Source organism: Nostoc sp., assembly GCF_036917655.1.
In the GTDB taxonomy this organism is placed as follows: Bacteria; Cyanobacteriota; Cyanobacteriia; order Cyanobacteriales; family Nostocaceae; genus Nostoc.
Window position 1 is genome coordinate 1 of the sequence record NZ_JBALCY010000085.1, and the last position, 57,671, is coordinate 57,671.

A 57,671-nucleotide genomic window follows, 5' to 3' on the forward strand; every position below is an offset into this window, starting at 1 on the left:
CGCCAAACCACTGAGGAGCCGTGTGAATTGGAAACTTTCATGCACGGTTTTGAAGACCAGTGAAACTGGTGACAGTTCCACTGAGTTCTAATGATACCCTAGATATCGAGATTGATACCGAATCCGAAAGTTGAATTTTAGGTTTTTCTTTCCATGCTGCACTTTAAACATTCCTCAGTAATTAATGCCCCACCAGAAGTAGTTTGGAAATTTCACGAAAGGCCAGATATTTTGCAACTACTGAATCCACCTTGGCAGCCAGTCCAAGTGGTTCGTCGTGAGGGAGGGCTAAACGTGGGCGCTATCACCGAATTTCGCTTGTTTCTCGGCCCATTACCCTTAACTTGGTTAGCGCGTCATACTGGATATGAAAAATATCGCCTGTTTATCGACGAACAGATATCTGGCCCTTTTGAGTCTTGGGTACATCGACATGAATTTGAACCGGAAGATGGCAAAACTAGGCTGACTGATGCTATTTCCTTCTCTATGCCTGGCGGAGGAACAGTTGAATTTGTCAGTGGTTGGTTAGTGCAAGTGCAACTAGAAGCAATGTTTCGCTACCGCCACTATGTGACTAAACGGGAGTGCGAGTCTTGATAAGCTAATGGTGATTCCTTTTTCCTGAATGATTCACTTTTAGTAAGCGGCTCCAGCCCTTTAACTTATCTGGCAAAAATTAGTTATCCTGATTCTTCAAGCCTTGTCGGGAAATCCACTTTATCAAACCAGGAAAAAACCGATACAAAGCCTGGGAGAAATTCGCCGAACCAAGCATTACTTCCGGCTTCTTATTGTTGACTGCATCCCAGATAGCATTTGCCACATCTTCAGGTTTCTCAACTAGAGGATTTTTAAACACATTTTCGAGTTGTTCGCGCCGACTTTGAGCGTCTTGCTCATCCTTACCCCGAAGAACTGCTCGTTCCATCAAACTACTCTTAATCAAATTCGGAAGTCGGTTTTGTCGCTTACCTAATTTGGGATCTCAACGGCTACAGCGGAATGCGGGAATTAATCCACTTCATACCCTATTCCCGCTAATTATGTTATATTACCATCCTTTTCGCCAGCCTCGGCTGTTTAGAAAGTACTACAGGATAAATACTAGTTTTTATAATAACTATTATTAACCGTGTAATCACTTAGGCTATCCAACCTCTCAACCTAAAAGATTTGTTGGTATAGGCTTGTATGTGTAATAATAGTTAAAGTATCTTAATATTTATAAACATTTTCAAGTATTGGCACTGTCCAATGCGAAATACTGACCACTAAAAGAGTTTTTTGGCTGGTGGTTAGTACTTTTTGTTGTGACTATATTTTAGGAATTTTCACTTTAATGGTAGGCGGAGTAAAAGCGTGATTCAATTAGAACAACCACCCAGTCATCAAACAAAACTGACCTCAGTAGTGAAAAGTAAATCTCAGTTTAAGGGACTTTTCATTGCTATTATCATTGTTACTGTATGGGTTATTAGCCTGAGTTTATTACTTTCCCTTGACATCTCCAAGTTAAAAATGTGGATGTTATCGCCTGTTATACTATGGCAAACATTTTTATATACCGGATTATTTATTACATCTCATGATGCCATGCATGGGGTAGTGTTTCCCCAGAACCCCAAGATTAATCATCTTATTGGGACATTAACCTTATCTTTTTATGGTCTTTTGCCCTATAAAAAATTATTGCAAAAACATTGGTTACACCACCACAATCCAGCAAGCAAAATAGACCCAGATTTTCATAATGGGAAACACCAAAATTTCTTTGCCTGGTATTTTCATTTTATGAAAGGTTACTGGAGTTGGGGACAAATAATTGCGTTGACTATTATTTATAACTTTGCTAAATACATACTTCATATACCAAGTAATAATCTAACTTTTTTTTGGGTGATTCCCTCGCTTTTAAGTTCATTACAATTATTTTATTTTGGGACTTTTTTACCCCATAGCGAACCTATAGGAGGTTATATTCAGCCTCATTGTTCCCAAACGATTAACCGTCCAATTGGGTGGTCATTTATCACGTGCTATCATTTTGGCTATCACGAGGAACATCATGAGTATCCCCATGTTCCTTGGTGGCAGTTACCAGAAATTTACAAAGCAAAATAGTTGTTGTTTATCTAATATAATAGCAACAAGAGTCACACGGTAATCTACATAGTTTGAGCAAGGCATTCTTTTAGATTATCCTGCTTATGCCAATTAATAATTCTCGTCTTGTCACCTATAGCCCTGCTTATACAATCGTTCCCACTTACGAGTGCTTTAATCGTTGTAGCTACTGCAACTTTCGCAGTGAACCGGGTAAAAGTCCCTGGATGAGTCTTTCAGATGCAGACAATATTTTAAAACCACTTCAAAGTGAAAAAGTCTGTGAAATCCTCATACTCAGCGGTGAAGTGCATCCCCATTCGTCAAGGCGTGAGGCGTGGTTTGGGCGGATTTATGATTTGTGTGAATTAGCGCTTTCAATGGGGTTTTTACCGCACACAAATGCGGGGCCACTGAGTTTTGAGGAAATGCAAAAGCTCAAGTGTGTGAATGTTTCGATGGGGCTGATGTTGGAACAGTTAACGCCAACATTGTTAAATAGTGTACATCGGCACGCACCGAGTAAATTACCAGAAGTTCGTTTGCAACAATTGCAATGGGCGGGAGAGTTAAAGATTCCGTTTACAACTGGGTTGCTGTTGGGAATTGGAGAAACTGTAGATGATTGGTGGGAAACATTAACAGCTATATCTGACATGCACCAACGTTATCATCACATTCAAGAAGTTATCTTGCAACCTCATAGTCCAGGACATCAGCAAACCTTTGATGCACCACCTTTTGACCCCCATCAGTTACCAGAAGTCATTTTCAGGGCGCGTCAGATTTTACCGCCAGATATTACGATTCAAATTCCGCCAAATTTAGTTAAAGATGACCAATGGTTACTCGCTTGTATCGAAGCTGGTGCGCGAGATTTGGGCGGAATTGGGCCAAAAGATGAAGTGAATCCCGATTATCCCCATGTTCAGGAACAGGCATTAAGAGAAATTTTACAACCTGCGGGGTGGGAATTAGTGCCGCGATCGCCAGTTTATCCGCAATTTGATAGCTGGTTGTCGGGGGAGTTGCAAACAGCAGTGAGACAGTGGCGAAAGACTCTAACCCCAACTTCTTTTTAATTCTCTATAATCTCAATTATTATAAGTATCATTGCTATATTTTTTACCTATGGTTAATAGTACTGACTTACTCTCAAACCTCTACAACGCCTTTAACCCGTTTGACCCCTTACCCGCAGGTGATCCAAAATATGTAGATTGTCAGGATGTGCGCGGAGATGCGGATATTGAGCAAGAGTTGGGAAATCGGATGCGATTGGCAGATACAAATACTTGCCAATTGTATTCTGGTCATCGGGGTGCGGGGAAGTCTACAGAATTACTCAAGTTAAAAAAATATTTAGAAAATCGGCAATTTTATGTTGTGTATTTTGCGGCTGATGAAGAAGATATCGATTCTGAAGATGCCCAATATACAGATATACTCCTCGCCTGTACCCGCCGTTTGCTCAAAGATTTAAAAGAAATTGCTAGTCCTAGTCCGATACTCGGCTGGTTAAAAAGTCGTTGGGAAGATTTAAAAGATTTGGCGCTGACTCCCATAGAGTTTGAAAGTCTCGCAGTAGAAGCCCAAATTGCTCAATTCGCCAAGTTAACTGCAAATTTAAGAGCTGTTCCTGAATTACGCCAGAAGATTCGCCAAAAAATTGATCCCTACACCGTCACTTTAATTCAGGTGTTAAATGAGTTCCTAGCGGATGCAAAACAGCACTTACCTAAAGGCTATAATAAACTGGCAGTAATTGTCGATAACTTAGACCGGATGGTGTTAGTCAAAGACGGAGAACGCACCAACTATGAGGAAGTCTTTTTAGACCGTAGCGAACAACTCCAAGCTTTAGATTGCCATTTGATTTACACTGTCCCCATTTCAATGGTCTATTCTACAAGGGCAACAGACCTTAGAGATATCTACGGCGACCCCCAAATTTTGCCGATGATTATGGTAAATACTCTCAAGGGAGACGTTTATCAGCCAGGACTCAAGAAAGTTAAAGAAGTAATTAACAAGCGAGTCCGGCAAATTGCACCTGAACTATCACTAGAGAAGGAAATTTTTGACAGTCCCCAAACCTTAGACAGACTTTGTTTGATGAGTGGAGGTCATGTGAGGAATTTGCTATTGTTAACTCAAGATGCCATTGGACGCACTGAAGAATTACCTGTTTCAGAAAAGGCGGTGCGACGAGCAGTTACTCAAGCCAGAGATACTTATCGCCGCGCTGTGGAAAATCATCAATGGTGTCTGTTAGCCGAAGTGTCTTGTTCTAAACGCATTATTAATGATGACCTGTATCGGAGTTTGATGTATAATCGCTGTCTTTTAGAATACCGCTATTTGGATGATGATGGAGGGATGCAGCGTTGGTATGATATTCATCCATTGATTCAAGGAATTCCAGAATTTAAAGAAGCCGTAGCAAAACTTTCATGAACCCAAATTTAAGTGATTGGGATGATGATTTACCCCCAGAACCAGAAGAAGCTTATCAAGACTTGCTTCGCGCACTGAAGCGTAAATCAGGATTTGGTTTGTTTTTTGTGCAATGTACACCTGGGGCAGCAGACAAGTTCATTGTCAAACTTCCCCAAGAGATTCCGCAGAAGAAGATTGAAGTTTTGCGCTTTGTCGAGGCAATAGATAATTTATATCAACCAGTAGCAGAGTTTGTTAAAGACAAGCAAATTGATATTTTATTGATTAAAGGTTTGGAATATTCATTATATAAGTATGAAAAAAGAAGTTTTGGTGAAATTACTGAAGGACAATTTAGCAATTTAACCAGTGTTCCGCATATTTTAAATCACTTAAACCAACAAAGAGAAAGGTTTAGAGATGATTTTCCAATTAGCTTTGTTTTTCTTTTGCGTTCATTTTCGATCAACTATTTTATTCATCGCGCCCCAGATTTTTTTGATTGGCGTTCTGGCGTATTTGAATTACAGACCACGCCAGAAGTTGTCGAACAAGAATCAAATCGTCTGCTGTTGGAAGGAAGCTATAAGGAATATCTGAAACTCAGTCACGAACAAAAAATTGAGAAAGTTCTGCAAATTAAAGACTTACTGACAGAAAAACATCACATAGAGAATCGTCAGGCAAGTTTATTATTTGAACTGGGAAATTTACTATATGCTGCTGAGGAATATGAACAGGCCATCGCATCCTACGACCAAGCACTGAAAATTCAGCCTGATTTACACCAAGCTTGGAACAGTCGGGGCTTTGTGCTATTGGATTTAGGACGCTATGAAGAAGCAATTACATCCTCAGATCAAGCATTAAAATTTAAAGCTGATTATTACCAAGCTTGGCATACCAAAGGCTTTGCACTATTAAAGTTAGGACGTTATCAAGAAGCGCTCGTATCCTTAGATAAAACACTGAAATTTAAACCTGATTTCTACTTGGCTTGGAACAAACGGGGATATGCACTATTAAATTTAGGACGCTACAAAGAAGCACTCATATCTATTGACCAAGCATTGAAATTTAAATCAGATTTCCACCTAGCTTGGAACAACCGGGGCATTGTGCTGGATAATTTAAGACGCTATGAAGAAGCTATTACATCCTACAACCAAGTACTGAAATTTGAACCTGATAATTACCAAGCTTGGCACGCTCAAGGCTTTGCACTATTAAAGTTAGGACGTTATGAAGAAGCGATCGCATTCTTAGATAAAACACTAAAATTTAAACCTAATTACTACTTGGCTTGGAACAAACGGGGCGCTGCACTATGTAATTTAGGACGCTACGAAGAAGCGCTCAAATCCATTGACCAAGCATTGAAATTTAAATCAGATTTCCATCTAGCTTGGTACAATAAAGCTTGCTGTTATGCACTTCAAGGTAATATCAAGCAGGTACTAGAAAACCTGCAAGAAGCAATTAATTTAAGTCCTGATAAATATCGATTAATGGCAAAAAGTGACTCAGATTTTGATGGTATCCGGGAAGATGAGCGCTTTAAATCTTTAATTCAATAACCGCTATAAAGACTAAATTAGTGTAGCGATTAATTTAGCGATCGCCTTCCCACTTTTACTGAAAATATTAACTAAAATTAAAAGCGATGCCTATGAATAATAAATCAAAAGGTTAATCTATATTGAAGAACAGAAATAAAATGTCAGAAACAATCAATATTGAACAAGCAGTATTAGATAATCTGCGAATTCTCTCGAATGATAAGCAACAAGAAGTCCTAGATTTTGTTGAGTTTCTTGTTCAAAAAACAGGAAATCGCAAGCAGTTAGACAGTAAAGATTCAGATGATAGTATCTCATCAAATCTCCAACAGCAAAAACGGCTATCTCTCCGAGAAATTGCCCGACTACCTGTAGCAGAACGTCACAAAATACTAGAACCTTTTATCGCCGCCACAGCCGAAGATTTTTTGAATGACCCAGAATTAACAGAGTTTGCCGTTCTGGATGGTGAAGACTGGGAAATTGAAAATGACTAATCCCAAAAAAGGCGAGATTTGGCTAGTGCAACTCGATCCAACCAGAGGACAAGAAATTCAGAAGACTCGCCCTGCTGTTGTGATTAGTTCTAATATGTTGAGTTCCATACCAATGCGGATTATTATCCCTGTGGCAACATGGCAACCTAAATTCCAAAATAGCCCTTTCATGATTCCTATCCAGCAAACTAGTGAAAATGGCTTAGACTCAAACTCAGCAGGTAATGTTTTGCAAGTTCGTAGTGTAACAACTGAGCGATTTGTCCGATGTTTAGGAAAAGTTTCAACAGCCGTTATGCAAGAATTGCTAGATGGTTTAATTATCTGTATTGATTATGCTGCTGAAACCAACGACTGAAAAAGAGTATCTTTGAGAAAAATACAATTCAGATGCAGCGATCGCCTTTGCACTTCCACTGAAAATACCAACTGAAATTAAAAGCGATCGCCCCTAAATATAATTACAATAACATTATGAAAATCCTAACCAACAGTTATGCAAAATGAATTGACTACTCTGACTTATGAAATTGAACTAAAACCAGGGGAGAAATTGAATCTCCCAGAATCAATACTGAAAAATATAACTACAGGACGCTGGGTAATCACCATCTAACAAAAAGCAGAATAACCCGAAAGCACCCGCAACCATGACGCTTTTTTGAACGGCTACGCACTAGAAGACGAAGGACTTTATGACGCATCCCTCAAAAGATAGATATGGCAGTTTAAACCCTATTGTAAAATATACATATAAGGATTCGGGGGGCCATTTAACTGGTCATAAACGCCTATAGAGACTATTTTTGGAAATCTCCAAGGTCTGAAGTCCAGCCAGCTGAAGCAACTACAGCGGCTGTATCACCAGCGCATACCAGGCGATCGCATCACCACGCCTGACTTTTCCCAGCGTCTGGCAGCAATTAGCACAGAAGTCAATCAGCCTGTGTGCGCCTACATCAACCGTCGCGGACAAGTGATTCGCGTCGGGGTAGGCACACCGCGTCAAACGCAAATTCCACCCCTGGAATTACCCCGTTACGGTGCAGAACGACTCAGTGGTATTCGTTGTATTGCCACCCATCTGAAGCCAGAACCGCCTAACGAATCGGCGCTCACGGCTATGGCACTGCAACGCTTAGATGCCCTAGTTGTCCTAAACATTACCGGAACGGGATTTACACGGCGCGGAGGCGGTGCGACTGGGTATGTCAAAGAAGCTTATCTAGCTCATCTGACACCCCAAGAGTCTCGCACCCTGATTACTAGTCCTGCTGCTCTCAAGGTAGAGGAAAGCCAAATCCAATCCCCAAGTTGGAATATATCGCCACCTCTGGACTTGGACGATCTGGCAGAGCAGGATTTAGTAGACTTGGTGGAAAATCTGGAAGCGGAATTCCAGCGCGAATTTATCGCCCAGGAAGTAGATGCTGACCACGATCGCGTGCTAATTGTCGGGGTGATGACCAGTGAGATAACTCCCCTACAATTCCAAGACACCCTAGTGGAATTGGCACGTTTAGTTGATACTGCTGGGGGAGATGTATTACAGACAATACAACAAAAGCGATCGCGCGTTCATCCCCAGACAGTAGTTGGCGAAGGTAAGGTGCAAGAAATTGCCCTCACTGCCCAAACACTAGGAGTCAATCTCGTCGTCTTCGACCGCGACCTCTCACCCTCCCAAGTCCGCAACTTAGAAATGCAAATTGGTATCCGGGTGGTTGACCGCACCGAAGTTATTTTGGATATCTTTGCCCAACGCGCTCAGTCCCGTGCTGGTAAGTTGCAAGTAGAACTAGCACAGCTAGAATACATGCAGCCGCGACTGGCTGGTAGAGGTCGCACCATGTCCCGATTGGGTGGTGGTATTGGGACTCGTGGCCCTGGTGAAACAAAACTGGAAACTGAACGGCGTGCCATTGGGCAGCGCATTTCCCGACTGCAAAAAGAAGTGAACCAGTTGCAGGCCCATCGTTCGCGGTTACGGCAGCGACGGCAGCATCGAGAAGTTCCCTCAGTGGCTTTGGTTGGATATACCAACGCTGGTAAGTCCACTTTGCTGAATGCTCTCACTAATGCAGAAGTTTATACAGCCGACCAGTTATTTGCCACTCTCGATCCTACCACCCGCCGCCTGGTAATACCTCATGGCGAAACAAATGAACATCAGGAAATTCTGATTACAGATACGGTAGGGTTTATACATGAACTGCCTGCATCGTTAATGGATGCCTTCCGCGCCACCTTGGAGGAAGTCACAGAAGCCGATGCTCTGTTACATTTGGTGGATTTGTCTCACCCCGCTTGGTTGCGTCATATTCGCTCTGTTAGGGAAATCCTGGCGCAAATGCCAATAACTCCTGGCCCGGCGCTAGTTATTTTTAACAAGATTGATCAAGCCAATAGTGAGACACTAGCTTTAGCTAGAGAAGAATTTCCCCTAGCGGTATTTATTTCTGCCAGTCAGCGCTTGGGATTAGAAACCCTACGTCAGCGCCTTGCCCAGCTGATTCAATATGCTGTTGACTCTGGTTAAATACTGAAATTAAAGTTTTGTATTTCAGTTAAAAATGCCGTAGTTCTATTGATTACGGCATTTGCTATTAAAGATAAAGCATATTTCTACTCCACTAAGCTGAAGTTACCTATACAAATATACTGAAAAAGCCTTTGCCGTAATAGTTTGAGCGATTGTGATAAAAACTGTATGCTTCTGTAGACTGCTTCTGTGTGCTTGCGATCGCACTCCTGCGCCACCACAGAGTATGAATCAAGACTTTACTGGTTCACTATATTATCAGATACAAGGTTTTGAAACTTCTGAGGATAAAGTCAAAACGGTATAGAGCAGCTAGAGCCAGTGGCAAAGTTCTAAAATTAAGAAGTATTAAATCAAGTTGAGGACATTATGGCTGCGAAAGTAGAAATTTACACTTGGAGGACTTGCCCGTTTTGCATCCGTGCCAAAAGTTTGCTCAAGAACAAGGGAGTTGAATTTATCGAATACAGCATTGATGGAGATGAGGCAGCCAGAAATAAAATGGCTCAAAGAGCAAATGGACGGCGCTCTTTACCGCAAATTTTCATCAATGATGATCATATTGGTGGTTGTGATGATATCCACGCTTTAGACAGTCAAGGCAAGCTGGATGAGCTACTAACTTCTAGCAATAGCGTCTAGATTCAGAAGGTTTTGCTCCCGCTAGCGACAAGCCGCTGCAAATTACACGGCAGTCGCTACAACTCTGGAAAAACAAAGCGCCGCCTTATCTACGGGCTTTTATCCCCACAAAACCGATGTCTATGCACAAGATTTTACCCTCCAGGTTCTACTCAGCAGTACAGATGTACGTCAATTGATGAGAGCATCAAGAGATAATAATTGAATAACCATTTAATTTCTTGGTGATTGAGGTATAAAGGGTGAAACTGGCTTTTATCATTGATCCCATCCATCTGCTTGACCCGTGTCATGATACCAGCATTGCCCTGATGGAAGCAGCGCAAATCTTGGGACACGAAGTCTGGGTGACTCAAGCAAATCTGCTGAGTGTGGTGGAGAGCAAAGCTTGGGCTGTCCTACAGCGGGTCGAACTTGTACCAGTGCAGTTGGTGGAGGGACGCTGGGTAGCGGCGAATCCTTGGTATAAGTTGAGCGATTCCTCCTTAACTTCTTTAGAGACAATGGACGCCGTATTTATGCGGACAGATCCACCAGTCAATGATTCCTACCTCTATGCCACCTACATTCTGGATTATATTGACCAAAGTAAAACCCTGGTGATTAACAGTCCCAGTGGCATCCGAGGGGCAAATGAAAAAATGTATGCCCTCCAGTTTACCAAAGCGATTCCAGAAACCATTGTCAGTGCTGATAAGCAGTTTATCCGGCAATTTGTCGAAGCAAAGGGAGCTGCGGTTCTCAAACCACTGGGTAACAAAGCTGGGGAAGGAATTTTGTTTTTGCAATCAGGCGATCGCAATTTTAACTCCATTGTCGAACTCAGTACCCTCCAAGGTCGAGTACCTGTAATGGTGCAAACCTATTTACCGCAGGCAAAAGAAGGAGATAAGCGAATTATCCTGCTCAATGGCGAACCGATTGGTGCGCTCAATCGCCTCTCTAGCGAAACTGATTTTCGTAATAATATGGCAACCGGTGGCACAGTCGCTCAAACTGAAATAACCCCAAGAGAACATGAAATCTGTACCCAAGTAGCCGAACGCTTACGCCAAGACGGCTTAATTTTTGTGGGTATTGACGTTATCGGTGGCTGCCTGACTGAAGTTAACGTCACCAGTCCTACCGGAATTCGTGAGATTGATCGCCTAGATGGTACTCGCCTTGGTTATCAAGTTGTTCAATGGATTGAACAAACTCTAAAAATCAAAAAATAATTTGCATTTACCTTCTCTTTTTGCTTCGTGTCCTAATTCTCCCGGAAGCAGACCTCGTTCGGACGGACAACTACGTGGTCAAGTTTTCCATATCACTCCCTTTAAATAAATATACTTACTTAAAGGGAATATAATTTTAATGGATCGCGGGGGTAGATGTAGGGATGTCTACGAGGGGTTGTGACGCTCTCTACGAGACGCTGCACGTAGCTTGCTTCCCCAAAGGGGTACGCTATCGGCGTCGCATCCTTTATTGGGCAGGTCTTCCAGTTTTTTTGTGACAAAAGCATGGCTAGACATCTGAGCCAGCAGACTCCTGCCCAAGTTCATTTTATAAGTAGCATTAACGAGTTTCTTTACGAATTGGCAAAATTAGGGATGGCAACGGATTGCTTACCCCTGCTTTTGGTAAAACCCTGGAACTAGCAGATTTTATACAGCACTCAGCCTAACCTGAGACTGCTAATTTAATCTAAAATCTCAAATCCAAAATCTTTTAATTCCGTGGTGTACGTCGGTTTCTCAGGAAGTCAGGTATATCCAATCCCGGTTTTTCTTTTGGTTCTGGAATTGGAGTTGGAGTTGGAGTTGAACTTGGAGTTGAGGTTGGGGGATTAACTGTAGGTTGCTGTGTTGTTGGACGCTTCGACGAGGTATTAGGTGCTACTCGAATGTTAGCTACGCTTTGTTGTACCGCAGCTTGCACTTCACCTGTAAATCCGGTGGCAATTACAGTAATTCTTACCTCACCTTGGAGCCTGTCATCAATTACAGCCCCAAAAATAATATTGGCGTTGGGATCAACTACTTCATAGATTGCTTCTGCGGCTGCATTCACTTCATGCAATGTGAGGTCAGTACCACCAGTAATATTAAATACAACTCCTCTAGCGCCTTCAATAGAACATTCTAGTAACGGCGAAGAAATAGCTGCGATCGCAGCTTCTCTGGCTCTAGATTTTCCAGAACTCACGCCAATTCCCATCAATGCCGATCCCGCATCTGCCATCACAGCTCGGACATCAGCAAAGTCAACGTTTACTAAACCGGGGATCGTGATGATATCAGAAATACCTTGCACCCCTTGACGCAGCACATCATCTGCATAGCGAAAAGCTTCTTGCACAGGCGTTTGTTCGGGGATCACTTCCAGCAGTTTGTTGTTGGGGATAATGATCAGTGTGTCTACTCGACTTTTTAGTCCTTCAATACCTTGTTCCGCTTGGCTGGTGCGGCGGCGGCCCTCAAACACAAATGGACGTGTGACTACACCAACAGTGAGAGCGCCCATTTCTTTGGCTACTTCTGCCACGATTGGAGCTGCACCTGTCCCAGTACCACCGCCCATACCAGCAGTAATAAATACTAAGTCTGCCCCCTCTAAAGCTGTAGCAATTTCATCCCGTGATTCCTCGGCTGCCTTTTGACCGATGGCAGGATTACCACCTGCTCCTAAACCCCGCGTTAGCTTCTGTCCAATTTGCAGTCTACTTGGAGCGCCAGCTAAGGTAAGAGCTTGGGCATCTGTGTTAATTGACCAAAACTCTACCCCAGAGACATCAGACTCGATCATGCGGTTAACAGCATTGCCACCACCACCACCGACACCAATCACTTTGATGTTGGCAACCCGACCAGGAACAATCTCGCCAATTCGGCTATTTTCCGCAGAAATCTTCTTATTATCGTGATTTTGTCCGAAGTTCAGCCCAGAGTTATTAAAGGGATTGGTCGAGTTAACTGCCAGAGAGAACCCCGGCTGTCCCCCAGATTGGGAATTTTTATAGGTAAGTCCTTGGTTATTATCAAGTGTCATTGGATTTGTGAAAGGGTAGATAAACGACTTTTTCAGGTGTTATTCACCTCAGAGTCAACTTTAGTTTGACAGTGCCACAATACTATGGGACTGTTCTTTATTGTTTTCACTACTGCCAAGCCTAACAGAATTGGCAGTGCGAAAATTTGCTATGGGATAAGCTTTCAGGGCAGCCGATCGCACAGCCAATTCTAGAGAAGTATACCTACATTTATCTAAAAGTGGCCTGTATAACTTCAACCAGACATTAATCTCTTGATTATTCTCAGCAAAGGACATAACTTGTAAAGACACATTACAGCGCATCTTCTCTGCCTCAATAATAATATTGTTAATAGGTTTCACCATTGGGGATGATTGCAACTTTATACACAAAATTTACCTTCTACTTACTTATCCTTAAGGTTAGAGTAAGCAAGAATTTACTTGTCAGACTATACCTGATTAGTTTGTTGTTTGGGTCGTCTTAATGGACACTTTGTTAAAGCAATAGTCTATCCTACGAGAACCCTCACTAGTGCTGTCAACAAATCAAGATTTCCCTAGAGGTTTCATCACCCAATAGGAATTACGGCACAGAGTAGTCCAAACTTATTGCCCAGAAGCAATGCTTACGCAACTTTAGGTGGTAGCGTTACAGATTGAAACATCGGTAAACTGTCTTTGGAAGTGTCCTTGACAGACCAAAGCCAGAGCGTTTTTGGCTCTGCACTTGCATGGCGGCGTAAACCGTTCTCATCAGTGCCCTCTGTTCGCGAGTCTGATCTTAATAAAAAACTCAAGCATTTTTCTCTTTTCCGCACTGGGTTTAGTCAAAGAATATATGGGCAGAAGGCGTTTTGCACGCCATAGACCATCAGTAGATTGTCCGACATCTTGCACCCTACTATTAGATGTTAGGGTAACAATTGAGAGTGTTTTACTCGCAATGGAGATTTTATGATTGATCTTCTCATTTTAATTAGAAGTTAATGCCGATTTTCGTGCGGTTTGCCAGAAAACTGAAAATAATAAATTTATTTATCAGCATAAAGCTTCTTAATTTACTAGGAGCTATCAATATATTAAACACGCTAGATGTTTTTAGGGATTTTGGGAGTTAATTTTAGGTCTTTTTGGTTCATTTGTACTAAGGGAAATTCTGGATTTTTCAGATCAATATACTCTATTTCACCGGAATTGAGTTTTGCTGCTAAATGGCGCATTTGGGCGAGTACCTTAATTTGTTCAGATAACTGAGGACCTGGAACGCCGAGATGCACATTTCCTAGTTCTGTTTTCAAAATTAAATTCGTTGGATTTTGACAATTAATTTCCATCACTTTCACGGGACTTTGGCTGACAGCTTGATGAAGTTGAGTCCAGTAGAGGCAGTATTGTTTTGGCAATCCAATTACTCTGAGATTGGGTAATTTCTTTGTGGGATTCAGTGATGTGTATTTTTCTAAAGGCATCCAGACCCCACTTGCATCTAGTAAGCCGATTGTTACTTTTTTGTTCCCAGGTGTTTGAGTCACCGCTACAGGGACTCGTTCTTGAATTTCGATGATTAATCCAGGAGGAAAGAGGCGGCGTTTCACGATCGCTTGGGCAATGGTTGGTTGTTTCTTCAAAGAGTTAGCGATCGCTGCCGGTTCAATTCGCCACAAAGATTGGGGGTAAGATAGCACCAAAAGTGACTGAGTTGTTTCATCTGACAGTAATTGATTGCCTGATTTCATCACAATTTGTTTGGGAGTTTTTAGCACCCACACTGGCTGGACTGCCACCCATAGCAATCCACTCGCCAAACCAGTAATGGCAAAAGTTCGCCAAATAGCCTGAATAATTCTCATCTGCCGCTGCCGACGTAATTTTTTCCGACGCTGGGCTAGATCCGTGCGGGAAACTGATATTATGCCTGCCATTCAAACCCCTTTCTGATTACAGTCCAAATTCCTTGACGCGCTTGTATCTTCATTAATCTCAGTAAACACTGTCGGCATCTGTTAGCCGCTCTCCTCAAGACTTTTTTTATTTTTAGTAACACTTTACAGTAACTACATAATGAACGTGGCGCTAGTCATCCTTCCGATTAAAGTTTCCGGTGTCCATTCTTAACTGCCTGTAGCCTTTTTGATAAGTTAGTTTGGAATATTTTTTGCCTAAAGATTACAAAATATTAATTTAAATATTTCTGATTTTATTTTCTTGACAAATACAATGTGAAATGATAGACAATTATTCCTGAATCTCTGTATAGATTGCTATAATTCATACCAGTCCTACCTCATCAGCTATATAAACTGGGAACCAGGTAATCTAGTAGCTTTTTTTACTGATTAACTCAGCCATAAAGGTTTGTGCCAGGTCAAAAAAAAGCTAGAGATTGTCAAAACCTCAATAGCAGGTGTAAAAAGGACAGATATGCTTAAGGTTATTAGGGTCAATTAAATCTCTACCATACTACTGACAGTGATCTTGTAATAAGTGCTGTCTTTTGCAAGATACTACCAACTTGCGAATTAATCGTGTGCCTACATCCAGGCTAGAGATTATTTGTATAAAAAATACGAATTAAACTGCATCTACACACACATCTACATACACCTCTCTCTACATCCATGAAAACGACATTAAATTTGTCACGTTTTTATAAAGCATGTAACCCAAGCTACACGCTAAATATAAGTAACGTGCTAGATTGCCAGTATTACATAGATTTTGCTGATGTCCGAGGTTGCAAGATTGTCGAAGAATTGCAGCGAACTATTTGCCGGATTTCTCCTGATGAGCCAACCTGCCAGTTATTTACGGGTCACATTGGCTGCGGTAAGTCAACGGAATTGCAGCGCCTCAAGACAGAACTAGAATTGGCGGGATTTCATGTGGTTTATTTTGAGTCCAGTCAAGACTTGGATATGGCAGATATTGATGTCAGCGATATTTTGCTGAGTGTAGCCCGTCAAGTCAGTGCCAGTTTAGAAGGCATTGGCATCAAACTCAAGCCTGGTTACTTTACCAATTTGTTTAAAGAGGTAGGCGATTTTTTGCAAAGCCCCATAGAGCTTTCTGGACAAGCAGAGTTGTCCTTGGGTATTGCCAAGATTACCGCCAAAACCAAAGATAGCACCCAGTTGCGGAATCAACTGAGGCAATATTTGGAACCACGTACCAATAGTATTTTGCAAGCGATTAACGAAGAAATTTTAGAAAAGGCTATTGAACAGCTAAAGCTGCGGGGTCAAAAAGGATTGGTAGTAATTGTAGATAATTTGGATCGAGTGGATATGCGTCCCTTAGCATCGGGGCGATCGCAACCAGAATATCTCTTCATCGACCGAGGCGAACAGTTACGCCGACTCAAATGCCACCTAGTTTACACAATTCCTCTAACGTTAATTTTCTCCAATGAGTACGAGACACTGAAAAATCGCCTGGGGGGAGGGATTGCACCAAAAGTACTGCCGATGGTATTAGTGCGGCAAAGAGATGGCAGTGACTACGAACCAGGGATGTCACTAGTGCGCCAGTTAGTTCTAGCAAGAGCTTTTCCAGAAGTTCCTTTGAATGGAAGGCTTTTATTAATTACAGAATTATTCGATCACTCCCAAACCTTAGATCGTCTATGTCGCGTTAGCGGTGGTCACATTCGTAATTTATTGGGTTTACTTTATAGCTGCCTGCAACGACAAGATCCACCTTTTTCTAGGGACTGCTTAGAAGCCGTGATTAAGGACTACCGCGACGATCTGCTATTAGCTATTGATGAATTCCAGTGGGAATTATTGTTTGAAGTGGTGCAGCAGCAGAGAGTTAAAGGTGAGTCTGACTATCAGAGCTTACTAAGAAGCATGTATCTGTTTGAATATCGTGATCCTTTGGGGCGCTGGTTTGGCATCAGTCCAGCCTTGGCAGAAACAGAAAAAGTTTTGGCTTGGCAACAAAACAAGTAACAGTGCTGGGTGAGTCAATTGTCATTAGTCAATTGTCCTTTGTCATTGGTCTTTTGACTAATGGCTAATGACTAATGACTAATAACTAATGCCCCATGTCCAATGCCCCATGCCCCATGCCCAATAACCAATGACTAATGACAAGCAGCTACACGTCTACACCAAAGAAAATCAGCATACTTTGCAAAGACTGATTAGAGCGATCGCGCTTTCCGAAGGTCAATTTGCCCTGATTTTAGTTCGGTGTAACTATGGGCAATTACGTGAGCAAATGTTAGAAAATATTCGCTCTATCACCAAAGACATCAATATCAGAGAAATCGTTCTCAATTCATCCACTACTTCCTTACACAGCACAATCGTCTCAGAACTATCTTTAGATAATCCTGCCGTCGTTCCACACTCTTTGCCAGCTGCTGTAATGGTTTTCGGTATTGAGTCAGCGATCGATCTGGAAAACTTACTAACAGGCATCAACCAAGCACGAGATATCTATGCCGCGACTTTTCCATTTCCAGTGGTGTTGTGGCTACAAGATGAAGTGGCATCATTGCTGTCCAGATTAGCGCCTGATTTCAAAAGTTGGGCTGCAACCACGATTAAATTTGAAATGGCCAAAGCAGATTTAATTGCTTTGATTCACCAAGAGGCAGAATCTCTATTTGCCAAAGTTTTAGGAGCAGGTGCTGAAACATTTTTATCTAATGCCTCTCTAGATTTAGATCCTAAGTCCCAACACCGCCACGAAATAGAATCAGCCCGTAATGATTTACTGCGCCTCTATGGCGTTCAATTAATACCAGGATTAGAAGCTAGTTTAGAATTTGTATTGGGGCGAGATAAATACGCCAACGATCAAATTAATGGTGCTTTAGCCAATTATCAAAGAAGCCTAGCGTTATGGCAGCAAGAAGCAAGGAGAGTAGCAGAGTGGGAGAGTAATTCTTCTTTCCCCCTTTCATGTCCTCGCTCTACTCCTCCCTCCTCTTTACTCAAGCAAGCAATAGTACTATTCCACCTGGGGCTATGCTATCACCGAATGGCAGACTTATACCAGAATACTAGTAGCTATTGCGAACATGCTCTCTTGTGGTTTAAACAATGCTTGGAGCTATTGGAGCAGGTACAAAGAGAAGACTTAGTTGCTAAATTTATTTTGCCTGCTTGTGAAATGCTGCAACGCTTACAAGCTTGGGATGAGTTAAAAGAATTAGCTCAAAAGTCATTAAATCTACATAAAACCTATGGAACTCCCGCACAAGTTGCTCAAAATTATGGTTTTTTGGCAAATGTAGCGGCTTCTGAGTCGAATTGGGTACTGGCTCATGAATTAGCGAATACAGCGCTTTCTATCTCCGAAGAAGCAACAGAAATTTCTCTGCGAGACGCTTTGCGAACACGACGACAAGAAAGTTGGTATCTTCTCTTGCTAGCACGTACACAGCGGCATCTGGGTGAGTCGGAGGAGGCTATCAACAACCTGGAATGGGCGAGGGTAGTTTGTGAGCTACAACATCAGCCATCACTTTACTTAGAGATTTTAGAAGAACTGCGATCGCTTTACTTTTTTGAGCGTCATGACTATACAGAAGCCTTTAAGCTAAAGCAAGAAAAAATTCAAATAGAACATCAATATGGCTTTCGTGCCTTCATCGGGGCAAGTCAATTGCAGCCGCAACGCCCCAGGATTAACCCAGTACTGGAACCTCACAAAATACCGTTTATTCCTGAAGAAATTGCCCAAGAAATATCTGCTTCGGGACGGCAGCAAGATGTCAATCGCTTAATTGAAAGAATTACCCGCGCTGACTACAAACTCACGGTAATTTATGGGCCATCAGGTGTGGGTAAAAGTTCAATTCTCAAAGCTGGTTTAGTTCCAGCACTTAAAGGAAAAGTTATCGGTGAACGTATTCCCATACCTATTGTTTTGTCTGTTTACACTGATTGGATTACAATCTTAATCGGCAGTATAAACCAAGCGCTGGCATCCACAGGAATATCGCTTAATCTTAACTCTACACCCACAATCCTGCTAGAAAAAATTCGGTTAGCATCTGAGCAAAATTGTCTAATAATTATCATCCTAGATCAGTTTGAAGAATTTTTCTTTGTTAGTAATCCTCCTGCACAAAGAATAGAATTTTACAAATTTTTTAGTGAATGTTTAAATATTTCATTTGTCAAGATTATTCTTTCATTAAGAGAGGATTATTTACATCATTTATTAGAGTTTGAACGTTTGAGCCAGAAAAATAGTACTGGATTATATGATTTAGGAGTAATTAATAAAAATATTCTCGATAAGGACATTCGCTACTATCTAGGAAAATTCTCTAGCCAGGATGCTAAGTCCATAATTCACAGTCTGACTCAACGTTCACATTATGAACTGAGTGAGGAATTAATTAACCGATTAGTCCAGGATTTGACAGGAGAACTAGACGAAGTACATCCAATTGAATTACAAATAGTCGGCGCTCAACTACAAATAGAAAACATTACCACACTCGGACAATACAAGCTTTGCGGTGGCTCGGCAAAATTGGTGGAACGCTGGCTTGGGGAAGTTATCAAAGACTGCGGTCAGGAAAACGAAGAGTTAAGTTGGAAATTATTATTTGAGTTAACTGATGAAAAGGGGACGCGACCGTTAAAAACTAAAGCTGATTTAGCGGCGGCATTAGTTAATAATCATGATATAGATACAATATCAAGCTTTGACACAGTTGGGGAACTGATTTTAGAAATATTGGTGGGTTCAGGGTTGGTGTTGCGAGTCAAAGAAGAATTAGGCGATCGCTACCAGCTAGTTCACGATTATTTAGTTGAACCAATTCGCCAAAAAAACAACTATGGGATGCTCGCCGAATTAGAAAAAATCAAACTTGAAAAAACGACAGCGGAAGTAGCCCAACAACTTAGTCAAAAGCAACTCAATTTGGCGTTGCAACGGCGACTGCGGGAAGCACGGCTAGCAGGCACAGTCCTGGCAATCATGGGGGGAACAATAGCAGGATTATGGTGGCAAGCCGACTTACAGAAAAGAGCAGCAGTCCGCCAAACTCTACGGGCTGAACGCAGTGAAACAAACTTGAACATTAGTGCGATCACTGCTGCTAGCGAAGCTCTGTTTGCCTCTAATAAAGAGTTTGATGCCCTATTAGAAAGTTTGCGGGCTTGGCAAGGACTTAAACAGGCAGATGGAGTGCGGCCAGATACTCGAATGCGGGTGGTGACAGCCCTGCAACAGGCAGTTTATGGCGTAACCGAGCTTAACCGCTTAGAAGGGCACACTGATATTGTCTGGGGAGTAACTTTCAGCCCAGATGGTCAGTTGCTAGCATCAGGCAGCCGAGATCAGACGGTGAAAATTTGGCGTCCTGACGGTACCTTACTCCAAACCCTCAAAGGTCACACTGATGCTGTTACCTGTGTAAGTTTCAGCCCTGATGGTCAAACTCTAGCCTCCGCTAGCCTCGATAAAACAGTGCAAATCTGGCGCAAAAACCCGGTTACAGGTGAATTTGACCCCAAGCCATATAAAACCCTGAAAGGAAATGAAGATTGGGTTTATAGCGTTAATTTCAGTCCTGATGGCAAATTGTTAGCTACTGGCAGTAAGGATAAAACCGTAAAACTCTGGCGCAAAGACGGTAGCTTAGTAAAAATACTGAGAGGACATCGAGGGTGGGTTAACTGGGTAAACTTCAGTCCCGATGGTCAATTCATCGCCTCGGCCAGCGACGACAAAACAGTGAAAATCTGGCGACGGGACGGTAGCCTCGTTACAACTTTGCAGGGACATCAGCAGGGTGTGATTGTAGCTATTTTCAGCCCAGACGGTAAATTTTTGGCATCAGCAGGTCGAGATAAGACAGTAAAACTTTGGCTCAGGGAAAGTAACAGCACCAAAGACGGTTTTGACTTTCGTCCTTACAAAACTTTACGGCAGCATAGCAGTACAGTGTGGAGTTTGAGTTTTAGTTCCGATAGTAAAAAGTTAGCTTCCGCAGGTGAAGACAATACCATAAACCTCTGGAGTATCACTGGTACTTTACTCAAAACCTTCAAAGGACACAGCGATGCTGTTGTCAGCATCGCTTTCAGTCCAAATAACAAAATTCTAGCTTCAGGAAGTTATGACAAAAGTGTGAAACTATGGAGTTTAGATGCCCCAAGACCGTCTATTCTTCAAGGGCATCAGAAGCGAGTTTTGAGCGTTGCTTGGAGTCCCGACGGTCAGATGCTAGCTTCTGGTAGTAGCGATCGCACTGTCAAACTTTGGCAACGATACACCAGTAGTGGCGAGGTCAAAACCCGACTTTACAAAACTTTGGTGGGGCACACAAATCAAGTTCCTAGTGTCAGTTTTGACCCAAAAGGTGAAATGCTGGCTTCAGGAAGTTATGACAAAACTGTGAAACTTTGGCGGCTTGACGGTACTTTAATTATGACTCTCCACGGGCATACTGATAGTGTGATGAGCGTGAGTTTCAGCCCTGATGGTCAGTTTTTGGCATCAGCTAGCAAAGATAAAACAGTGAAACTTTGGAACCGTGAGGGCAAGTTGCTCAAAACCTTAGTGGGGCATCGGGGTTGGGTAAATAGCGTGAATTTCAGCCCTGATAGTCAGATTTTAGCCTCTGCCAGTGATGACCAAACTGTAAAACTTTGGCAGCGCGATGGTACTTTACTCAAAACTTTCTCACCCCATGACAGCTGGGTGATGGGTGTCAGCTTTAGTCCCACTGACGAGTTGCTGGCTTCTGCTAGCTGGGATAACACCGTGAAACTGTGGCGACGGGATGGGACGTTGTTAAAAACCTTATTAAAAGGGTACAGCGATAGCGTCAATAACGTTACTTTCAGTCCTAATGGTGAATTGCTCGCCGCAGCTAGTTGGGACAGTACAGTGAAACTTTGGAGCCGTGATGGCAAATTAATTAAAAGTCTAAATGGGCATCGCGCTCCGGTGTTAAGTGTCAGTTTTAGCCCAGATGGTCAAACACTAGCATCTGCTAGTGCTGACAACACGATAATTCTGTGGAATTTACACCTTGATGATCTACTTGTTCGTGGTTGTGACTGGGTGGGCGATTACCTCAAGCACAACCGTAATCTTGAAAAGCGCGATCGCCTTCTTTGTGATGGCATAACTCGTAGACCGTCTCTGGCTTTGCTCAAAATTAAAAATATGAGGTACTAGAGTGAAGAGTTATTAGTTTCTTGGAAACTATGGATTATAAATTAAGAATTATGAAATAGGTTGAAGCCTCAACGAGGAACCGCTCTTGGTTTAGCGGTTGATGAGGCGCTTAAAGTTATTAATTCAGAGCTTGAAAATAATTTTCGAGCTAATCAGTCAAAGGAGCGATCGCTCTCCAAAACTTCATGGTTCTTTTCTTCGGGAGCCTCTTGTGGCAAATTCGCTAAAAATGCTTGTAGTCTCATGCGTTCAATATAAGGCCAGCCTCCCTCAGACTCAATATCTTTCAGCAGCGAGTAGAGTTGCCGACGGTTAACAGGCAAACTCTCTTGAAAAACCCCATCCCGGATCTCTCGGTGTAACTGCTCTAATTGCCGCAGCAAAGCCAAAAGAGCTACAGTATCGCCTTGACAACCCTGAACTGCATCATACACCACAGTTGCGATCGCTTGCAGTTTTGAAGACAACTCTCCTGATTCAAAATTTTTGTTATTGTTCATGCCACCCTTTCCGTATAAATGAGGTCAACTCAAATTTACCGGAGATTTTTAATTTTCCCTAGCTTGCCAACCTAGATTCATCGCTGTCACTCTAGACAAGCAGTAAATAAGATGTACCTGCTATAGGCTTCTAGATAGTTTTTTCTGAACTCACCCTGTCCCCGTGTCCCCGCGCTTGCCCTAGTCAGGGGTGAATATAACTAGATTTGTATCTTTATCAAAAGCAATTGCGATCGCTCCTAAAAGAGCGTAGTAACCTTTAGCATAGCCTCCACAGCAGCTAGATGTGATCAGGACGAGACTTTCTTAGATTTTGAGTCCTTTGATTTTGAGTTAAAAAAAATCGTATGATCTGGCTGATTTACCCATCAAACAATGGGCTGTATGTAGTGGCGTCACATACATGATACAAAAAGACTTGGGCGACGCAGCTCTTGCCTATGGCAAGAGCAAAGTGCGAAGCAGATACCCCTCTTCGCACTCTTCGAGGCAAGCATTTATGCTGCTCAGTGTGAGGCTGACTCATCCACCCGCCCAACTCTAACAAATGCCACCAACAGTAAAACTGCTGGTTTTTTGCTCCCCTAGTGACACACATCCAAAATGGATGCAGTGTGCTACTTAGTCTGGGGTTTACACCCCAAGCTCAAGAGAGCGACACGTTTAACTACGTTTAGCAACAGAAAAGTTTGAGCAGCGGCTGACAACCTAGACGCCCGAACACTTGCTTCAACTCTCTTAATCAGAGCAAAGCCGTGTCCGAGCAAAGGTAGCTTTTCGCAGAGTAGCGGCTTCTCATCAGAGATCAAAGCTTCGATGCAGTTTTACAACTTAGATATTAATTTTTGAGATTGAGGTTGACCATGAGGTATCGCGCTTTAATTGTTGCATTCTTGGCTTTGTGCCTGGGGCTAATAACTGCTTGTAGTGATGCTCCTGCTAGTAGTAGTAGAGATGTACTCACTTACGATCAAATTCGCGGCACTGGCTTGGCTAACAAATGCCCCCAACTAGCAGAAACAAGCCGTGGTTCCATTCCCATTGATTCTAGCCAGTCTTATGCCATCAAAGAACTTTGCTTGGAACCAACTAGCTTCTTCATCAAAGAAGAACCTGCTAATAAACGCCAAGAAGCAGAATTTGTTGCTGGCAAATTGTTGACCAGATACACTTCCACCATTGACCAGGTGCAAGGTAATCTAAAAATCAATGCAGATAATAGCCTGACCTTTGCGGAAACTGATGGTCTTGACTTCCAAGCCATCACTGTGCAACTTCCTGGTGGTGAGCGAGTACCTTTCCTCTTTACCATCAAAAACTTGGTTGCTCAAAGCCAACCCAGTTTGACCAGTATTAACACCTCTACGGACTTTAAAGGCACCTTCAAAGTTCCTTCCTATCGTGGTGCTGCCTTCCTAGATCCTAAAGGTCGTGGTGTCGTCAGTGGCTACGATAATGCCGTGGCTCTCCCCGCCCAAGCAGATGATGAAGAACTTACCCGCACTAACGTCAAGCGTGCTGAAAATCTTAATGGCAAGATTTCTCTGCAAATCGCTAAAGTAGATAGCTCTAGTGGTGAAATTGCTGGTACTTTCGAGAGCGAACAGCCATCTGATACAGATTTAGGTGCTGGCGAACCTAAAGAAGTCAAGATTCGCGGTCTATTTTTTGGACGGGTTGAACCGACTCGTGGCTAAATCCTCTTAAATAACGCAACTGACTGGCACTCAGAACGACAATTCTGTAAGTATCAGACTTGATCGCAAAAGTTAACTTATTTGCCCTCATTTTTCAGGAGGGTAGATAGGTTTTTTACAAATAAAGGGAAAGGTTAAAGCCGAGTAAAATTGTGGGCGAAATAATCCTTGTAATTGGAGAAGGTTTGATATCTCGTTCTTGTGGGCGGCTTGATTCATCCCTTTACCTCGTACCCTTTAACCTTTTCCCTTTTCTCTTTTATTAAAAGACTATGGACTTACGGCAGTTTTCAGGGATCTAAACCACGACTGAAATGGAGAATGGGGAGTAAGGAGTAGTCTAGTTCAATTACTTGAAAAGCGCTGTAAGTATAACAAAGGGCATCTCGCCCTTTTTTTATTGGCTTGCGTAAATATACATAGTGTTTTTTGATTTTTATTAGTAATTTTTAAAGATTGGATAAATCCCAGTTAAATAGACACGTAATTTTACTGTAAATCCAACTTTTGTTGAGCCAACAAAATCAGACTACTGTTGTTTTATTTCTCTAAATTAACTTCACCATTAATTAATCCAAATTAAGTACAATCTCGGTTTGATATTTAGTGATTAATTTTATATTTTATTTCTATGTACTTCTAAAAAAAGCTACAGATCATACCAAAGATAAATAACAAACTAAATACCGATTTCGCCCATTTAAATTTTGCTCGATTGTCAAGCAACCTCTGGAATTTTTTCTAGATAAACGTTGTAACTACCAAAGTATTTGCTAGGACATATAGCGCGATATTGTCTTTGATGTCGGGCGATAGCAGCTTAATTTAAAAGCGAATAACTGATTCTTTATTTGCTCAATATACCCGGTGCTATGCCTACCACAGTCACCAATGAACTAAAGCACGAAATTTGGCAGTTGTTGCGAGAATATCAGCAATCTCCGTCAGAAAATATCCGCAATCAACTGGTAAAACTCAATTTTGGGCTTGTGAGAAAAGAAGCTCACTACTGGACAAATCAATGTCATGAAACCTACGATGATTTGCTCCAGGTTGGATGTTTGGGTTTAATCAGAGCTATTGAAAGATTTGAACTTTCCAAGGGACATGCCTTCAGTTCCTATGCTCTTCCCTATATTCGGGGTGAAATTCAACACTATCTCCGAGATAAAGGTGTCACCGTGCGAATTCCTCGGAAGTGGTTAGCGCTACAACAGCAAGCAATAGGAGTTTCACGTTCTTGGCGTGAAAAACACAATCGCCAACCAAGCGACTCGGAATTAGCAGCAGCACTGGAAATTTCTCCAAACGAATGGCAAGAAATTAAATTAGCATGGATCAATCGCGCTCCCTTGAGTCTTGATGTGCCAGTCCAAGACGGAGAAGAAGGCTCTACCTGTTTGGGAGAATTGGTTCCAGATCCTCACTATCGCAGTTTTCAACTGGCACAAGAAGACCAACTTCGCTTACAACAAGCATTGGTTCAGCTCGAACAACGCACCCGCGACGTGTTGGAATGTGTGTTTTTGCAAGATTTGACACAAAAACAAGTTGCAGAACATTTAGGGATCAGTGTAGTAACGGTTTCCCGTAGAGTCAAGAAAGGCCTGGATTTGATGAAACAGCTTATGGGTGTGGCAGAAGATTGACTGCAAATAAACCCTAATCCGCAGTTATGCGGGGTAGGCAGTGCTAAAAGTAACCCTTGAAATGTAAAAAATTAGGTTATAAAGGGAACATACTTTGCCTTTGATCCAAATTTCAGGCATGTTGATTTTCACTTTTCAATTTTCCAATGGCTTTTGAGAACAGCTCATGGGCAGAACTTCAAAAATTATAATTGCAGCTATTTTAACTTTGGCGATCGCAGGATGTGCTTCTGAAGATACACCACAAGCCATCAATCCGGCGCCGATTCCCAAAATAGCAGCAAAGTCGCCACCAGCGGCTCAATCCTTTAAGAATCCAGTGATCCCTGCCAAAGAGGTTTCACAAGTTACTCCTGCATCTGTTAACTTGATTCAATCCACTAATGCTACAGAGCGGGCCCGGCTAGTTGTGCTATCAAAAGGTCGAAGTGACCCGTTTGCACAACTTTTCGGGCAGACGGTTCCCGGAATGCCTCAAACATCTGGAAAACCTGTTCCCGTGTTGCCTAAGCTACCTACTGCATCACTAGCAGGACGAAAACTCCCAACACGCACCATAGCTTTAAACAGACCTGTTCGCGTATCGCCTAAGCTACTTACTGCATCACTAGCAGGACGAAAACTTCCAACACGCAGCATAGCTAAAAAAGTCAATCCTACCTTGATTTCAGTCTTGCCTAAGGTTTTGCCTCAAGTTATCCCTAACCCCACTTTAGTATCTGTATTGCCACCACCAGCACAACCTGAGTTAGCAAGGGCAGTGGTTGTGACTGGTGTAGTTCTAATTAGTAAGGAACCGCAGGCGATTATCAAAGTACCGGATGAGCCGACAAGTCGCTATGTACAGGCGGGACAGCGATTGGCCAATGGCGTACTGATTAAACGTATTGAAATGAATCAGGGCTACAACCCTATCGTGATTCTCGAACAATTTGGTATTGAAGTTGCCAAAATGGTAGGGGAAGGGGCTGTCAACTCAACGCCGTCAGCTGCATCTGCTACCGGCAATCCTATTTCAGTGACAACGCCCCCCTCAAATCCCTTAAATGTTGGAGCTTCGTAAAGATGGAGACTAAGGAAAAAATTGAATTCGCTGGTTTGCCTTTAGCTGTCTATAGAGAGATAGCAGCTCATTTACGTCAAGTCGAAGGCGTGGAAGTGGATTTAATTCCCCAGTCATCCCAACAGTTTGATTACAATCAAAGTCAAGTTGGTGGCTTGTCCATCTCGTGGATAGCAAACTCTGGTTCAGAAAGTCGGCAACGAGTTAACCAAATTTTGGCTTACTATCAAAATCGCTATATGAATCCTATTTGATTTGTGAAAATCGAAGCCTCAGATTCCCGATTTCTCAGAGAAGTCGGGAATTTTGTTGTTTATGAATAATTAAGTAGGGTTATGGTTGATCACGACTTCATACTAATTCTTTGTGAAACCGCACAAAGTCAAATTTATGTAAAGAGTTACCTTTTATAAACCTTACTAGGATCGGATTTCAGTCCTCCAAATGGACGCATCTCTTGAAAAGAGGAAAAAATTTTCAAAAATCTCTCAATTTTGCAGCCTGAAAGGCTTAATGCACAAGTCATCAACCTATTAGCAAAGAAATTTATTTCTTGGCGTAGATTGGCAGGTGTAAGATATGGGCTGACTTATTTTAAATTTCGAGAGAAGTCTGAGGGTAAGCTTCCGACCATCAAAACTTCTCCTATGGTCGACGCTGCACTAACGGTGATTTTAAATTTTTAATTGGAGCAAAGTGACTATGACTGCTGCTGTCTTTCTAGAAAACGTTTACAAGTTTTACAACAATGTACCTGTAGTCAATGACCTGTCATTCAAAATTGAAGCGGGGGAGATATTTGCTCTACTTGGCCCGAACGGTGCGGGTAAATCAACCACAATTCGGATGCTGACTACACTAACGAAACCATCCCAAGGACGGATAGAAGTAGGTGGATATGATGTGACGAGCCAAGCAATGCTGGCAAAACAAAGTATCGGCGTAGTCTTGCAGCAAATCAGTGTGGATAACGATTTAAGCGTTTGGGAAAATATGGAACTGCATGGGAGACTACATCACATTAGCAACCCGCAGCGACAAAAACTAATTAATCAATGGCTAGAGTATGTTGAGCTAGCAGAAAAACGTAATGATTTGGTAAAAACCCTGTCTGGGGGTATGAAACGACGGTTGCAGATTGCGAGAGCTTTATTGCATCAACCGCAAATTTTGTTTTTGGATGAACCAACGGTAGGACTAGACCCCCAAACCAGGCGACGCCTCTGGGAAATTATTCGGGATTTGAATAAACAGGGGATGACGATGCTACTGACGACCCATTATATGGATGAGGTCGAATTTTTGTGCGATGCCTTTGGTTCTACCAAGCCAGGACGCATCGGTATTATGGATGGCGGTAAGTTGATTTCTTTGGGAACTTTACAACAGCTCCGTTCTGTTCACGGTGAAGGTTTGGTAATGAAGCAATTGGGTGTGTCTGAAATAGGGAGGGATGGCGCTCGTCGCTGGGAATATTTGTTTTTCCCATCCTTGGAAGCAGCAAATATTTACTTGAATGAACAGCCCGATAAAACTGGAATGATGGTGCGTCCCTCTAATCTGGAAGATATTTTTGTGGAATTAACGGGACGCCAGTTAGATTAACCTCATCCTCCTAACTGTCGCAGCATGGCTTCTACTCTGTCCACCCCTTCTAAGTCATTGCGCCGCTTGTACAAGTCGCGGGCTTTCTGAAGCAAGCTGTTGGCTTGTTTGGTTTGTCGTCGCTGTTTATACATCGAACCCATCAACTCATAAGTCTGAGCATTGTTCTTATCCAAGTCGATTGCTTGTTGGTATGCCCAGGTAGCAGCACTATAGTCTCCTAGACGAGATTGGGTAACAGCCAATCCTAAATAGGCGTTAACGTTGTTACGGTTCAGCTGTATGGCCCGACGGTAACCTTCCTTTGCCCCAGCTGTGTCGCCCAAATTTGCTTTGATGTAACCGACAGCGTAGTAAAAATCACTATTGTTAGGGTTGATGGCGATCGCTCGACGATAAGCTGTTAATGCCGCCTGGTAATTTCCTTGTTGAGCGTATAAGTAGCCAATACCTGAATGAATTTTAGCATTCTTGGGATCTAGGCTAGCTGCTTGCTGATAAACAGCGATCGCACCACCATAATCGGCGGCATCCACTAACCTCCGTCCTTCCTCCAGTAGCTGCTTTAACTCTGGGTTTTTGGCTTGCGCCACTAATACCTGAGCTTGAGCCACTGAAGGCATGGTGAAGGCAAAACATCCTAGTAACACCACACTAAACACGAATGATGTTGGCTTGTACACAGTAAATTTCCTGAAATTTTAGAGGACTTTTTTCTTGTACATTAAAACAAAAATATGGACTTTTGAAAACTGTATTTCTTCGTATTAATTAAGATGTTAATAGTTCATTCACTATTTCCTCTATAATCAGTGCTATATCACAGAGTTTTTACTGAAAGATGAAGTGTAAGATATCAATTTCAGATCAAGTTATCCTACAGATAAATCAGTACGATAGCAAAATGACACTTTTTCGGTCAGTAGTTATACGTGTCACTCAGCAAAACCCAACAGGCATCTAATTTAATCCTAGAGAGGCGATGCGCCAATTGCAGAGGGTTTAACATTCATTCTTGTTTGTTATTTCATTTAATAATTTGCTGACTCTGTATCCAATTTTTTTCGCATTTTTAGTCTTTTATACTCCCCTTTGGGAAGCCGCCATTGAGGCGGTTACATCCTTTTTTGGTTATTACACGGTAAAATAAATTAACAAGCAAAATGTTCCTTCAAATCCTAGTTTTTAGTCAGAACAATACTACAAGCGATGGCGTTTCACGCCCGCTAGAAGCGATCGCAATCTAAAATTGTGTGAAAGGATGTTTATCAAACTTGTGTTCTGTAATCAAACTTACAATTGCTAAAGTATTTTGATAAACTTCTGAATAATAAATATTAAGCTATATCCTATCTAGGAGGCTAACTTATGATTATAACTACCACTGATGTGATTCAAGGAGCCGTTATTGAGTCATATTTAGGTATTGTGACAGCAGAAGTAGTCTACGGCAGCAATTTCTTGCGAGACTTTTTGGCTGGTATTCGAGATATTATCGGTGGACGCACTGCTAGCTATGAGCGTCTATTTGAGCAGGGTCAACGCAAGGCACTAGAAGAACTAGAACAACGAGCACAACGTTTAGGAGCGAATGCTGTGATTGGGATTGAAATTGATACTGGCACAATCAATCTTGACCAGTCAGGAGTTCTTTTGCTGATTACTGCCACAGGCACCGCTGTCAAAATGCGTTAATCTTTTATTGGCTGTCTAATTACTTTGTGAGCATTTTCTAATCAGGGTTACAAACTTTTGTATTAACTCTAGTTTTTCCCAATTTCAGATGGATTACTATAGTAGTTAATAACTGTATTTTAACTTCATAATTTATCGGAAAAAGCTCTAAGGAATCATTAAAGAATAATAAATACTAAATTTGATTAAAAATTGTTAAAGGCGTTTGTTTTTTATCAGTAAAGATATATTCATTAAATATTTCTATTGATAGATATGAAAAAAGATGATTTAGTTGTTTAATTTTAAGCATAAACATGAATATACATTGAGATAAATTTTGCTGAAACAGCACTGGAGTAGATAAGCTATGTCATACGTAAATCGGGCAGGTGATGACGTTATTTCTAATGAGCCGGTGGTAGCAGGCCGAGTGGCTGAATATCATGATCTTGTTCGCTGGGGTCCGATTATTTCTGGTTTGTTGGTTTCTTTAGCCACTCAATTAATTTTAAGCGCTATAATTGGTGCTTTTGCAGCAGGTGCGGTTGAAGGTTCAGGTGCGCCGAGATCAATTGCCCCTAACGCTGCGGGTAATGCGGGGCTTTGGTCAACTATCGCTCTACTAATTTCCCTATTTACTGGTGGTTGGATTACAGCCCGTGCTTGTGGACCGATGAAGCGTAATACAGCTCTTCTTAACGGCGCAATTCTTTGGGCAACTACTTTGGCAGTTAGTTCGTTGTTATTGGCAAATGGAGTATCGGGTGCTTTTGGTGTTGCTGCTTCCAACGCTGGGGAAGTCATAAACCAGGTACAACAGCAAGGTGGTATCAATGTACCGCAAGCAAACGTAACTGCTCAACAATCTCGTGATATTGCAGCAAATATACGTTCGGGATTATGGTGGTTTGTGTTTGGTTCCTTATTGGGTTTAATAGCCTCAATGATTGGAGCCGTAACTGGAGCTCGCAGTGTTCGGACTAATAATTACAATCCTTAGACCTCTTGCATAAATCAAAAATTAAGAACCCCACCCCGCATTTGAGTAAAGCAAACGCTCCCCTTCCGAAAAGCGGGGAGGGGTTGGGGGTGGGGTGTTAGGGACTTTTGCAAGAGGTCTCTTAAAGAGTTGTCTGAAAAATCAAATATTATTTATTTTAAATAAAAGCACCTTGAAAAAAGGTGCTTTTTGTTTATTATTTAAGACTGACCTTTATAGCGTCCAATTAATTCTGCTAATCCAAATATAGCGATGATCTGACCTAGAAAAACCCGCCTTCCACAGTTCACCATTTCAGGTATGAAGCTTCAATTCCCTGCTCACGTCGAATTTTGCCATCTTTTTCAAACCAGAAAATTAGTTGCTGTGCTGTCAAATCTTCAATAGCAACACCGTACTCTTGAGCAATATGCTTCAAAAGCTTAAGTGATGAAATTGTCAATCTTGTTAAAAACTTTTCTGGGGAAGACAACAAAGCCGCATCTACTTTTGCTGACTCTTCCAGGGTTAAAAATTGTGCTGATGGTTGCTGTGGTAATACGTCCATAAAGGCTATCTCAAACTTAGTTGATTATTGATAATGGGTAGTTGCTATTCAGCTATTATCCAATTACCGAAGCTAGATGTAAAACTGAGTTTATTTATGAGAATTTTGCTGGCGAGCTTGTACCAAATAGCCACAACGATGTTCGCCATCAATAATCCAGTGGGTGCGTTCTACGGTACAATCAGGTAAGACGGCAGCAAACATTTCTAATTCGTGACCACAAATGCTGGGGAAAGACTCGGCAACGTTAGAAATAGCGCAGTTATGCTCCATTAAGATAAAGCGATCGCTCTCAAAGCAGTCATTCACATCAACAGGGTGATATTCCGCCATGAAGCCTTCCGCTTTTCTGAACTCTACTAAGTTGGCTACACGTTCCCGCAGTGAACCGCTACCCACGCGATCGCGGTATTCTAGGGCTTTGCGCTGCCACTGTTTCTCTAAAATCGATTTAAATTGTTCGTGTCCCATCGTTTCGGCTAAGGTGTCTAGCAGCGAAACCGCAAAATTGCCGTGGCCATCACCAAAGCGATCGCTGATTGTTCGATGTAAGCGATCGCGTCCCTGACGACTCAGTTGATAAAGGTGCTGCGGACGCCCCATCCCCGCCGCCTGCACTGATGTCGAATACAAAACTAGCTCCTCCGTCTCCAAATCCTTGAGATGGCGACGAATCGCTTGGGGGGTAACGTCTAAAACTTCAGCTAGCTCCAAAGCCGTTGCTTTTTCATGTTTGTGCAGATACTCTAGGATATCTTGCTTGGTTGAGGACTGGTGGGTAGTCGCCATCTTCTGGTGCCAGACGTTCAGCAAACGTCCCAAAAATTTCTTTGAAAATTTGACTTTGACAACATTGTTGTTGTTAATTTAGCGTAAAATGAAGATAACTTAAACAACAAAGCTGTTGTTTTACTCTCCACTACTATTCTAGCAGCCGTGTAACCATTCCGTAACGCGAGATGAAAATCGGCTAGCTAAGAGCTTGTCTCCCATCCTTAAAGAGTTCTGAACACGAGAGATTATTACTGATGAGTGCCACTGTCAAAACCTTAGTCAACCAACCCTACAAGTACGGCTTTATTACCGATATTGAGTCCGACACTATACCGCGTGGACTAGACGAGGACGTTGTTCGCTTGATCTCCTCTAAGAAGAACGAGCCGCAGTTCATGCTGGACTTTCGCCTCCGGGCTTATCGCCAGTGGCAAAAAATGACAGAACCAACTTGGCCGAATGTCAATTATCCGCCAATTAATTATCAGGATATCATTTACTACTCAGCGCCGAAACGCAAGAAAGAAAAACTAAACAGCTTGGATGAAGTTGATCCAACCCTTTTAGAAACCTTCGAGAAGCTAGGCATTTCCCTATCTGAACAGAAACGACTGGCAAACGTTGCTGTCGATGCGATTTTCGATAGCGTCTCTGTCGCCACTACATTTAAAGAAAAGCTAGCGGAAGATGGCGTTATTTTCTGCTCGTTTTCGGAAGCGTTGCAAGAACACCCAGAACTGATTAAAAAATACCTGGGTAGTGTTGTTCCCATAGCTGACAACTACTTTGCCGCCTTGAACGCCGCCGTATTCAGCGATGGTTCCTTTGTCTACATTCCTAAAGGCGTCAAATGCCCAATGGAACTGTCTACCTACTTCCGCATCAACTCTGGTGATACGGGACAATTTGAGCGGACTTTGATTGTCGCCGAAGAAGGTAGTTATGTTTCTTACCTTGAAGGTTGCACCGCACCGATGTATGACAGCAACCAGTTGCACGCCGCCGTTGTGGAACTCGTCGCCCTCGACAACGCCGAAATTAAATACTCCACCGTGCAAAACTGGTACGCTGGAGATGCCAACGGTAAAGGCGGTATTTACAACTTTGTCACCAAACGCGGTTTGTGTCAGGGCGTAAATTCCAAGATTTCCTGGACTCAAGTAGAAACAGGTTCGGCAATTACTTGGAAATATCCCAGCTGTGTGTTGGTGGGCGATAACTCTGTGGGTGAGTTTTACTCGGTGGCGCTGACAAATCATATGCAGCAAGCGGATACTGGCAGTAAGATGATTCACGTAGGTAAGAATACTCGCAGCACAATTATTTCTAAAGGAATCTCCGCAGGTAAATCCAGCAATAGCTATCGGGGTTTGGTGAAAGTCAATCCGACGGCAAAAGGGGCGAGAAATTATTCTCAGTGCGACTCAATGCTGATTGGGGATAATGCCCATGCCAACACTTTCCCTTATATTCAGGTGCAAAATAACACTGGCAAAGTAGAGCATGAAGCTTCTACTTCCAAAATTGGGGAAGATCAGTTATTCTACTTCGCTCAACGAGGTATTTCCTCAGAAGATGCTATTTCGATGATGATTAGCGGCTTCTGTAAGGATGTTTTCAATCAGCTACCGATGGAGTTTGCTGTGGAAGCTGATAAGTTGTTGAGTTTGAAGTTGGAAGGCAGTGTTGGATAGCGTTTGTAGTCAGCAGTTGAGTGCTGGGAAATCGCTAGGAACCGAAAAAATTAACGCTTGTAGTCAGCACTTTAGCGCTGGAGAAAAGCGCTAAAGCGTCTACTACAAACTAAAAAAGAAGAGAGAAAACATGATTATTGAAAATAGTGAAATTGTGCTGTCAGTAAGGAATCTGACGGCTAATGTTGATGGGACACCGATTCTCAAGGGTGTAAATCTTGAGGTGCGATCGGGTGAAATTCATGCGATTATGGGGCCGAATGGTTCTGGTAAGAGTACCTTTTCTAAGGTGTTGGCTGGGCATCCAGCCTATCAGGTGACTGGCGGTGAGGTGATTTTTCAGGGGCAAAATTTACTGGAATTGGAACCGGAAGAACGCGCCAGAAGTGGGGTATTTTTGGCGTTTCAGTATCCGTTAGAAATTCCGGGTGTGAGCAATTTGGATTTCTTGCGGGTGGCGTATAATTCCCGTCGCAAGGCGCAAGGTTTAGAGGAAATAGACGCTTTTGATTTTGACGATTTGATTGAAGAAAAGCTGGATGTGGTGAAGATGAATCCCAGTTTTCTCAGTCGCAGTTTGAATGAAGGCTTTTCTGGTGGTGAGAAAAAGCGGAATGAAATTCTGCAAATGGCTCTGCTGGAACCAAAGTTAGGGATTTTGGATGAGACAGATTCGGGTTTGGATATTGATGCGCTCCGAATAGTGGCGAATGGGGTAAATCAACTGTCTAGCCCTGAAAATGCCACAATTTTGATTACTCACTATCAGCGATTACTTGATTATATTGTGCCTGATTTTGTGCATGTGATGGCACAAGGGCAGATTATCACCAGTGGTGGTAAGGAACTGGCACTAGAATTAGAGTCTCGCGGTTATGACTGGGTGCTAGAAGAATTTGCAGCTGCTGAGGTGGGTGTGTAATGAGTATTCAAATATCTCCTAGTCCAGTTCCTAATTCAAATGTAGTCAGTTTGACATCGACTTTGTTAAATAGAGATGATTATCTGACTGGGTTGTTAAATCAAGTAACTGCAACGAAAACAGAAGGTTGGTTGCAGGAATTATGTGAAGGTGCTGCTAATTGGGTACGTCACTCCATTATCCCGACTACCCGCGAGGAAGAATGGCGATTTACTGATTTGTCGTCTTTGCGAAAGGTGCAATTTAATGTAGGGACGGGAAATTACGCATCTTTAGAATTTGATATTTTGCCAGAAGCGGCTAACAGTCGTTTGGTATTTGTTAATGGTGTCTTTGCACCGGAGTTATCCGCAGTTTCAGATTTGCCATCTGGAATTGTGGTGCGTAATTTGGCTGGTTTGTCTGTGGTTGAGCAGGAAGGTGTACAGCAGTATTTAGCTCAAGCTGAGGGAGCGCAGGAAGTTTTTACTGCTCTCAATACGGCTGGGATAACTGATGCAGCTGTGGTGTGGGTGAAGAAGAATGTGGTAGTTGAGATGCCAATTCATTTGGTGTTTATTTCGGTTGCTGGGGAGACACCGACGATTTCACAGCCGCGTTGTTTGGTGGTGGCGGAAAGTGGTTCGCAGGTGAGTTTGGTTGAAGAGTATGTGGCAGGCAAGATGCCTACCCCACAAGAGGGGGGAGTATATTTTACTAATGCGGTTACGGAAATTTGGGTTGGTGACAATGCTGAGGTGAGCCACACTAGGGTTGAGCAAGAAGGTGCAGAGGCTTTTCATATTGGGAAGACTGCGATCGCACAGGCTCGTGATAGCCGATATACTTGTCATGCCATAACCTTAGGTGGGAAGTTGTCGCGGCATAATTTGGAGATTTTGCAAACTGGTGAGCAGACAGAAACTACTCTCAATGGTTTGACGATGATTTCTGGTAAGCAGTTGGCTGATACTCACAGTGCGATCGCACTTAACTATCCTCACGGTACAAGCGATCAATTGCATAAATGTATTGTAGGCGATCGCGCTCATGCAGTGTTCAATGGTAAAGTTTTTGTACCCAAACTAGCGCAGTTGACAAATGCAGCCCAGTTGAATCGCAATTTGCTGCTATCATCGAAAGCCAGAGTTGATACCAAACCCCAATTGGAAATTACTGCCGATAATGTCAAATGCGCTCACGGTGCTACCGTTAGCCAATTGGAAGATGATGAAATATTCTATCTGCAAAGTCGGGGAATTGATGAAAATGATGCTCGGAAGTTGTTAATTAACGCCTTCGCTGCTGAAGTCATCAACAAAATCCCGGTTCCCTCTCTGCGAGAAATCCTTTTAAACACAGTCAATAATCTTAAGTCCATATCGCCTGACTCTTGAATCTACCAATGACTTTCATCACTACCAAAACCCTTGCTGATAAAGTTCGCGCTGACTTCCCAATATTGCATCAGGAAGTCAACGATAAACCTCTGGTTTATCTCGATAATGCGGCGACATCGCAAAAGCCTTTGTTCGTATTAAATACGCTACGCGATTATTACGAACAATATAATGCTAACGTGCATCGCGGTGCCCATACCCTGAGTGCTAAAGCTACCGATGCTTATGAAGGTGCTAGAGATAAAATTGCCAAATTCATTAATGCTGCATCGCGTCAGGAAATCGTCTACACCCGCAACGCAACTGAGGCGATTAACCTAGTAGCCTACAGTTGGGGAATGAACAATTTGCAGCCGGGAGATGAGATTATTCTCTCGGTGATGGAACACCACAGTAATATTGTCCCTTGGCAATTGGTGGCGCAAAAAACGGGTGCAGTACTGAAATTTGTGGAACTGACACCAGAAGAAACGTTTGATTTGTCACAGTTTAAAAAACTGATTTCCGACAAAACAAAGTTGGTGTCAGTAGTGCATATTTCTAATACTTTGGGTTGTATTAATCCAGTGGAAGAAATTGCTGCGATCGCTCACCAATCCGGTGCTAAATTCTTAGTTGATGCTTGCCAAAGTGTTCCCCACTTCCCCATTGATGTGCAGCAGATAGATTGTGATTGGTTGGTAGCATCTGGTCATAAAATGTGCGCTCCAACTGGGATAGGATTTCTGTATGGCAAGTTGGAATTGTTAGAGTCAATGCCACCCTTTTTTGGTGGTGGTGAGATGATTGCAGAGGTATACTTAGATCATTCCACCTATGCAGAATTACCGCATAAATTTGAAGCCGGTACACCTGCAATTGGAGAAGCGATCGCTCTTGGTGCTGCAATAGATTATCTTAGCAGTATCGGCATGGATAAAATCCACGCCTACGAAGCAGAATTAACAGCTTATTTGTTCCAACAATTAGAGCAAATTCCCCAAATTAGAATTTACGGGCCCAAACCAAATGCTAAAGGAGTTCGCGTAGCGTCTCCAACAGGAGAAGGTAGAGCCGCTCTTGCGTCATTCACCGCCGGGGAAGTCCACGCCAACGACTTATCTACATTATTAGATCAAGAAGGCGTTGCCATTCGTTCTGGACACCACTGCACTCAACCATTACACCGTTACTTAGGTCTTGCTGCAACCGCACGAGCAAGTCTATCTTTCTACAACACCCGCGAAGAAATTGATATTTTCATCAAAGCACTGAAGGAAACTCTGGACTTTTTTGCGGGTTTCCTTGCTTAAATTTACAAAATATTCAGACACTGATTGTGCCAAATATCAGCAACATATCTTGCTAATAATTGGCACAATTTAATTATCTGGATTATTTACAGCATAAATTAAAGTGTCATCCAGTGACTTTACTTTAGACAGAGTTTGAAAAACCTTTGGCTTAACTATTTCTGATAAAATTGATATATTTGCATCTTTCCACGAAGTAGAATGTCCACCATGACTTGCAGAAGTCTTGCGGAAAAATGTACCTTTAGCTCTTGCTAGTAATACTGAAAAATCCCGTTCATAGATTATTATTGCACCAATTTTAATTGCTGTAAGGAAATATTTAAATAATCAAATAAGTTGATTTTCTGGTATAGATTTTACTGTTGATTCAGGACAAGGACTAAATGGAAATTGCGATTTTATTATTAGCCGTTCACCAGAATTATTAATTCTCAATACACCAGTTGTCACAATTGTAGAAGCTCAAAAAGAAAATATCAATGCAGAATTAGGTCAGTGTGTCGCAGAGATGTTAGCAGCTAAATTGTTTAATGAACGTGAGGGCAATAAGATTCAGACAATTTATGGTACTGTTACCACTGGAACTAACTGGAAGTTTTTGAAGCTCATTTATAGCGGTTCTCAGTTGAGTGAGGTACAAGAACCCCACCCCCAACCCCCTCCCCGCTCTTCGAGAGGGGGCTATGACGTACCTCATGTGATTAGGAAACCTATAGCAAGTAGTTGAAATTGACTTGAGCGAGTATTATCTTAATGACATAGGTAAAATTATCGGGATTTTATCTAACATCCTGACGGAAAAAGTATTGTAATATGCTTGTAAAGTCAACCCTTGCAGAACAAAGAACAGTCCTACACAACGTTAGCTGGGAAACCTTTGAAGCCTTGCTGAGAGATACAGGTGAAGATAGAGGTTCTCGGTTTGCTTATGACTGCGGTGTTTTAGAAATTATGACCCCACTTTTTCAACATGAAAACCCCAAAATTCAATTTGACCGTTTTATATTCGCTTTAGCTGAAGAAGTGGGAGTAGAAATTAAAAGTGCTGGTTCTACAACATTGAAACGGAAAATATCAAAGCGGGGAATAGAACCAGATACTTGCTATTATATACAAACTGAATCGAGAGTCAGAGGTAGGGTAACGCTAAATTTAGAAACAGATCCACCACCTGATTTAGCAATTGAGATTGACATTACCAGCAGTTCAGTTAACAAATTAGGGATTTATTCAGCGTTGGGTGTAACTGAACTTTGGAGATATGATGGGCAAGATTTAAAGTTTTATCAGTTGATAGAAGGGCAATATGTCGAGTGTAAGTTTAGTATTGCCTTTCCTATAGTATCGGTAAATGAGATAAGCAGATTTATTGAACAGAGTAAAAGTATTGGGGAAATTGCTTTGCTCAAATCTTTTCGCGCGTGGGTGAGGGAAAAGATAGGGTAATGGGGTCGGCAATGCAACCTTTTTTAGGAATAATTTACTGTATCTTGCCCACAAATAATTCTATAATTTCTAAAGCTTTTGAGTAGTTCCTAGTAGGAAGTTTAACATCACTGCCATCTGGCATTATATATTTAGACTGTTTGGCTGCCGTTAAACAGGTTGACCGTCGAACAAAGATTTCCGGGGCACAAACGAGAAAATGTGCCTCAAGTCCTTGCTCATCGCTGTGCTTACCTCAATGGATTATTGTCGGTTTGAGCCACTTCAAAAAGTGAGATGCTCCCCTTTGAATCTTACTCCCCAATGCTATTAGGGAAGGGTTGGGGGTTCGCTCTCTATTGGACTCAACTGAAAACCGCTATAAATTTAGCAAGGCTCATTCTAAGGTGGAATAGCAATGAAATGGCAGATAAACAAATGCACACCAAATCAAGAGAAATCAACCTGCTCACTCCATCTAGAGAATTACCTCTGTATGGCAGGAGAATTTTAGTCACAGCACCGAGAAATTATGCTTATAGGTTATCTGAACAAATCATCAAACAAGGTGGTCTACCTGTTCTCATGCCTACTATCGAAACCTGTTATTTATCAAACTACACTAAGTTAGATACTGCTCTAAACCACATAGACGAGTTTGATTGGATTGTCTTCACAAGTAGAAATGGCATCACTGCATTTTTTCACCGGATGAATGATTTGGATATTCCTGTATCTGTGGTACAAAAATGTCAATTATGTGCTTTAGGAAAAGACGCAGAAAGCTTATTGTCTTTTTGTGGCAAAGTGGATTTAATCCCAACAGAATCTAGCCCAGCCGGAATTGTAGCAGAACTCGCGAAACTTCCGCAAATTCACGATAAAAAAGTGCTGATACCTGCTCCAGAAGTTGTTGGTTTGCCTGAGCCTGATATTGTACCCAATTTAATTACGGATTTGCAGAATTTGGGCATAAAGGTAACTCGTGTACCCACATATATGACGCAGGGTTTAGATAAAAATATCTACAGTATTGAATTAAATCTGATGCGTCAAGGAAAGATTGATGTAATTGCCTTTAGTAGTACGGCGGAAGTAGAAAGCTTTTTGACAATGGTCAACTCGCAAAGCGATTATGAACGTTGTATTATTGCATGTTTTGGCCCTTATACAACTGCTAATGCCCGAAAGTTGGGTATGAATGTCTCTATCGTGTCCAAGGATTATAGTTCATTTGAAGGATTTGCTGAAGCGATCGCAGCATTTTTTACTCTCAGTTCTAATTCAGGGTAAGCACTTTAGGATGTAGAGTAATCAACCACATTGCACTCTAGACTAGCTGCACATAAACCCGTAGTATCGGAAATGGAGTTTATCTTAACTAGGAATTTTTACATGGCAACTTACAAGGTCACATTAAAGACCCCAGATGAAGAAAAAACAATTGAAGTTTCTGAGGATGATTACATTCTAGAGATCGCTAACGAAGAAAATGAGATGGACTTGCCTTACTCCTGTAACGCAGGTTCTTGCTCAACCTGCACCGGGAAGCTGATTTCAGGTACAGTTGACCAATCGGATCAGAACTTCTTAGACGACGAGCAAATAGACGCAGGATATGTTCTCACCTGCGTTGCCAAGCCTACTTCTGACTGTGTAATCCAAACTCATCAAGAAGATGAGCTTAACGGTTAACCAAGAAATGTGGATTTAATCAAGAGCAAGTTTTGTAGGATGCGTTAGGACATTCGTCCCAGCGTACCTAAAATCTGAAACGGTGCGTTATCCTACGCAATAACATCCTCTACAAGATTTAAAATTTTGCACTTTCCTGATAAATCTGTATAGGCTGAATAATTCACACTAAAAAGCGCTCTCCAAAAGGCGAGCGCTTTTTATTTAGTTTAATAGATAGCTAGCAAATATCAAGCGGAAATTAACCAGACGATGCTAGATTAACTTTGACAACTTTATTTTTTTCTTCTTCAGCTTTAGGTAGCGTCAGGTTCAAGATGCCATCTTTATAATCTGCTGTGACGTTGGTATTTTGAATCCGAGCAGGTAAAGGAATTACACGTTGGAATTTACCATAGTGGAATTCGCTCTTAATCACACCTTTATCTTCAGATTTAGCTTCAGACTTCCGTTCACCACTCAGGTATACAGCGTTTTCTGTAACTTGCAAATCCACGTCTTTAGCTTCAATTCCCGGAAGTTCTAACTTCAGATGAATTGCATCTTCAGTTTCTTTTAATTCAGCAGCGGGAATTCTGGATAAACCTCTATCCAAAAATGCAGTTGGCAAAGTATCTTCATCAAATAAGCGATTGATTTGGCGTTGTATTGCGTTAAATTCTTGCCAGGGGTTCCAACGGACTAATGTCATATCTCAACCTCGGATAATCAGTATCTTTGCTGTCTAACTAATTGAGGATTTTATTCCTTGCTTTGTTCTCATAGTATTGAAAAATGAAAGTGGTGTAAATTCGGTTTTTTTCACCTGATTTAGGAAGATTACCGAACCAAAAATCTACTTAATAACAAGTACGGTAATTTTCAATAAGTGTGTTCGGTAAACTCTACAGAAGGAGACTTGAAATAGAACAATTATATTTAAAACATTGGTACGAGCGTCACCTAGACCCCTACTCTTAAAGCTTGTATGCGTAGCCTATCCTACAAATATTTAGTATATTCACGCGACTAATGAGAAGAATTAGAGCTGTTGTATTTTTTTAATTTCACAGAGATAATAAGGTATTCCTAACAAAGTCCTGATAACGTATATGTCAACAAGTTGGATTTACCTTATCGCAGCAATACTCTTTGAAGTTTCAGGCACAACTTGCATGAAGTTATCAGAAGGATTTACTAAATTAGTTCCTTCGGTATTAATATTTGTCTTCTATGGACTTTGTTTTAGTTTTTTGACCCTGGCTCTCAAGAGACTTGAAGTGAGTGTGGCTTATTCAGTCTGGGCTGGATTGGGAACTATCCTAATTGCTATTATTGGTATTATCTGGTTTCGTGAATCTGCCACATTGATCAAACTTTTGTCGATCGCCTTAATAATCATCGGGGTAATTGGCATAAATGCAAGTAAATAAATGAAAAAAGCTGTAAGCCAAAAAAGGATTTTGGCTTTAACCCAAGCGTATTAGCTCAAAATTTATTAAACCCAGCAGAACGACGGTAAAGTAACCAGATAAATAGCGGTGAACCCAGCAAAGCAGTGACGGAACCGACTGGTAGTTCTACTGCTCCTAGTCTAGAAAGTAAATCTGCAAAAGTCAGTAACCATGCACCTGCAAGGGCGGAAAGTGGTAAAACAAAGCGATGATCTGTACCAACGATGAGGCGGACACCGTGAGGGACAACAAGACCAACAAATCCAATCAAACCACTGATGCTGACTGCACCTGCGGCTAATAGAGTGGCGACACCACCAATTAATAGGCGCGATCGCGTCAACGAAACCCCTAAACCCACAGCTAAATCATCTCCCAAAGCCAGCACATTTACCGATCGCGCCAGCAAGCATCCCCCTATCAATGCAACGATGATGTAAGGGCCAGCCGTCGCAATTTCTTGCCAACCCCGCCCATTGAGGCTACCAACCAGCCAACTCAGAGCAATTTGAATTTGACCGTCTTCAGCCAAAAGCAGCAATGTACTTTGGATAGCGCCAAATAAAGAACTCACCGCCACTCCGCCTAAAATTAACCGCTCAACAGAAATTCCCGACCCCGCACGACCGATCAAAATCACGATCGCGGAAGTTAAAATAGCTCCCATCCACGCTGCTAAAGGAATTGCGATCGGGAATATTTGCCACACGATCATCAGAATCACAATTAATCCTGCACCCGCTGAAATGCCCAGAATAAATGGATCGGCAAGACTATTGCGTAACATTCCTTGCAATAATGCTCCTGACATTCCCAAAGCTGCGCCGACAATCAGAGCAGCAGTAATACGCGGGAGACGCAAATCCCAGAGAATTGTCTGTTTAACCGGATCGCCTTTGCGGAGTATAGCTTGCCAAAATTCCGACATATTTAACGGTATAGCTCCTTGAGAAAGCGACAGCGCTAGCGTCACCACCAGTGCTGCACTAAGGAGTAAAACAGCCCAAAGTAGGCGGTGTTCAGTAAAAATTGTCTTAAATGATCTAGTCAAATTCCGGTCTAGTATTTTCATTAACTATAATCCGTCCCAAACAAAGCTGCATTCACATATATAGCGGTTCTCAACTGCATGGAATACAAACCACTCGTAGGGGCACAGCAATGCTCATTGATGTCAACTTAATAAGGTTTCTATCCATTCTCATCGCTCATCTATAGCGGTTCTCAATTGTATGGAATACAGACGACTCGTAAGGGCACAGCAATGCTGTGCCCTTATCATGTGTTGCATCCAAACGATAACTGCTATATTCAATTTTGGGTGGCTTCCCAAACTAGATATTCTTCTGCACTCATCAAAATGCGATCGGGTAAAGCAACCATCGGCGCGATCTGTTAATGATTAACTTTTCTAGGATAGCGAAAAAAGGGCGTTCTCTTTTAGTATGATTATTTCCACATCCTCTGAACAGAATAAGCATCGAATTTTTTATCGCTGCTAATAATAATTAAGGAATGATTGATAGCCTGTGCAATCAACATTCGGTCAAATGGATCGCCATGATATAGCGGGAGATTCCGAACTTGAACTGTATCGGCAAAAGATATCGGAATTATGAGGATATCTGAATCGTCGATCGCAGAACCTATTGTTTCATAGCTCTGTTCAAGCGATAATTTGCCAAGGTTCAACTTGATGGAAATTTCCCAAAGACTAGCGATGCTCAGATAAACGGTATCTGCCGTATTGATCGTCATCCTCAGATTATCTGGAAGGCTGGAGTCATTTTCAGTTAACCAGATAAAGGCATGAGTATCTAAAAGGAAACTACTCATTCCATATATTCCTTAAAAACTTCGAGAGGTTCATCAAAGTCATCAGGTAAAGGTAAAACAAAAGTTCCTTTTAAGATGCCAGAACGATGCTTTTTTTGTAGTAAACTTTCCTGAGAAACAGCCTTTGAATAATTCTCAACTAAATATTTGGCATAATGCAAGAGTTCTTGTTTAAGTGGCTCTGGCATTTGATCTAGTATTTGTAAAATTTCTGCATCAATAGCCATGATTTCTCCTGAGAGGTTCTCCTGTTTGTAATTTTATGGGAATTTTTGGAAGGGATTTTATTTTTCGGTGTCTTCGGTTTCAAACTGCACTTGTCGGTACAAATGGGCATCTTCAATAATTTTCCCTTTAACTTGGTAGCTAGATTTATGTAGTTCATGATTATTTCTCATCTAAGAATGAATCTACAGCTTTTTGCTTCCACTCTGGAAGTTGTATTTCATTTTTATCAAGGTACTTTATGAGTGCAGCGTGTGAGGCTTTTAGCATTTTTCTTGAAACTTCCTTGATGAAATTGAATTGTTTATCAACATAAGTCTTTGATATAACCAATGAGTCAAAAAACGGATGATCCTTTCCGGAGTAAAGGATACTTTTATTTTGTCTGATATATGAAGAGGTGTATGTTCCTCCATGATGAACTAATAAGTTGCGATCTCTAAGCAAATCGCCATACATCTGTATCTCATCTTTAGAAAATGGATAAATCAAAATCAATGCTCTATAGAGCGAATTAATTTTTTGTGCAGTACCAAAGTCATACTTCTCTGCAATCAAAAAACCAATACTGTAAGAGAGAGCATTACCTAGCTCAAGTACTTGAGTTGGGTCAATACTAATATCTGTCCGTTTTTTGATAGGTTTCTGAGAATTGATGGCTCTATGTTGATGATTGATGCAAAGTGGTCTTTGCAAAATGCTTCAAAGTAGGACACAAGACCAATCACACACAACTCATTTAACTGGCTACCACCAGGTTTATCTGATTGCGCCAAATAAATTTGCTCTAGCCCATCAAGCGTGTAAGAGAAGAAATAAGGGGCTGTTGGAACTCCTCCAGAAAATAAATCTAGCCAATCATATGAATTCCTTTCCACACACATACCCTATTAATTTTTAGTCCAGTTTATCTCTGAACACCCACAGATAACCGAGGAGACGATACATATACAACTTGTGTCTATTGACATCTAAAATCCAGTAATTAATAATACCTGACTTAGAATAGGCGATCGCTTTTACTTCTCGATCATACTTGAGACTGGAATTAGCTATTTCAATTTAGGCGAATATTAGTGAGCATAAGGTTCACTTTGCATTTTATATCGCAGGTGTTTAATGCGATCGCCTCCTAGATTTTTCGCAATAATTCCCGAATAGCGATCGCACAATCAGGGAAAGCTAAAGGTGAAATTGTCACGTCCTCTGCAAGTATGTTCTCACTGTGATATCCGTCTGGACTGGGGAGACGATACATATACAACTTGCGTCCATTGACATCTAAAATCCAGTACTCAATGATCCCTGACTTAGCATAAGCGTTCGCTTTTACTTCACGATCATACTTGAGACTGGAATCAGCTATTTCAATCAGTAAAAACACTTCGGAAGCATCGGGATGGTGATCGTCATAATCTAATGGATTCAGCTTCACTACTGAAATATCTGGTTCTGGTTCCGAATAATCGTCAAGTTGCACTGGTGACTGGATTCTTAATAAAACTTTGTCACCCAAACGTTGACGTAATAACCTTTCTGTGCGGGTAATTGCTGATTCGTGAGCAGTTCCTTTTGCTGACATTCTGATGATTTGTCCCGCTATTAATTCTAAGCGTTCTTCAGGATGAAAAATCCCCGTTTCCGCCATTTGGTGATATTCTTGAACACTAATTAGGCGAATATTGGTAAGCATAAGATTCACGTTAATGTCCTAGCATTTTATCTCGCAGATGCTTAATGCGATCGCGCAATTTTGCCGCCTCTTCAAATTCCAGTTTCTTCGCCGCTTCTTTCATCTGCGCTTCTAACACAGTAATCAATTGGGGAATCTGTTCTAATGGTAGTTCATCAATATGTTCATCTACTACTTTCAAGTCAGTTGCATTCAACCGCCGAGACACATCTAAAAAAGACAAAATCGCATTACTTGATTTTTTTATAATGGATTGCGGTGTAATTCCATGCAGTCGATTATGTGCCATTTGAATCCCACGCCGTCTATCTGTTTCATCAATGGCTTTAATCATGCTGCCTGTCAAATTATCAGCATACATAATTGCTTGTCCCCGGATGTGACGCGCGGCTCTACCAATAGTTTGAATTAAGGAACGTTCGGTTCGCAAAAAACCTTCTTTATCCGCGTCCATGATTGCTACTAGGGAAACTTCCGGTAAATCTAACCCTTCTCGCAGCAAATTCACACCAACCAATACATCAAATGTACCTTCGCGCAAGTTCTGCAAAATCTCAATGCGCTCTATTGAATTAATCTCCGAATGTAAATACCGCACTCGAATACTGTGGTCTTGCAGATACTCGGTTAAATCTTCCGCCATCCGCTTAGTTAATGTGGTAATTAACACTCGTTCATGGAGGTCGGCTCTATCTTTAATTTCTCCCAACAAATCATCAATTTGTCCTTCTGTGGGACGGACAGAAATTTCTGGATCAATTACGCCAGTTGGTCGAATTACTTGCTCAACTACATGATCTTCAGAAACTTCTAATTCCCAATTTCCCGGAGTTGCTGAAACAAAAATACACTGATTCATCTTTTGCCAGAATTCTTCTGCTTTCAAAGGACGATTATCAGCAGCACTAGGAAGACGAAATCCATGTTCAATTAAAACTTTTTTTCTAGCTTGATCGCCGTTATACATCCCGCGAATTTGGGGCACACTAACGTGAGATTCATCGATAACTAATAGCCAATCTTTAGGAAAATAATCAATTAAACATTCTGGCGATTCTCCAGCTTGCCTTCCTGCTAAATGACGGGAATAATTCTCGACGCCGTTGCAATAACCTACTTCGCGCAACATTTCTAAGTCATAACGTGTACGTTGATCTATGCGTTGCGCTTCTAATAATTTCCCAGCTTGTTCTAAGTCTAGTTTTTGCTGTTTTAATTCGGCGGCAATGTCGTTACAAGCTACTTCTAATCGTTCTTCTGGGGTGACAAAGTGACGTGCAGGGTAGATATTCACCGCTTCTAAACTCTTGAGAATTTCACCTGTCACTGGGTCAATGTAGCGAATTGCGTCAATTTCATCACCAAAGAATTCGACGCGAATAATCCGGTCTTCATAAGCTGGGCCAATTTCTAAGACATCACCCCGGACGCGAAATTTTCCCCGACCCATTTCTATGTCGTTGCGGCTATATTGAACATTTGCCAAATCCCGTAAAATTTGGCGTTGATTTACTTCCATACCTATCTGAAGGGGGATGGCAGCTTTCAGATATTCTGCTGGCATTCCCAAACCGTAGATGCAACTGATGGATGCAACGACAATCACATCACGGCGTTCAAAAAGCGATCGCGTCGCTGAATGCCGCAACATATCTATTTCATCATTAATTGCCGCCGTTTTTTCAATATAAGTATCGGTAACGGGAATATACGCTTCTGGCTGATAATAATCGTAGTAGCTGACAAAGTACTCGACTGCGTTGTTGGGGAAGAAATCTCGCAACTCATTACAAAGCTGTGCAGCAAGAGTTTTGTTATGCGCCAGAACTAAAGTAGGCTTGCCAATTTTCTCTATAACTGCTGCTACCGAAAATGTCTTGCCAGTTCCAGTGGCTCCTAGTAAAGTTTGGTAACGATTGCCTGATTGGATACTAGCGGTTAGTTGGGCGATCGCTTGTGGTTGATCGCCTGTCGGACTAAAGGGAGCTTGAAGACAAAATTCTGTCATACAGTTTTGCTGGAAATACCCTATTTCATGGTGACAATTTCGCCCTGTATCTATTGTAGCTGGCTTCTTTGACCAAATAAATAGTAATATTTTTTTACATAAATTAATAATTTAAATTTACTTATGTATCAGTTTTAAAGATTCTTATATCTATATGAGGTTTTTTAAGGTTAAACTCTAATGTATATGGGAAAAAATTTCATCTTTCCTTAATTATTGTAAAATTCAATTAACAAACCAGAGGTCTTCGTTTATGACTATTAGCAGCGCTGGCAAAGCAATCAGTTCTCGGCAAAAGCCTGCCAAGTCTCCAGGGGATAATACTACAGATGAAGTTGACAATCAACAAGACCAGAGCTTGAATGCTGATCAAGTCGAGGAAGAACTGCCAGTGGGGGCTTCTGGGACACTTGCTATTTCTGGAATTCGTCCCATAGGCGCTAGCGACTTAGAAGTTGCTGAACACCTCTCAATTGCTGGGGTGCGTCCCGTTAGCACCAGTACCTTGGAAGTAGTTGAAACCTATAACTCAATGGGTATTCGTCCAATTGGCGCTAATACATTCCAAGTCGTTGAAAGTATCAACCTCTCTGGGGTTCGTCCAATTGCCTCAAGTGCATTAATAATTTCTGATAGCTATTCTACATTTGGTAATCGTCCAATAGCATCAAATGAGGTTGACAATTCTGAAAGCCTGATGGGTTTTCTAGATTAGACAAAAAATATCCCCATAACTTTATTAACCCAGTTCTGTACAAGAACTGGGTTTTTTTAGCTAGAAAGTTAAAAGTAGATATTACAATATTTGCACTTTTTCTATGTCTTTTAGCATAGATAACTAAGCTTTCCTTACTTTATTTTGTATTCAGCCAATAGCCAGAACACTTACTACAATTACCTTTCAGAATTCAAGAATTCTGAATTCTGAATTCAGAATTCTTGAATATGCCTTGTGGTGGAAGGCTTTAGCAAAAACTTTAAGCTACTGTGTAAAGGTAATAACAAAAGATTTCAAAGTTAGTTGACAGCTTTGAAACGAATTTTTCATTAAACCAGGAGTACAAAATGAGTATAGAAGATCGCGCAAAAGCAGCTGCTAAAAATGTTGAAGGCAAAGCCCAAGAAGCATTAGGCAATATCACTGGAGATCCAGAAGATAAAGCGGAAGGTAAAGCAAAGCAAGCTGAAAGCGAAGTACGTCATGGAATTGAAGACGTGAAAGATAAAGTGAAGAAAAACATTGACTAACAATTCATAACTTTTCTTGCAGAAACTCGTAGGAATTTAAATGTTTTGGATTCCATTTTTGCAGAAAAATATGAGTTGTTTGAGAAACAAGCTAAACTCTTTTCAGATTCTCTGAACAAGGGTTATAGAATAGAGTATTAGCTTGTTTTGGAGAGTTTTTGTAGAGACGTAATTAATCACGTCTCTACAAAAACTCTCCAAAAAAATTTTTAAAACTAAACTTAGATTAATTTGACTATATTAATTAATTACTTTATTTAAATTAAGTTTTGACGGTTTGCAGTAAGGACTTTAGTCCTTACTGCAAACTTGTTTACCTATAAATAATCCGAAGATTATTCCAAACATCATGAAATTGTAGTAGTATAGCACGGGCATTAACTATCTTCAGCTACATCTGATTGTTAGCGCTCTTAAATTTACAATCGATGAGAATATATCATGAGCCTAACTCTTTATTTCCTTCGTCACGGACAAACAGAATGCAGTCGCAATAATTCCTTTTGCGGTTCCATAGACTCAGAACTTACCCCAGAAGGCTTGGAGATGGCAAAGGCTTTTGCAGACGCATATAGTTCTATGGATTGGACAGCAATATTTTGTAGTCCAATGCGGCGAACTGTATTGACAGCAAAACCTTTATGTGAGTCCATCGGAATGGAACCACAACTTAGGGATGGTTTGAAGGAAATTAACTATGGTGAGTGGGAAGGAAAAACGCCAGAAGTAATTAGCCGTGAATATCACGATGATTATATTCGCTGGTCAGCAGATCCCGCCTGGAATGGGCCAACTGGTGGAGAAATGGCAGTTACAATTGCTTTTCGCGCCATACAGGTAATTGAAGAAATCAAGCGAAATTACAGCAGTGGCAATGTGTTAGTGGTTTCTCACAAGGCAACTATCAGAACTATTCTGTGTAGTTTACTGGGGATTGATGTGGGACGCTTCCGTTTTCGTTTAGGATGCCCTGTTGCTTCGGTCAGTATTGTAGAATTTACCTCACATGGGCCGCTATTAAAGGTTTTGGCAGACCGTAGTCATTTGGATGAGCGTTTGCGAAATTTACCAGGAACGTGAGGGGAGACGCGATTAATCGCGTCTGTACAAAAGTTAGGAATTATTATTTTTACCTTGCTCTGCTTCGCTATCTGGTGCAGTGTATTTGCAGAAAACGTTTATCCCAATTTTTAAAATATATAATACGACAATTGTTGCGATCGCACCATCAATCGGAATTCCATGTACTGCTGCAACCGCAACCAGTGAACCAATAACACCGTTAAACAAAGAAGCGCTACCAGGATTATTGGTGTATTCTTTAATTTTGCCCCGTAAACCATCATCACCACAGATTTCGGCGCGAATTTCATTGAGGGTGAGTTGCAAAAGAGATTTTTTACCCTGACTATAATCTGTTTTGCCGACTTTCTCTTGCCAAAGTGCATCAAAACTGGCTTCTAGATTCCCGTTGTGTTGTTGTAGGGTAGTAAGTGCATGTTGCGCTGGGGTGTCGTTTGGCAGAAGTTGCTGAAATTCTTGGATTTCGCCAGGAGTTAATTGGGGATTCATATATAGTTAACTTAATTATTTATGGAGTATTTGTTAGTTCCTGAATCAACTCTTCAGGTGTGAGAATTCTGGGAGTAGCAACTGGAAAATCTCTAGGATTGCGAGTAATAATAGCATCTAAATGATTGAGTGCCGCAGTGCTGTATTGAATAGCGTCTTCAAAATCTCTAAAGTTAACGGTTAATGCCATGTTGATTGTGGTACTGTCTACGGTAGCCACACGACAGAAGTTGACCAACTGCCTTAAATAAGTAAGTGTCCACTCTCGACCTCTTGCCCTGCGGATGATGTAATACAAATCACTAAAAGTAGAGGCGGAAATATAACCTTCTACTTGTCCTTGCTCAACTAGTACCAACACTTGTTCGCTTGTGTCTAGGAAAGGTTCACGTTCAAGGGCATCATCTACAATGATGTTGGTGTCTAACAAGATTTTCACAGATTATGTTTCTCCTTTAAAGCTTCCCATCGGGCTTGGTCTGGGTCAAAGTCTGGTGGTGTGGGTGGGGCATTTTCAAATAAACCTTCAAATGCTTTGACTTTAGACTTTCTTCTCGGCTTATCTGGCTGTGACTCAGTAGAAGTTTCCGAGGATGGAACTGGCTGCAAAATAATCACTTCCACCTTTCCAGGAGCAATATTTAGAGGTTCGTCAATAATTAAATGACCTGATTCATCAATTGTGGCGTTGAGCTTGTAGGCTTGCATACTTTTGCTCCTTTTTGTTTCTAGGATAGAACACTGCTGCTATCAATATTGCGAAAATGTTGCGTAGGTGTAGCCCGTCGTAGACATCGCACTTCCAAATGACTAGCTTGTAGTGGTCAAAACGATCGCTTTGGTCATGAAAACGATCGCTTTGGTCATGAAAACGATCGTTTTGTTTATGAAAACGATCGCTTTGTTCATAAAAACGATCGCTTTGTTCATGAAAACGATCGCTTTGTTCATGAAAACGATCGCTTTGTTCATGAAAACCATCGCTTTGTTCATAAAAACGATCGCTTTGTTCATAAAAACGATCGCTTTGGTCATGAAAACGATCGCTTTGTTCATGAAAACCATCGCTTTGTTCATGAAAACGATTGTTTTTGTGGCAAACGCTTATGCGATCGCTAGCAATACTTAAATAAAACTTATGAATGATTTGATGTTGGCAATAAATCTTGCACTGCACCCTACGACTCTGTTTCTAGCCTATCTCGCGCTGTCCAAATTGCCTCGCGCACCTCTCCAGCGCACTCTTTACCTGTCACCACCGATTATATGTTGTGAGATATTAAAATCTTGTTCTAATTTGTCTTTGACATAGCTAGGTAGTTGATTGAATTTTTCATTATTTACAATTAAAATTCTTCCTTTAAAGTTGTTACCAGGTATGAAATCTTCAAAAATTTTAAATTCATTATCTAGTAAAAGCTTTACCATATTCATACTAGGATTGAGATTATTATTATCTGCCTTACAGTTAATTTCACTAGACACATAACTGCAAAACCAAGCTAGTGCTTCATGGTTATCTTCCAGCCGCAGGCGTACAGCTTCTGTAACAGATTTGTTAAATAATTCAGTATTGCCAAATGTATCAAATATAGCATCTAACCTTTCAGGATTTTTTTGTTTTATTAATGTAATTAAGTTATCTATAAGAGGTTTGATATTTTTAATATTTTTTATCTGAAAATCATTTACATATCTTTCTTTCGATAGTAGTCGCATTGCTAAATGTACTTCAGCTGAACAATCTTCATACGGTAGCTGCAAGAATGTCTTTATAAACTGGTCTTTGCCAAATTTTATAGATACTTGCGATATCAAATTTAGTCGATCCTCAAGTCTTTTATCATCAGTATCGATATTTATCATTAAGGCTTGAAAGTATAGCTTTAAAGCTTCTGTTAAATGCCCTTCTTCTTTTAAAACATGACCCAAACAAGTTAATACTTCAGAAGCCAAGTCCCAGTTTTGAAGCTTTTTAGCAATAACAAATGACTTTTGACAGTAGTTAGCAGCTTCTTCATAATTTTTCTTCTTCAATGATAAACTACCTAATTTATATAAAACAACAGCAGTTAAATAGTCATTCCCATCAATATCTTCAACTATTTGGAGAGCTTGCTTATAATAACTATTGCTGGATGTTTGATTTCCTTCTTCCTCTGCAATATCTCCTAAATTCATCAACACTGCTGGAATTTGTTTGATACTTGCGTTTTCTATATAAATATTAAAAGCTTTATTAAAATACTCCTTAGCCCGCTCTGAATTTGCTAATTCTTTTTCTATCAACCCAAGGTGATAATAATTATTTCCTGCTCTCCCATCATGAGAATTTTCTCTTATTGCTAGAGATTTTTGATAATATTCTTTGGCTTCTTTATAATTATTTTGGAAAAAAGCTAAATTGCCTAATTGATGATAAATTCTAGAAACTTCTGCAAAATTCTGGCTTGACTCAAAAATTTGGAGTGCAGTATAGTAATGTTTTTCTGCTTGCTCAAATATTCCTTGTCTTTGAGCAGCTATCCCAAGACTAACATATAATCCTGCTATTTTAGCATCTGTCAATGTATCCTTGAGTTCTTCTAACTCGGTTAGTATTTCCTGACAAATCACTGAAAACGTTGATGTTCCTGTATAGTCACATATTTCTCTAGCATCTTCACTCCGTAAAAAAATCCATAAACTAACTGCATTTTCACCTTTAAATTTTGCTTCTGATAGTTTTAAACCAATTTGACTCATTATTCTTCGCCGCAAGCTTTTCCATTCATTTTTACGACTTTGACGAGTATAGATTTCACTTAACGCTTGCAATAAAAATTGGATACTATGCCAATCTTTATAATATTCTGCATTTTGTAGACTTTGAAGGATATTAGGCTCTTCAAATAGTAGCGTGTTATACAAATAATTAGAATTGTCACCAATTAAATTTTCAGATATAGTTGCAGCAAAAAATGCATAAAATTCTATTATTGCTTTTTCTAATTCTCTAATAATTGCTTGTGAATGATGTTTAGATAAAAGCTGGCGAAAATACCAAGGTAGTGTCGGATGGATTTGATATGAGTTACTACCATTATTGACAACTGCGATCAGTAGGGAGGGAGAAAGTTGAATTAAGTTCTGATGCCAATTTTCCAAAATACCTGTTTGTACACCTTCCTCTAATATTTTTATCCAGTTAGATTCTTTTAGCGTCTCGCCAAATAAAGCTTGATATTTTTGTCCAAACTGATTACTTAAAGCTTCAGAACACATATTAAGTGTTATGGCATTAATCCTCCCACAGAAAAAACCCAAAAATGGTAAATGCCTTCTTGTCTTCTCCGACAATTTAGCAAAAGAATAATCCAACGACACAGTAAGAGATTTTTCTCTCCCTTCTTCCTCTTGTCCCCTAAAAGTATCCAACCCCCGCCGCAGCGCTTCAATTAACTGCACGGGTGTCTGTGTCTGCAAATGCGGTAACACCACCCGCAAAGACAACGGATGTCCCCCCAACAATTTCAACAACTCCAAATACTCTGCTGGCAGGTTCTTTCTCTCCACACCCACCGTTTGCAGAATCTTCGCTGCTAACTCTTGGGCATCCGCTTGAGATAACCCCCGCAAATTGATTAAACTATACCCACAATCTAACCAAGATTCTTGGCGGCGACTGGTAATTAATACCCAAGATTTACCACCCCGCAATTCCTTAAGAAACCGCTTCAGCTTATTTCTCTCTTCCCCACTCAATAATGGTTCATTCCCCGTAGGGAAACCGTTGACAGGTTCAAAGTTATCCCAAATCAACAAACAAGAATGAGTTTGCAGATATTCCCGCACCACAGCGTCTTGCTGTTCTGGCATCATTTGGGAAAATCTGTCACCGCCCAACGCCCTACCAATTTGGTTAATTACCTGACTCAACCCCGCACCCTGTTCAAAGGAGGTGAAAAAAGTATGTTCGCGTCCTTGGGTATCATCCAACCAACGGGCAAAACCTGCGACTAACTCAGTTTTACCGACACCGCCCATTCCCTGCACTAACACAACATGATTTTGCCGAAATGCTCTCTCTAAACGCAAAATCTCATAATCTCGCCCAATAAAACCATAAGCGCTTTCATCGGGTAAACCTACAGCTTTGCTACTTTCTGGGGTGTTGTCTGCTTGCGCCATCAAATCGGCAAAACTGGATGCTGTCTTTTGAGGAACAAAAGGCGTATAGGGTTCTTGCTGATACAGCACCGGCACAAGCCAATCTTGTAAAGGTAAATTTCCTTTGGGACTGGGGCGCATTTTGTCAATAGACATGGACTTGCGCCCAGCTGCAACAGCTGTGGCGATACACTCTCCCCTGACTAATTCCCCATACAACCGCCCAACAAAGTGTTCTGCACCTTTGGCGTAAACTGAATACGCCATCGCTACTACACCCTTTGCCCCCAATTTCACCAACTGTCCCGCCACAGAAGAAAAAGCTTCTTCGCCTACTTGCCCAGACTTGCAAGCATTGAGTACAAAAATCGGCACGCGACAATCTGTCAAATATTGGGCAATTTCTCTAGCGCTGACAGCTTGCTCATTTCCCTGCTCGTCCTCAAAGATTAAAACTCCTTGAGTATCGCTGTCAAAATTTCCATGTCCATCAAAATGGACGATATGGTAAAAACCTTTTTTTGCCTGGAGTTCTGCTTCAAACGCTTTCAAGCTAGGGGGACGCAATACTTTCAGGTTGACTCGCTGACGTATTGGTTGCAACGCCGCCAGCAAAGGACGGGCAATGGTTTTAAAATTTACGTCTTGTTCGTCATCAGGGCGGGCAATGACTAATAAAATATTCAATTGGTCATCGGGCATTGGTGGCAATGGTGCTTTTACGCCCTGAGTGCTGAGACTGCGATACATCCCCGCTAGTGAAGGTGCAAGAAATTGATAGTCGGGGGAATACAGCAATTCCCAAGGTAAATTCAGTACGTTGGCGTTATCGGAAATGATGCCCAGTTCACACTTATCGAGTCCGTCTCGTGTGGCTTCTTGAAAAAACTCTCTTCCTTTTTCTGTGCTGCGAAATACTAGCTCAAATAAATGTTGTCCCCACTGCTGTAACTTTTGTTCGATTTTTGCAGCGTTATCAGGAAATATACCGTAAGGAAATTTTAAATAATCTTCTAAATACCAGCGCAATTCAGCCGCGTTTTCATCATCGAAGGGTTGTTGAAAGGTTACTGCTGGGGCTAGGCGAGGATTTTCATATCCGCGTTGCCAAGAAAGTTGGATTGTTTCGCTTTGATGTGTGATTCGCAACCAATTTGTTGCCATTGCTGCTGTGCTGGTTACTGGGTAACTTGATGCTAGCTTATTTGGGGAATTCACCCAGAGAGGCAGAGACACCGAATACGGTTCGGTTAACGTCTTTATTCCTCGAAGATCCCCCCAACCCCCTTAAAAAGGGGGGCTTATAAGCCTCTTTTACCCCCTTTTTAAGGGGGTCGCCGTAGGCGGGGGGATCTTAACCGAACCGTATTGCGGAGACACCCAGAGGAAGATTGAGTTTTAATTCAGTACAGATACAGGGATAATGTACTCAAATTCTCAGTGAATTATTTTATGCTGCCAGTTATTGAAACTATTACTTTACGTCAAATGGCTTCGGGCGATCGCTTGTCTTTACAAGTTTACAAATTTATCGGCGCTCAACCTGGTAAAAAGGTTTACATTCAATCTAATCTGCACGGTGCAGAAATTGCTGGTAATGCCGTTATTCATCAATTAATTGAGTTTTTATTAACAATAAATAATTCAAATTTAGCTGGAGAAATTTGGCTAGTACCCGTTTGTAATCCAATGGGGACGAATGAGCGATCGCACCAGTTTTCCCCCGGACGATATTGCGTTTACGAAGCTAAAGATTGGAATCGTATATTTTGGGATTACGAGAAAGAAGCTGATGATTTAGTAGCTTTTACTAAATCTCAACTTCATCTTGATCTAGAGGTCGTTCGACAAAATTATCTAACTATAATTAAGCAACAATTTGCCAAACTTTTAGAAAAAATTAATTCTCCCAGTAGTGTGCCTTACACTGAGCTTTTTAGCTATAAACTACAAAATCTGAGTTTAGATGCAGATTACTTAATTGATTTACATAGTTCTACAAATCAAGCGTTAGACTATATTTATTACTTCCGAAATAGAGAAGAAAGCGCAAAATACTTCGGGTTTGATTTCGGAATCTTACTTGATAAATACGATAGTGATGCTTTTGATGAAGCTTTTATCAAACCTTGGTTAGCGCTGGAAGCTTGTTTTAAAGAGTTGGGTAGAGATATCAAGTTTGATGTGGAAGCTTGGACACTGGAATTAGGAACAGGAATGCAAATGAACCCTGATTCAGTCGCTAAAGGTGTATGGGGTGTGAAAAACTATTTAGTGCAAAAAGGTGTACTGCAAATTCCTAATTTACCCGATGACACAAAAATCCATGAAATGAGTTTTGTATCTAGCAGCAACAGGAAAAAATATTATGCGATCGCAGGTGGCATGATTCAATCCAGAATAGAATTAGGTAGTTCAGTAAAAGCTGGAGAAAAACTGTATCAAATTCTCAGTTTTAATAAAGAAGGTAAGTTACCGAGTGTAATTGATGTCTGCGCTCAACAAGATGGATTAGTTTATGATGTCGCAACCAATCAAGCTGTGAATCAAGGCGAGTTTGTATTGGGAGTTATTAGTTAGGAGTTAGGAGTTTTTTAACTCCCCACTCAGCACGGGCTAAACC

Annotated in this window: 52 protein-coding genes and 3 pseudogenes (1 of these 55 running past the window's edge); 33 read left to right on the forward strand and 22 right to left on the reverse strand. The window is 41.3% G+C overall.

Annotated elements, in window-relative coordinates; translation table 11 throughout:
* Nucleotides 1–153: 153 nt before the first annotated feature.
* Nucleotides 154–600 carry an SRPBCC family protein gene (locus V7K30_RS31925; protein WP_335006274.1) on the forward strand — a complete coding sequence of 149 codons (447 nt, stop codon included), beginning with the start codon at nucleotides 154–156 and terminating at the stop codon, nucleotides 598–600.
* Between the two features lie 79 nt (nucleotides 601–679).
* On the opposite strand, the pseudogene V7K30_RS31930 reads toward V7K30_RS31925, so the two are convergent.
* A pseudogene (locus V7K30_RS31930) lies at nucleotides 680–955 on the reverse strand (oxidoreductase); the annotation flags it as partial.
* Between the two features lie 407 nt (nucleotides 956–1,362).
* On the opposite strand from V7K30_RS31930, the gene crtW reads away from it, so the two are divergent.
* From crtW to gshB, 9 genes are all read left to right on the forward strand, one after another.
* Nucleotides 1,363–2,124, forward strand: coding sequence for a beta-carotene ketolase CrtW (crtW, locus tag V7K30_RS31935; RefSeq protein ID WP_335006275.1), 762 nt, complete (start codon nucleotides 1,363–1,365; stop codon nucleotides 2,122–2,124).
* An 86-nt stretch (nucleotides 2,125–2,210) separates the two neighbouring features.
* The gene (gene cofG / locus V7K30_RS31940) at nucleotides 2,211–3,188 is read left to right on the forward strand and encodes a 7,8-didemethyl-8-hydroxy-5-deazariboflavin synthase subunit CofG (RefSeq protein ID WP_335006277.1); all 978 of its coding nucleotides are present in this window, start codon (nucleotides 2,211–2,213) and stop codon (nucleotides 3,186–3,188) included.
* Nucleotides 3,189–3,237: 49 nt separating this feature from the next.
* Nucleotides 3,238–4,563, forward strand: a complete 1,326-nt coding sequence (locus V7K30_RS31945) for an ATP-binding protein (protein ID WP_335006279.1) — start codon at nucleotides 3,238–3,240, stop codon at nucleotides 4,561–4,563.
* Nucleotides 4,560–6,122, forward strand: coding sequence for a tetratricopeptide repeat protein (locus V7K30_RS31950; protein WP_335006281.1), 1,563 nt, complete (start codon nucleotides 4,560–4,562; stop codon nucleotides 6,120–6,122). Before V7K30_RS31945 ends, V7K30_RS31950 begins: the two co-directional genes overlap by 4 nt.
* 140 nt (nucleotides 6,123–6,262) lie before the next feature.
* On the forward strand, nucleotides 6,263–6,601 hold the full coding sequence (locus tag V7K30_RS31955) for a DUF2281 domain-containing protein (protein ID WP_335006283.1): 339 nt from the start codon (nucleotides 6,263–6,265) through the stop codon (nucleotides 6,599–6,601).
* Nucleotides 6,594–6,959: a type II toxin-antitoxin system PemK/MazF family toxin gene (locus V7K30_RS31960; RefSeq protein ID WP_335006285.1), complete on the forward strand. Its 366-nt coding sequence runs from the start codon at nucleotides 6,594–6,596 to the stop codon at nucleotides 6,957–6,959. The genes V7K30_RS31955 and V7K30_RS31960 overlap by 8 nt, the downstream gene beginning before the upstream one ends.
* A gap of 435 nt (nucleotides 6,960–7,394) precedes the next feature.
* A complete protein-coding gene (gene hflX / locus V7K30_RS31965; protein WP_335006598.1) occupies nucleotides 7,395–9,140 on the forward strand; it encodes a GTPase HflX in 1,746 nt (581 codons plus the stop codon).
* Nucleotides 9,141–9,512: 372 nt separating this feature from the next.
* A complete protein-coding gene (gene grxC / locus V7K30_RS31970; RefSeq protein WP_190893995.1) occupies nucleotides 9,513–9,785 on the forward strand; it encodes a glutaredoxin 3 in 273 nt (90 codons plus the stop codon).
* Between the two features lie 242 nt (nucleotides 9,786–10,027).
* Nucleotides 10,028–11,002, forward strand: coding sequence for a glutathione synthase (gene gshB, locus V7K30_RS31975; protein ID WP_335006287.1), 975 nt, complete (start codon nucleotides 10,028–10,030; stop codon nucleotides 11,000–11,002).
* A 496-nt stretch (nucleotides 11,003–11,498) separates the two neighbouring features.
* On the opposite strand, the gene ftsZ is transcribed toward gshB, so the two are convergent.
* From ftsZ to V7K30_RS31990, 3 genes are all read right to left on the reverse strand, one after another.
* Complete coding sequence (ftsZ, locus tag V7K30_RS31980) at nucleotides 11,499–12,818, reverse strand: cell division protein FtsZ (protein ID WP_335006289.1); 1,320 nt, start codon at nucleotides 12,816–12,818, stop codon at nucleotides 11,499–11,501.
* A gap of 60 nt (nucleotides 12,819–12,878) precedes the next feature.
* Nucleotides 12,879–13,166, reverse strand: coding sequence for a hypothetical protein (locus tag V7K30_RS31985; protein ID WP_335006291.1), 288 nt, complete (start codon nucleotides 13,164–13,166; stop codon nucleotides 12,879–12,881).
* A gap of 725 nt (nucleotides 13,167–13,891) precedes the next feature.
* Nucleotides 13,892–14,725 carry a cell division protein FtsQ/DivIB gene (locus tag V7K30_RS31990; RefSeq protein ID WP_335006293.1) on the reverse strand — a complete coding sequence of 278 codons (834 nt, stop codon included), beginning with the start codon at nucleotides 14,723–14,725 and terminating at the stop codon, nucleotides 13,892–13,894.
* Between the two features lie 696 nt (nucleotides 14,726–15,421).
* On the opposite strand from V7K30_RS31990, the gene V7K30_RS31995 reads away from it, so the two are divergent.
* Nucleotides 15,422–16,753: a P-loop NTPase fold protein gene (locus tag V7K30_RS31995; protein WP_335006294.1), complete on the forward strand. Its 1,332-nt coding sequence runs from the start codon at nucleotides 15,422–15,424 to the stop codon at nucleotides 16,751–16,753.
* A gap of 130 nt (nucleotides 16,754–16,883) precedes the next feature.
* Nucleotides 16,884–21,962: an nSTAND1 domain-containing NTPase gene (locus V7K30_RS32000; RefSeq protein WP_335006295.1), complete on the forward strand. Its 5,079-nt coding sequence runs from the start codon at nucleotides 16,884–16,886 to the stop codon at nucleotides 21,960–21,962.
* Nucleotides 21,963–22,114: 152 nt separating this feature from the next.
* Here V7K30_RS32000 and V7K30_RS32005 read toward each other — a convergent pair whose 3' ends face one another.
* The gene (locus V7K30_RS32005) at nucleotides 22,115–22,462 is read right to left on the reverse strand and encodes a hypothetical protein (protein ID WP_335006296.1); all 348 of its coding nucleotides are present in this window, start codon (nucleotides 22,460–22,462) and stop codon (nucleotides 22,115–22,117) included.
* 863 nt (nucleotides 22,463–23,325) lie between these two features.
* On the opposite strand from V7K30_RS32005, the gene V7K30_RS32010 reads away from it, so the two are divergent.
* From V7K30_RS32010 to V7K30_RS32030, 5 genes are all read left to right on the forward strand, one after another.
* On the forward strand, nucleotides 23,326–24,159 hold the full coding sequence (locus V7K30_RS32010) for a photosystem II manganese-stabilizing polypeptide (RefSeq protein WP_335006297.1): 834 nt from the start codon (nucleotides 23,326–23,328) through the stop codon (nucleotides 24,157–24,159).
* 872 nt (nucleotides 24,160–25,031) lie between these two features.
* Nucleotides 25,032–25,808 (forward strand): RNA polymerase sigma factor SigF, encoded by a 777-nt coding sequence (locus tag V7K30_RS32015; protein WP_335006299.1) that lies wholly within the window; start codon nucleotides 25,032–25,034, stop codon nucleotides 25,806–25,808.
* Between the two features lie 166 nt (nucleotides 25,809–25,974).
* Nucleotides 25,975–26,871, forward strand: a complete 897-nt coding sequence (locus V7K30_RS32020) for a hypothetical protein (protein ID WP_335006300.1) — start codon at nucleotides 25,975–25,977, stop codon at nucleotides 26,869–26,871.
* 2 nt (nucleotides 26,872–26,873) lie between these two features.
* Entirely contained in the window at nucleotides 26,874–27,125 is a 252-nt protein-coding gene (locus tag V7K30_RS32025) for a hypothetical protein (RefSeq protein WP_335006302.1), read from the forward strand.
* A gap of 448 nt (nucleotides 27,126–27,573) precedes the next feature.
* The gene (locus tag V7K30_RS32030) at nucleotides 27,574–28,476 is read left to right on the forward strand and encodes an ABC transporter ATP-binding protein (protein ID WP_335006304.1); all 903 of its coding nucleotides are present in this window, start codon (nucleotides 27,574–27,576) and stop codon (nucleotides 28,474–28,476) included.
* Nucleotides 28,477–28,478: 2 nt separating this feature from the next.
* Here V7K30_RS32030 and V7K30_RS32035 read toward each other — a convergent pair whose 3' ends face one another.
* Nucleotides 28,479–29,159 (reverse strand): tetratricopeptide repeat protein, encoded by a 681-nt coding sequence (locus tag V7K30_RS32035; RefSeq protein ID WP_335006306.1) that lies wholly within the window; start codon nucleotides 29,157–29,159, stop codon nucleotides 28,479–28,481.
* Between the two features lie 685 nt (nucleotides 29,160–29,844).
* Between V7K30_RS32035 and V7K30_RS32040 the strand changes: the two genes are divergently transcribed.
* Together V7K30_RS32040 and V7K30_RS32045 are read left to right on the forward strand one after the other, a co-directional pair.
* Nucleotides 29,845–30,171: a YbjQ family protein gene (locus tag V7K30_RS32040; protein ID WP_012411120.1), complete on the forward strand. Its 327-nt coding sequence runs from the start codon at nucleotides 29,845–29,847 to the stop codon at nucleotides 30,169–30,171.
* A 349-nt stretch (nucleotides 30,172–30,520) separates the two neighbouring features.
* The gene (locus V7K30_RS32045; RefSeq protein ID WP_335006307.1) at nucleotides 30,521–31,153 is read left to right on the forward strand and encodes a hypothetical protein; all 633 of its coding nucleotides are present in this window, start codon (nucleotides 30,521–30,523) and stop codon (nucleotides 31,151–31,153) included.
* A 286-nt stretch (nucleotides 31,154–31,439) separates the two neighbouring features.
* Here the strand turns inward: V7K30_RS32045 and V7K30_RS32050 are convergent, their stop codons facing one another.
* Nucleotides 31,440–31,700, reverse strand: coding sequence for a hypothetical protein (locus V7K30_RS32050; RefSeq protein WP_335006309.1), 261 nt, complete (start codon nucleotides 31,698–31,700; stop codon nucleotides 31,440–31,442).
* A 90-nt stretch (nucleotides 31,701–31,790) separates the two neighbouring features.
* Nucleotides 31,791–32,489 carry an iron-sulfur cluster biosynthesis transcriptional regulator SufR gene (sufR, locus tag V7K30_RS32055; protein ID WP_335006311.1) on the reverse strand — a complete coding sequence of 233 codons (699 nt, stop codon included), beginning with the start codon at nucleotides 32,487–32,489 and terminating at the stop codon, nucleotides 31,791–31,793.
* Nucleotides 32,490–32,728: 239 nt separating this feature from the next.
* On the opposite strand from sufR, the gene sufB reads away from it, so the two are divergent.
* The 9 genes and pseudogenes from sufB to V7K30_RS32095 all read left to right on the forward strand — a co-directional run bounded on the left by sufB (nucleotide 32,729) and on the right by V7K30_RS32095 (nucleotide 40,884).
* Nucleotides 32,729–34,168: a Fe-S cluster assembly protein SufB gene (gene sufB / locus V7K30_RS32060; RefSeq protein WP_335006313.1), complete on the forward strand. Its 1,440-nt coding sequence runs from the start codon at nucleotides 32,729–32,731 to the stop codon at nucleotides 34,166–34,168.
* Between the two features lie 130 nt (nucleotides 34,169–34,298).
* Nucleotides 34,299–35,090 (forward strand): Fe-S cluster assembly ATPase SufC, encoded by a 792-nt coding sequence (gene sufC, locus V7K30_RS32065; RefSeq protein WP_334862911.1) that lies wholly within the window; start codon nucleotides 34,299–34,301, stop codon nucleotides 35,088–35,090.
* The gene (sufD, locus tag V7K30_RS32070) at nucleotides 35,090–36,466 is read left to right on the forward strand and encodes a Fe-S cluster assembly protein SufD (RefSeq protein WP_335006315.1); all 1,377 of its coding nucleotides are present in this window, start codon (nucleotides 35,090–35,092) and stop codon (nucleotides 36,464–36,466) included. The genes sufC and sufD overlap by 1 nt, the downstream gene beginning before the upstream one ends.
* Nucleotides 36,467–36,474: 8 nt before the next feature.
* Entirely contained in the window at nucleotides 36,475–37,761 is a 1,287-nt protein-coding gene (locus V7K30_RS32075) for a cysteine desulfurase (protein WP_335006317.1), read from the forward strand.
* A gap of 157 nt (nucleotides 37,762–37,918) precedes the next feature.
* A pseudogene (locus tag V7K30_RS34490) lies at nucleotides 37,919–38,576 on the forward strand (hypothetical protein).
* Nucleotide 38,577: 1 nt separating this feature from the next.
* The gene (locus V7K30_RS32080) at nucleotides 38,578–39,210 is read left to right on the forward strand and encodes a Uma2 family endonuclease (RefSeq protein WP_335006319.1); all 633 of its coding nucleotides are present in this window, start codon (nucleotides 38,578–38,580) and stop codon (nucleotides 39,208–39,210) included.
* Nucleotides 39,211–39,353: 143 nt separating this feature from the next.
* Nucleotides 39,354–39,468 (forward strand): annotated as a pseudogene (locus tag V7K30_RS32085) (ISKra4 family transposase); the annotation flags it as partial.
* Between the two features lie 144 nt (nucleotides 39,469–39,612).
* Nucleotides 39,613–40,482: a uroporphyrinogen-III synthase gene (locus V7K30_RS32090; protein ID WP_335006321.1), complete on the forward strand. Its 870-nt coding sequence runs from the start codon at nucleotides 39,613–39,615 to the stop codon at nucleotides 40,480–40,482.
* Between the two features lie 102 nt (nucleotides 40,483–40,584).
* Nucleotides 40,585–40,884: a 2Fe-2S iron-sulfur cluster-binding protein gene (locus V7K30_RS32095; RefSeq protein ID WP_335006322.1), complete on the forward strand. Its 300-nt coding sequence runs from the start codon at nucleotides 40,585–40,587 to the stop codon at nucleotides 40,882–40,884.
* Between the two features lie 241 nt (nucleotides 40,885–41,125).
* Here V7K30_RS32095 and V7K30_RS32100 read toward each other — a convergent pair whose 3' ends face one another.
* Nucleotides 41,126–41,575, reverse strand: coding sequence for an Hsp20/alpha crystallin family protein (locus tag V7K30_RS32100; protein WP_335006324.1), 450 nt, complete (start codon nucleotides 41,573–41,575; stop codon nucleotides 41,126–41,128).
* 400 nt (nucleotides 41,576–41,975) lie between these two features.
* Between V7K30_RS32100 and V7K30_RS32105 the strand changes: the two genes are divergently transcribed.
* Nucleotides 41,976–42,296, forward strand: a complete 321-nt coding sequence (locus V7K30_RS32105; RefSeq protein ID WP_335006326.1) for a DMT family transporter — start codon at nucleotides 41,976–41,978, stop codon at nucleotides 42,294–42,296.
* Between the two features lie 55 nt (nucleotides 42,297–42,351).
* Here V7K30_RS32105 and V7K30_RS32110 read toward each other — a convergent pair whose 3' ends face one another.
* The 7 genes from V7K30_RS32110 to uvrB form a co-directional block, all read right to left on the reverse strand.
* Nucleotides 42,352–43,389, reverse strand: coding sequence for a FecCD family ABC transporter permease (locus V7K30_RS32110; protein ID WP_335006328.1), 1,038 nt, complete (start codon nucleotides 43,387–43,389; stop codon nucleotides 42,352–42,354).
* 377 nt (nucleotides 43,390–43,766) lie between these two features.
* Complete coding sequence (locus V7K30_RS32115; RefSeq protein WP_335006330.1) at nucleotides 43,767–44,153, reverse strand: type II toxin-antitoxin system VapC family toxin; 387 nt, start codon at nucleotides 44,151–44,153, stop codon at nucleotides 43,767–43,769.
* The gene (gene vapB, locus V7K30_RS32120) at nucleotides 44,150–44,380 is read right to left on the reverse strand and encodes a type II toxin-antitoxin system VapB family antitoxin (protein WP_335006332.1); all 231 of its coding nucleotides are present in this window, start codon (nucleotides 44,378–44,380) and stop codon (nucleotides 44,150–44,152) included. Before vapB ends, V7K30_RS32115 begins: the two co-directional genes overlap by 4 nt.
* A 160-nt stretch (nucleotides 44,381–44,540) precedes the next feature.
* Nucleotides 44,541–45,074, reverse strand: a complete 534-nt coding sequence (locus tag V7K30_RS32125; RefSeq protein ID WP_335006333.1) for a hypothetical protein — start codon at nucleotides 45,072–45,074, stop codon at nucleotides 44,541–44,543.
* Between the two features lie 201 nt (nucleotides 45,075–45,275).
* On the reverse strand, nucleotides 45,276–45,440 hold the full coding sequence (locus V7K30_RS32130) for a Uma2 family endonuclease (RefSeq protein WP_335006600.1): 165 nt from the start codon (nucleotides 45,438–45,440) through the stop codon (nucleotides 45,276–45,278).
* Between the two features lie 70 nt (nucleotides 45,441–45,510).
* A complete protein-coding gene (locus tag V7K30_RS32135) occupies nucleotides 45,511–46,071 on the reverse strand; it encodes a Uma2 family endonuclease (RefSeq protein WP_335006335.1) in 561 nt (186 codons plus the stop codon).
* Nucleotides 46,072–46,081: 10 nt separating this feature from the next.
* Nucleotides 46,082–48,079 carry an excinuclease ABC subunit UvrB gene (gene uvrB / locus V7K30_RS32140; protein WP_335006337.1) on the reverse strand — a complete coding sequence of 666 codons (1,998 nt, stop codon included), beginning with the start codon at nucleotides 48,077–48,079 and terminating at the stop codon, nucleotides 46,082–46,084.
* A gap of 253 nt (nucleotides 48,080–48,332) precedes the next feature.
* Here uvrB and V7K30_RS32145 point away from each other — a divergent pair, with 253 nt between their 5' ends.
* From V7K30_RS32145 to V7K30_RS32155, 3 genes are all read left to right on the forward strand, one after another.
* Entirely contained in the window at nucleotides 48,333–48,794 is a 462-nt protein-coding gene (locus V7K30_RS32145; protein WP_335006339.1) for a hypothetical protein, read from the forward strand.
* A gap of 350 nt (nucleotides 48,795–49,144) precedes the next feature.
* Nucleotides 49,145–49,327 carry a CsbD family protein gene (locus tag V7K30_RS32150; RefSeq protein ID WP_335006341.1) on the forward strand — a complete coding sequence of 61 codons (183 nt, stop codon included), beginning with the start codon at nucleotides 49,145–49,147 and terminating at the stop codon, nucleotides 49,325–49,327.
* 441 nt (nucleotides 49,328–49,768) lie between these two features.
* Entirely contained in the window at nucleotides 49,769–50,407 is a 639-nt protein-coding gene (locus V7K30_RS32155) for a histidine phosphatase family protein (RefSeq protein ID WP_335006343.1), read from the forward strand.
* A 33-nt stretch (nucleotides 50,408–50,440) separates the two neighbouring features.
* Here the strand turns inward: V7K30_RS32155 and V7K30_RS32160 are convergent, their stop codons facing one another.
* The 5 genes from V7K30_RS32160 to V7K30_RS32180 all read right to left on the reverse strand — a co-directional run bounded on the left by V7K30_RS32160 (nucleotide 50,441) and on the right by V7K30_RS32180 (nucleotide 56,212).
* On the reverse strand, nucleotides 50,441–50,899 hold the full coding sequence (locus V7K30_RS32160; RefSeq protein ID WP_335006345.1) for a hypothetical protein: 459 nt from the start codon (nucleotides 50,897–50,899) through the stop codon (nucleotides 50,441–50,443).
* A 19-nt stretch (nucleotides 50,900–50,918) separates the two neighbouring features.
* Nucleotides 50,919–51,338 (reverse strand): type II toxin-antitoxin system VapC family toxin, encoded by a 420-nt coding sequence (locus tag V7K30_RS32165; RefSeq protein WP_335006347.1) that lies wholly within the window; start codon nucleotides 51,336–51,338, stop codon nucleotides 50,919–50,921.
* A complete protein-coding gene (locus tag V7K30_RS32170; protein ID WP_335006349.1) occupies nucleotides 51,335–51,607 on the reverse strand; it encodes a hypothetical protein in 273 nt (90 codons plus the stop codon). Before V7K30_RS32170 ends, V7K30_RS32165 begins: the two co-directional genes overlap by 4 nt.
* The gene (locus V7K30_RS32175) at nucleotides 51,576–52,076 is read right to left on the reverse strand and encodes a hypothetical protein (RefSeq protein ID WP_335006351.1); all 501 of its coding nucleotides are present in this window, start codon (nucleotides 52,074–52,076) and stop codon (nucleotides 51,576–51,578) included. Before V7K30_RS32175 ends, V7K30_RS32170 begins: the two co-directional genes overlap by 32 nt.
* Nucleotides 52,077–52,144: 68 nt before the next feature.
* Nucleotides 52,145–56,212, reverse strand: coding sequence for a tetratricopeptide repeat protein (locus V7K30_RS32180; protein WP_335006353.1), 4,068 nt, complete (start codon nucleotides 56,210–56,212; stop codon nucleotides 52,145–52,147).
* Nucleotides 56,213–56,500: 288 nt separating this feature from the next.
* Here V7K30_RS32180 and V7K30_RS32185 point away from each other — a divergent pair, with 288 nt between their 5' ends.
* The gene (locus V7K30_RS32185) at nucleotides 56,501–57,628 is read left to right on the forward strand and encodes a succinylglutamate desuccinylase/aspartoacylase family protein (protein WP_335006355.1); all 1,128 of its coding nucleotides are present in this window, start codon (nucleotides 56,501–56,503) and stop codon (nucleotides 57,626–57,628) included.
* Here V7K30_RS32185 and V7K30_RS32190 read toward each other — a convergent pair.
* On the reverse strand, nucleotides 57,621–57,671 hold the 3' end of the coding sequence (locus V7K30_RS32190) for a hypothetical protein (protein ID WP_335006357.1). The gene runs 108 nt beyond the window's last position; the window shows 51 of its 159 coding nt (coding positions 109–159); the start codon falls outside the window, past its right edge — the gene reads right to left on this strand; it ends in the stop codon at nucleotides 57,621–57,623. The genes V7K30_RS32185 and V7K30_RS32190 overlap by 8 nt on opposite strands.

What these genes read in the sequence shown, in the direction of transcription:
- V7K30_RS31925 (WP_335006274.1), top strand. Translation starts at nt 154, where the DNA reads ATGCTGCACTTTAAACATTCCTCAGTAATTAATGCCCCACCAGAAGTA.
- cofG (WP_335006277.1), top strand. Translation starts at nt 2,211, where the DNA reads ATGCCAATTAATAATTCTCGTCTTGTCACCTATAGCCCTGCTTATACA.
- V7K30_RS31945 (WP_335006279.1), top strand. Translation starts at nt 3,238, where the DNA reads ATGGTTAATAGTACTGACTTACTCTCAAACCTCTACAACGCCTTTAAC.
- V7K30_RS31950 (WP_335006281.1), top strand. Translation starts at nt 4,560, where the DNA reads ATGAACCCAAATTTAAGTGATTGGGATGATGATTTACCCCCAGAACCA.
- V7K30_RS31955 (WP_335006283.1), top strand. Translation starts at nt 6,263, where the DNA reads ATGTCAGAAACAATCAATATTGAACAAGCAGTATTAGATAATCTGCGA.
- V7K30_RS31960 (WP_335006285.1), top strand. Translation starts at nt 6,594, where the DNA reads ATGACTAATCCCAAAAAAGGCGAGATTTGGCTAGTGCAACTCGATCCA.
- grxC (WP_190893995.1), top strand. Translation starts at nt 9,513, where the DNA reads ATGGCTGCGAAAGTAGAAATTTACACTTGGAGGACTTGCCCGTTTTGC.
- ftsZ (WP_335006289.1), bottom strand. Translation starts at nt 12,818, where the DNA reads ATGACACTTGATAATAACCAAGGACTTACCTATAAAAATTCCCAATCT.
- V7K30_RS31985 (WP_335006291.1), bottom strand. Translation starts at nt 13,166, where the DNA reads ATGGTGAAACCTATTAACAATATTATTATTGAGGCAGAGAAGATGCGC.
- V7K30_RS31990 (WP_335006293.1), bottom strand. Translation starts at nt 14,725, where the DNA reads ATGGCAGGCATAATATCAGTTTCCCGCACGGATCTAGCCCAGCGTCGG.
- V7K30_RS31995 (WP_335006294.1), top strand. Translation starts at nt 15,422, where the DNA reads ATGAAAACGACATTAAATTTGTCACGTTTTTATAAAGCATGTAACCCA.
- V7K30_RS32000 (WP_335006295.1), top strand. Translation starts at nt 16,884, where the DNA reads ATGACTAATGACAAGCAGCTACACGTCTACACCAAAGAAAATCAGCAT.
- V7K30_RS32005 (WP_335006296.1), bottom strand. Translation starts at nt 22,462, where the DNA reads ATGAACAATAACAAAAATTTTGAATCAGGAGAGTTGTCTTCAAAACTG.
- V7K30_RS32010 (WP_335006297.1), top strand. Translation starts at nt 23,326, where the DNA reads ATGAGGTATCGCGCTTTAATTGTTGCATTCTTGGCTTTGTGCCTGGGG.
- V7K30_RS32015 (WP_335006299.1), top strand. Translation starts at nt 25,032, where the DNA reads ATGCCTACCACAGTCACCAATGAACTAAAGCACGAAATTTGGCAGTTG.
- V7K30_RS32020 (WP_335006300.1), top strand. Translation starts at nt 25,975, where the DNA reads ATGGGCAGAACTTCAAAAATTATAATTGCAGCTATTTTAACTTTGGCG.
- V7K30_RS32025 (WP_335006302.1), top strand. Translation starts at nt 26,874, where the DNA reads ATGGAGACTAAGGAAAAAATTGAATTCGCTGGTTTGCCTTTAGCTGTC.
- V7K30_RS32030 (WP_335006304.1), top strand. Translation starts at nt 27,574, where the DNA reads ATGACTGCTGCTGTCTTTCTAGAAAACGTTTACAAGTTTTACAACAAT.
- V7K30_RS32040 (WP_012411120.1), top strand. Translation starts at nt 29,845, where the DNA reads ATGATTATAACTACCACTGATGTGATTCAAGGAGCCGTTATTGAGTCA.
- V7K30_RS32045 (WP_335006307.1), top strand. Translation starts at nt 30,521, where the DNA reads ATGTCATACGTAAATCGGGCAGGTGATGACGTTATTTCTAATGAGCCG.
- V7K30_RS32050 (WP_335006309.1), bottom strand. Translation starts at nt 31,700, where the DNA reads ATGGACGTATTACCACAGCAACCATCAGCACAATTTTTAACCCTGGAA.
- sufR (WP_335006311.1), bottom strand. Translation starts at nt 32,489, where the DNA reads ATGGCGACTACCCACCAGTCCTCAACCAAGCAAGATATCCTAGAGTAT.
- sufB (WP_335006313.1), top strand. Translation starts at nt 32,729, where the DNA reads ATGAGTGCCACTGTCAAAACCTTAGTCAACCAACCCTACAAGTACGGC.
- sufC (WP_334862911.1), top strand. Translation starts at nt 34,299, where the DNA reads ATGATTATTGAAAATAGTGAAATTGTGCTGTCAGTAAGGAATCTGACG.
- sufD (WP_335006315.1), top strand. Translation starts at nt 35,090, where the DNA reads ATGAGTATTCAAATATCTCCTAGTCCAGTTCCTAATTCAAATGTAGTC.
- V7K30_RS32075 (WP_335006317.1), top strand. Translation starts at nt 36,475, where the DNA reads ATGACTTTCATCACTACCAAAACCCTTGCTGATAAAGTTCGCGCTGAC.
- V7K30_RS32080 (WP_335006319.1), top strand. Translation starts at nt 38,578, where the DNA reads ATGCTTGTAAAGTCAACCCTTGCAGAACAAAGAACAGTCCTACACAAC.
- V7K30_RS32090 (WP_335006321.1), top strand. Translation starts at nt 39,613, where the DNA reads ATGGCAGATAAACAAATGCACACCAAATCAAGAGAAATCAACCTGCTC.
- V7K30_RS32095 (WP_335006322.1), top strand. Translation starts at nt 40,585, where the DNA reads ATGGCAACTTACAAGGTCACATTAAAGACCCCAGATGAAGAAAAAACA.
- V7K30_RS32100 (WP_335006324.1), bottom strand. Translation starts at nt 41,575, where the DNA reads ATGACATTAGTCCGTTGGAACCCCTGGCAAGAATTTAACGCAATACAA.
- V7K30_RS32105 (WP_335006326.1), top strand. Translation starts at nt 41,976, where the DNA reads ATGTCAACAAGTTGGATTTACCTTATCGCAGCAATACTCTTTGAAGTT.
- V7K30_RS32110 (WP_335006328.1), bottom strand. Translation starts at nt 43,389, where the DNA reads ATGAAAATACTAGACCGGAATTTGACTAGATCATTTAAGACAATTTTT.
- V7K30_RS32115 (WP_335006330.1), bottom strand. Translation starts at nt 44,153, where the DNA reads ATGAGTAGTTTCCTTTTAGATACTCATGCCTTTATCTGGTTAACTGAA.
- vapB (WP_335006332.1), bottom strand. Translation starts at nt 44,380, where the DNA reads ATGGCTATTGATGCAGAAATTTTACAAATACTAGATCAAATGCCAGAG.
- V7K30_RS32135 (WP_335006335.1), bottom strand. Translation starts at nt 46,071, where the DNA reads ATGCTTACCAATATTCGCCTAATTAGTGTTCAAGAATATCACCAAATG.
- uvrB (WP_335006337.1), bottom strand. Translation starts at nt 48,079, where the DNA reads ATGACAGAATTTTGTCTTCAAGCTCCCTTTAGTCCGACAGGCGATCAA.
- V7K30_RS32145 (WP_335006339.1), top strand. Translation starts at nt 48,333, where the DNA reads ATGACTATTAGCAGCGCTGGCAAAGCAATCAGTTCTCGGCAAAAGCCT.
- V7K30_RS32150 (WP_335006341.1), top strand. Translation starts at nt 49,145, where the DNA reads ATGAGTATAGAAGATCGCGCAAAAGCAGCTGCTAAAAATGTTGAAGGC.
- V7K30_RS32155 (WP_335006343.1), top strand. Translation starts at nt 49,769, where the DNA reads ATGAGCCTAACTCTTTATTTCCTTCGTCACGGACAAACAGAATGCAGT.
- V7K30_RS32160 (WP_335006345.1), bottom strand. Translation starts at nt 50,899, where the DNA reads ATGAATCCCCAATTAACTCCTGGCGAAATCCAAGAATTTCAGCAACTT.
- V7K30_RS32170 (WP_335006349.1), bottom strand. Translation starts at nt 51,607, where the DNA reads ATGCAAGCCTACAAGCTCAACGCCACAATTGATGAATCAGGTCATTTA.
- V7K30_RS32180 (WP_335006353.1), bottom strand. Translation starts at nt 56,212, where the DNA reads ATGGCAACAAATTGGTTGCGAATCACACATCAAAGCGAAACAATCCAA.
- V7K30_RS32185 (WP_335006355.1), top strand. Translation starts at nt 56,501, where the DNA reads ATGCTGCCAGTTATTGAAACTATTACTTTACGTCAAATGGCTTCGGGC.